This window comes from Pseudomonas sp. GW822-FHT06B12, from assembly GCF_058799675.1.
The window spans coordinates 282,004-339,674 of sequence record NZ_JBXALR010000006.1; the positions used below are offsets into that span (position 1 = coordinate 282,004).

A 57,671-nucleotide genomic window follows, 5' to 3' on the forward strand; every position below is an offset into this window, starting at 1 on the left:
GCGTCGCCGCCGGCGCGGTAATCAGCAGACTGCGTCAGGCTATCGATGACGGTGAAAAAATCAGCTGAGCCGGTTTCCGCGCCCAGGTCTGACCAGGCCGTGGGCCTGGCAACGCCTTGCCCATCGAGATATCCCCACCAGCCCCTGTCGTTGGGTCTTGGCCATTTTTCCTGGACCCTTTCGGCGAGTGCGTTGTAGGCGTGACGGCGAGGTATTCCCACCGAGGTTCGATAATCTTCATAGCGCAGTCGGTTCGGCTCCGACAGGTCCATTGCGTCGAGACGTGTGCGCGCCACGATGAAGGCATCGTCGGAGCCCGGAACGACCTCGGGGATCGTTGTAATGGGGTTAGACCTCATGTCGAGGAAAAAACCACGGGGTCGGCGTTTGGCCCAGAGCCCTTCTGGCCAGGTGTCGATGTTGGTGTTGAACAGCGTCAATTCGCGCAGCGCCGGCATGCGTCCGACGTCTGGAAGACGACCCAATGGATTGTTATCGAGCCTCAGGACTTCCAGACGGGTCAGGTCTTTGAGTTGCTGAACGTTCTCGGCCGTCAACGGGATGAAGTTGTCGCTCAGCCGTAGCGTCTTGAGAAAGTGCATCTGGCCGATGTGTTCAGGCAATGCGGTCAAATGGCATCGGCGTGCCGACAAATTGCGCAGGTGTCGAAAGTCTTTCAGCAGGCCATTGGCCTGCGTGGGAAACGGAGTGCTGTCCAGCTTTAACGCCGTGACTTTATCCAGATACTTGCCCAGATTTGGCAGTATTTTCCACCAGTGCTCCAGATTAATGTCTTGCTGAAAAGCGCTCGACAGATCCAGGGTGTAACCGCTGTCCAGCTGCGGCGCCGGAGCATCGACTGCTCTGGTTTGTCTTTCGAAGCACTTGATCAGTTGCCTGGCGATGTGTCGTCCTCCTCCGTTGACAAAACCCTGGCTATCGGGACCCCAGCTTTCCGGCTGTTGATAGCGCCATTGATTCAGGGTGACGCGCAGTTCGTCGAGCTCTTGCTCAAGTTGCGTCACGGCCGCGAGTGGTTCAGGGCGGCTGTTCAAGGACTCAACGAACGAGGTCACTTCATGAGGGTTCATGTTTGGGTAGAGGTCCTGCACCCTTTCGGTCAGGGTCTTGCTTTCGCTGCTCAGGGCTCCACCGCGAAGCAAAAGCAGGGTTTCGCGGCGCGGAGCTCCCCGCACTGGCGGCTCGGCCAGCAGCGTGCGGCGCACGCTGGGTGGTTCGGTTTTGGTCATGACCCACTGTTTGAGTTGTTCACCTTCACCCACGCGGTAACCCAAGGCTTGGCGTTGTTTAGCGGGCAGAGCACGCAGGAGTGATTCGTAGAAGTCATCGGCCTCGTGCAGCAGGTTGTGTTCTGCATCGCGGACCTCGTACCGCTGCGGTTCCTTGTTGATCAGCAACCTGACGGTCGAGGCGTCCGCTGCGCCGGCGTTGCTGCTCAGTGGGCCGTCGGCGCTGCCTACGCGGACCTCGATTCGCAGATCGCCGAATGTATCGGTGTTCTGGCGCAGGGCCCCGAGCACCAGCCGTTCGGTGTTCTCGGTAAACAGAGAATCGCGAATCAAGCCTTCACTGGCCCGGGTGGCCTGTACCTCGGATTGCAGCTCCCGGGCGATGTTTTTCAAGCGCAGGGGAATGTGCTCTTCGTCGTTGATAGTGGCGCCTTCCAGCGGATCGGCACTGGTCAACAGGCGTTCGACTACCGTGGTGGGAAGTTCAGGGAACTGCTGTTTGATCACTTCGGCAGGTTTGTTGCTGGTATGCCCGCGGCTGGCATAGTCATCATTGAACAATGCTGCCCGGTTTCGCTGTGCCAGTGCTGCCAGTTTCTGGCGTAGCTGTCGGGTACGAACCTTGAGTGAGGCCTGTGAGGTGTCCTGCGGCTGGTCGAGAATGACCGACGTCGCATTGCCATCGAGTGTATCCATCACTCCCTCCAGCAGCTTGCCCTTCAGTAGCTCTTGTTCACTGAGCTGCACGACCAGTTTGCGACCATGTGCAGCTTTTGAGCTGGCGTACTCCCAGACGGTATTGAACTGGTTGTCGATGATTCGCATCGAGACACCGTCGGGCCAGAGGCCGTAGCGTGTCATGAGGTGCAATTGAGTGATTGGGCTGGCCTGGGCGTAGACCGCGGGATCGTCGCTTTTCATCTGATCGATGAAGGTTTGCACGTCGTTGTCGATGGTCAATCGGGTGAGGGTGTCGTCGAACAACAGTGGGGGCGTGCTGTTCTCGGCATACATCCTGCGCAGTTCGTCGGGCTGTGTGCCGCTGGCCCGCAGGGCCTCTTCACGTTGGCCCTCGCTCAGCTCGTTCACCGAACGCCCCATCCGGCGTAGCAGTGTCGAGGTGTCCCATGCCCGTGGCTGCTCGAAGTCGAGCACGTAAGCGCCGGCGCCGTTATGGCGGAGTGCCGGTTGGTAGGCGTCGGTGCGCACGGGGTGCTGGAGGTGTTGCCGAGCGGTTCGGGAGTTGTCCCTGACCTCATAAAAGTGTGTATCGAGTTGCACGAGGGTTTTACCGGCATGTTGGTACACGCCCGGTTCAATCGGGGTGAGATCGTCCGGCAAGCGGCCCTTGTAGCGGTAGGGTGCGAGGTCGGGTTTCCACAGGCGGGTTTTGCCATCGGGCAATTTGATCGGCTTCAAGCCTTCGATAAAAGGTGAAACCGTGTAGTGGAACACCGGTGCGAGGACGATAGCGGTGGCGACGTTTTCGATGACATCGGTGATATGCGCCCAACCGGCCTCGCGGTCACCTTCGCTGAGTTCTATCGCACCTTCGAGGACTTCTGAAAGCAACTGGCCGGCCATGACCACCAGCATCGCCTCGCCGAGACCCGGCACGAACATCGCAAATACGCCGACGGCGGTGAAACCGATGTTCAGGTAATTGGCCCAGCGCGCTGATCGAGCCTTGGCATCTTGATCCTCGGTGGGGATCGCCATGATTCGGGCATCCTCGAACAAGCGATCCAGCTTGATGTCGTGAAGCAATGACCAGGGGTCGAAAGATTCCCACAAGCCTTTGCCTCTCATGGAGACGCCCCGGACATAAAAGTAGGGGTCGTCTATCGGGTCGCGGCGCGTGCCCCGATCCGGCGGTCCGGGAAGCGGGGTCTGGAGCAGTGCCTGCTCGGCGATTCGTACTAACTCATGACGCCGCCAGGTGATCGCAAATGACTCCGGTGGTCCGTCACTGACCTTCTCGGTAAAGCGACTGAAGTAATAGGATTTGTCTCGCTCTGCCACGAACCGGCTGAAAAAAACCTGGTAGTCGGTTGGCTCCAGAGCCGTTTGCCCACTGGTACTTCCTTGCGGGCGGGCCATGAATTGTCGGGTCAACTCCTGCTGGAACTCGGTAAACGTGGCATAGCGCTTGACCGGATGTTCAGGGTCATCGGGAATGTAGGCAAGCACATAGCCCTGGTGATAGCGATGTGGAACGGTGGGCAGGAAGACCATGCAGTCGGACAACCTCAGGCCCATGACACTCAAGCTCATGAAGAGAACCTGTTTGTCACCCTCCATGATTTTTTGTTGACCGGCGACGACCTTCAACAGCAGCTCGTAATCGCGTTGCTCAATGTCTTTTTTGACCAGTGCCATGTACGCCGCTGCTTTCAGGGCGTTCTTCTGATGGGTTGTGGCCTTGTGCTGCAGAAACGTCCGGACGAACGAATCTTCCGGGCGCAGAAAATCCTTGAGGTAAGCCTGGTACTTCCCGCCGATGTCCAGGGTTCGGCATAGACGCGTGAACGTTTCGATGCCAAGCGACGTCCGGACGCGATCAAAGTGTCCGCGCTTATCGGGTTGGGTGATGAAACCCGATCCATCGTCAAAGAACCCTGGCTGAACTTCGTCGTCTTCGAAGTTGTGCAGCGCGGCTTGCAACAATGAAAACGTCTTGACGGCAAAGCCACCGCTCTTGATGCCGAATATACCCAGGCTTTTGGGGGCGTAGAGCCTCAGCCAGGTCGTGTCGGGGTCGAGGGTGGCGTCCAGCTTTTTCAGTTCCGGCAGCAGCAGCGCCCTGGCGAAGTCATGAATGTTTTTCAGGTTTTTCTTGAAAGTCCGGTCCTGCTCATTCTGGGATTTCAAGAGTGCATCGTTGAAGACTTTAAGCTGGCTCTTCTGTGCTTGTGACGCGTTGTCGTACCACGGCGGGGTGATCGGCCGGGTCTGCTTGAGTGCTGCGCGTCGATCGGCAGCCGCCTGGAAATGCTGCTGCGAAATGGCATTTTTGATGATGTGAAAATGTGCGCCCTGTTCGTTGAGGGCGAACAACTCGCGAGGGTTTCCTGGAAATTCAGACACTGCTCATCTCCTTGAGTCAGGTGGGAAAGCCCAGCCTACCCAGATGAGCAGTGCACATGAGTTACATAGTTATCGTGATGGTCAACGATCGGCCATGGTTGCCTGGCACAGGGTGTGGGTGCCGGGTTGCAAGTACGGCGTGAGAATCGGCGCCATGCCCTTGAGTACTTGCACTGGCAACGCCGAGGTGAATTTGTAGGCTTGCGCCGAGGCACCGGGGACGAAGGCGGTCAGGGTGCCAAAGTGGTTGTTACCGATATAGAACACGAAGGTCGCGGTACGGTTGATCGATTTTGAGCTCAGAACCCGCCCGCCGGAGCCGAAGGCTTCGATGCGGTTATCACCCGTGCCGGTTTTGCCGCCCATGGCCAGGGGAGTGCCGTCCGGCAGTTTGAACGTACCGGCGACCCGTTTCGCGGTCCCGGCATCCACCACTTGCGACAACGCTTCACGCATCGCCGTCGCCACTTCGGAAGGCATCACGCGTTTGCCTTTGTTCGGGTCGTTGATCAGCGTTGTTTCATAAGGCGTGCCGGCGGCGAAGTGCAGGCTATCGATGCGCAGGGTCGGCATTCGCACGCCATCATTGAGGATGGTGCCGATCAGCTCTGCCAGCGCCGCTGGCCGATCACCGGAGCTGCCGATGGCCGTGGCCAGTGACGGCACCAGGTGATCGAACGGGTAACCGACTTTCTGCCAGCGCTGGTGAATGTCGAGGAAGGCTTCGATCTCCAGCATGGTCCGGATACGACTGTCGCGGGCACTCCTGTGCCGGCTCTTGAACAGCCAGCTGTAGACTTCCTGACGCTCGAATTCACTGGCTTTGACGATCTGGCTGAACTTGGCGTCAGGGTTGTTCAGCAGGTAACCCATCAGCCACAGGTCCAGTGGGTGGACCTTGGCGATGAAGCCCTGGTCGGGCAGGTCAAAGGCACCCGGGCCGTAGGTGTTATAGAGTTTTTCGAGGCGCTCGTCAGTGAGCTTTTCGTTGGGTTTTCCGGTGAATTTTTCAATATTTTTATCGGTTTTCTTGGCCGTTTTCAGATGCGCACGCACAAAGCTGTTGAAGCTTTCCTGGCTGGCCTCGGGCAGCAGGTAGCGGTGCACCGCAGCGAGACGAATTGCCGTCGGGTGCATGCCGTCGAGGAAGGTCTCGAGGCGAGCCTGGGTGTCCTTCTTCTGGTACTTCTTCCAGAAGCGCAGTAAAAACGCGGTGCCCTCGTGGTCGGCAAATTGCGCCAGATACTCCTGGCGCCGTGGGTTGTCATCATCATTGAGCAATTGGCCGCTGCTGTTGGGCTCCGAGTAGGTGGTGTAGCGCACCAGGTCGCGCATCAAGCGAATGAACGGCAGGTTGATCGATTCGCGCAGGGCATCGCGCAGGGTCGGGCTGCGGCCGTTGTCTTCTTTGCGGAAGTTGTGAAAGGTGTGCAGGCCGCCGCCCGTGAAGAACGATTCGCCGGGGTTGGCCGAGTAGGTACGGTTGAGGGCCGCATCGAGCATTTTTGGCAGGCTGCGGTCGCTGTTCTGGATCAGGTAATCGACGGCCCAGCGGGATATCCGGTCCTGTTCGGGGACGTCGGTTTTCTTCAACTCGGCCGGTGTCTTGGCGCCATAGCGGTCGTGCAGTTCGGAGATGATTTGCAGGTAAGTGGTGAGTACCCGCAGTTTGGCGGTAGAGCCCAGTTCCAGCTTGCTGCCCTCGTTGATGTCGAAGGGCTGATCGGTGCTGTCGGTTTGCACGCGCACGCGCGAGCCATCAGGCGTGCGCTCGAACAGGGTGAAGCTGTAGCGCACCTGCGTTGTGCTGGTAGGCGTCAGCAAGTGTTCGCCAAGCAGGCCCAGTTGCGCCGCGTAGGTCGGGTCGGCCAGATGCTTGAGGTACTCGGTGGCCTTGGTTTGCAGGTCGTATTGCAAGGTGCTGGTGGCTGACAGGTCGAGGCGATCGAGGTCATACAAAGGGCGATTGAGCAGGGCACCCAGGCGACTGCGAGCGACGCTGATACCCTTGTTGGATTCGATCGGCTGGAGGGTCGGTTGTTGCTGCCAGTCGCGGTAGGTCACTTTGCTGGCCAGTGCGGCGGCGGCCAGAGGCGCGTCAATCACCGAGTTCTGGGCGAGCAGGCGGATGTGGCTGTCGGTGAGGTCTGCGAGTTCGTCACGGCCCTTGGCCAAATAGTGGGAAGGCCGGCGCTGGGCGATCATCAGTGACAGCACCTGACGCAGGGCCAGGCCGCGTTTGGACAGGCTCAGCGGATCACTGGCAACGCTGGTCAGGGTTTCGTTGACCTGAGCGAAGTCGGCGCCATACCAGACACGCAGACCTTCGGCCATGCCATGCACTTCGCCGTGGCCGGGCACCGCCGACAGCGGCACGCTGTTGAGGTAGTCACGGACGATGTTTTTCCGGGCTGTCAGGGTCTGCGGGCCATCCTGATAGGCGCGCACGCTGGCGGAAACCATCTGACGGATTTTCTCGCTGCCCGATACCGTGAGGCCATCGGGTGAGTGGCGGTATTTTTCCAGCTGAGTGGCGAGGGTGCTGCCACCGGCCGTTTGACCCGGCAGGTGCACCAGTTTGGCGACTTGCGACCAGGCGGCCTTGCCAAAACGTGGCCAGTCCACGGCGGGGTTGGCAAAGGGTTGTTGGGGATCGAGCAGGTCGCGGTTCTCGATAAACAGCAGGCTGTGCACCACCAGCGGCGGGATGGCAGCAAAGCTCGAATACAGTTGCTGCGGATAGTTGTACTGATACAACGGTGCTGCGCGGCAATCGGTGATGGACAAACCGGCCTGGATCTTTTCTGTGTAGGGCACGAAGAAGCCCTTTTCGCTGTAGTCGAACAGTTTCGACGAGAAGCGGGTTTGCGCGGTGATCATGTAGTCACGCTTGAGCAAGCGCGGCAAAAATTCACCCAGGGAACTGTAGCCCAGGCGCTTGTCGAAAGGCCCGTCTCCCGGATAGAAAATCGAATCGCTGGGGCCAGGTTGCATCGAATACTTCAGCGATGCGGCAAATTGGCTGAATTCGCGTGCCTGCAATTTCGAGGTGCGCATTTCCTTGGAGGCGGCAAACCCGAGCGCGACCAGAATGATCACTAGCAACAACCAGAACATCCGCCAGGCATAACGGGGGCGGCGAGGTTTTTTCGGTAAAGGCGCTTCTTCCACGCGATCAGTTGGTTCCACAGTTTCACTCGAATCGGATTGCCATAAAGCGCCCATAGTCGATTGATCCATTCACGCAGATTTATCGGACTTGTCTGAAGCTTAGACGCTGGTTGGAACTGGTGAAAAATTTGTGAATGCAGAATTTCCAACAATTGTCTGATCACGATCCTGTGGCGAGGGAGCTTGCTCCCGCTGGGGCGCGAAGCGGCCCTAAAAATGGGACTGCTACGCAGTCCAGCGGGAGCAAGCTCCCTCGCCACAGGTTTTGTGACTGGTTTCGGATTTGTAGGTTCACAGCCAGCTTGCATCCCAGAGCGGATAATCTCCGATGCTTTCCACCAACCCGGCCCGCAATGGATTGGCGACGATGTAACGAGCGAAAGGCCGCAGGTCTTCATCGTCGCGTATTGCTCTGTCGTGGTAGCCGCTTTGCCAGAAGGCTCCTGAGCCATTGATGGTTCTATTTATAGCGAGCGTGCTACGAGATTTGGTTGATTGCATGATCTGGGGCAGAGTGCCTTGCTTCAGTTCAAGCAACCAGTGGAGGTGATCAGGCATGACGACCCAGGCCAGAGAGTTGACTTGATTTAACTCATGAGCCCGTTTCATTTCTGCAACCAACAACCGACCTAATCGCCAATCAGCAAAGAGCGGGTGGCGATTGTGAATGACGACCGTGACGAAATAGGCCCGTCCTGGCTCGGAGTGTCTGCCACAGCGCAGAAGGTGGGAGTTTGGGCGAGGATGCATTCTATTGTGTCCTTGGGTTTTGGGGTATCAATTGACCTTAGTTGCCCAGCTATTGAGTCGACGCCTCCACTGCTGAACGAAAAATCCGAAAACACTGAAGTCCTCAACGTGGCGAGGGAGCTTGCTCCCGCTGGACGGCGAAGCCGTCCCAAATCTGCAAGTGCGGTCTGTCAGGTAAACCGCGCTGATCTGTTCTGCGGCGGCTTCGCCACCGAGCGGGAGCAAGCTCCCTCGCCACGGAGGTTGGTGGTTGTCTGAGAGTATTGAGGTAGAGCCATTCAGCCGGTAAATACTGCCTAGGTAGGGGCATGACGCTGCACCAATGCTGTGCAATACTCGGCGCCGCTTCGCTGGCGAGTTGAGGCCCGAATCCCAGGTAATGCACCTCCGCAAATGCGGATTTTGCCGAGAGTTCTCGCTGAATATTGTCGTTTATAGAGTGAAAAGCCCTGCCGTGAGCTTTTTATACTGCACGCCCCGCTGATCTTGCAGGTTTTGTCCTACAAGACGGATCGACTCACAAAGTGGATCCGGTATCAGGAAGTCCAGGCTTATCGGTCTGCGCTTCGACACTCGGTGGTCATATCCAATAACAATATGGAGGTTGTACCCCTATGCCAGTCGGCAATCACCTGCCTCACGGCGAGACCGCTCAGGGCGGCCCGCTCAAACGCGAACTCGGCGAACGGCATATTCGCCTGATGGCGCTCGGTGCCTGTATCGGTGTCGGCCTGTTCCTGGGTTCGGCCAAGGCCATCGAAATGGCCGGCCCGGCAATCATGCTGTCTTACATCATCGGCGGTCTGGCGATTCTGGTGATCATGCGCGCCCTCGGTGAAATGGCCGTGCACAACCCGGTCGCCGGCTCCTTCAGTCGCTATGCACAAGATTATCTCGGTCCGTTGGCGGGCTTCCTCACTGGCTGGAACTACTGGTTCCTGTGGTTGGTGACCTGTGTCGCGGAAATTACCGCGGTGGCGGTGTACATGGGCATCTGGTTCCCCGATGTGCCGCGCTGGATCTGGGCGCTGGCGGCATTGGTGAGCATGGGCTCGATCAACCTGATCGCGGTCAAGGCCTTCGGTGAATTCGAATTCTGGTTCGCCCTGATCAAGATCGTCACCATCATCGCGATGGTGATAGGCGGTATCGGCGTGATCGCATTCGGCTTCGGCAACGACGGCGTTGCGTTGGGGATTTCCAACCTGTGGAGCCATGGCGGCTTCATGCCTAATGGCGTGCAGGGCGTGTTGATGTCCCTGCAAATGGTGATGTTCGCCTACCTCGGTGTCGAGATGATCGGCCTGACCGCCGGTGAAGCGAAGAACCCGCAGAAGACTATTCCGAATGCGATCGGCTCGGTGTTCTGGCGCATTCTGCTGTTCTACGTCGGCGCACTGTTCGTGATTCTGTCGATCTATCCGTGGAATGAAATTGGCACTCAGGGCAGTCCGTTTGTGATGACCTTCGAGCGTCTGGGTATCAAGACCGCTGCCGGCATCATCAACTTCGTGGTGATCACCGCCGCGCTGTCGTCCTGCAACGGCGGCATCTTCAGCACCGGGCGCATGCTCTACAGCCTGGCGCAGAACGGTCAGGCTCCGGCCGGTTTCGCCAAAACCTCGAACGGTGTGCCGCGTCGCGCCTTGTTGCTGTCGATCGGGGCGCTGTTGCTGGGCGTGTTGCTCAACTACCTGGTGCCGGAAAAAGTCTTCGTCTGGGTCACCGCCATCGCGACCTTCGGTGCGATCTGGACCTGGGTGATGATCCTGCTGGCGCAGCTCAAGTTCCGCAAAGGCCTGACCCCGGCTGAACGTGCCGGCCTCAAGTACCGCATGTGGCTGTACCCGGTGAGCTCGTACCTGGCGCTGGCGTTCCTGGTGTTGGTGGTTGGCCTGATGGCCTACTTCCCGGACACCCGCGTCGCGCTCTATGTGGGGCCTGCGTTTCTGGTGCTGCTGACGGTGCTGTTTTACGTGTTCAAGCTGCAACCGACCAACGTCTCGCAAGGTGCGGTGCGCTCGGCTTCTTGAGTGCGTAACGTCTGAAACGCAAAAGCCCCGGTCTTTATGAGCGGGGCTTTTTGTTTTGATCTTAAGCGGCTGCCGCTTGCATCGGTCGATTCAAGCGTTTGTTCCAATCCAGCCACGCGGCCAGTACCGCCATCAATCCCGCCCCCAGCAAGGCACTGAAAACCTGTATCGCCAACGCATCTTCTGCCAGCGAGTTGAGCATGTCCGCCAAAGGTGCCAGCAGCACACCCAAACAAAACACTTCCAGCGAGTAACGACCCATACGGCAGCTTTGTCGTGCCAGCCAGCTTTGCGTCCAGCCACTGTTGGGCAAGAGTTTGGCAATGACGTAGGCCAGCGCCAAAAAGTGCAGCAGTCGCGCCGGTGACAGATTGGTCTTGCTGATCGGGTACAGCCATTCGCCAAGCATTCGGGGCATGAGCGCGTCATGCACTGCTGGCCATTTCCACGACAGCGCGATCAACCCGGCGATCAACAGATAGAGCGCTGCCGCGACAAACAGCGGCTGACGCGGCAAGGGGCGGGTGTCCGGTACAGAGGGCCGCTGACGGTGAATCGCCGCAGCGCCACCGAGGATAAACAGCAACTGCCAAGCCATCGGGTTGAAGAACCATACACCGCCGTCGGTTGCCGCCAGGTTCCACTGAAACCACGGCGCCAGCATGTACAGCACTACCGACAACCCCACCACGTACTCGGCCTTGCGCAGCAACATCGGCAACACCAGCGGCAACCCAAGCAACAACAGAATGTACAGCGGCAACGGGTCCATCAGGTTGGGCTTGAAGCGCAGCAGCAGTTCATCGACCAAGGCTTGTTGCGGATTGCTGAGGAAGTATTGCAGGCCCATTTCCTGCACCAGGTCACGGGTTTCCACGTGACTGTTGGCGAAGAATACGATGCCCATCAGCACCGCCAGCAGAAAGATATGCACCACGTACAGCACCCAGGCGCGGCGCAGGATTTTCACGGTGGCGATCAAAAAACCATCGCGCCGGGCAATCTTGCCGTAGGCCAGCACCGCCGCATAGCCCGCCAGAAACACGAAGATTTCCGCCGCATCACTGAAACCGAAATTGCGCATCGTGATATGGGCGAGGGGGTTCTGCGGCACGTGATCCCAGAAAATGAAGATCAGCGCCAGTCCGCGAAAGAAATCGATACGAAGGTCGCGTCCTTGGGTCATGACAACGGGCTCTTGAACAGGGGGGTGAGTAAAGAGTGGTCAGCGGCGTAAAAGGTTGCGCGCCGCACATCGGCGGCGCGCAGGGTGGCGTGATTTGGCGGTAATTGCAAAGGTCGGTTATTACCGGATGTCTCTGCCGCAGGAGCAGCAGGGCGGGGCACATCGTTGATGGCTGAAGCGAGCCTTTAGAGCGGCATTTTGGCCATTGGTCTAATCGTTGACCGGAAAGTAGACAAGTGGGGCAGGGGTGCCAAGCTCTCTCCAGAGCGCGCGTTCAAATTGGAAACAAACGCAATGAACTTGAGAGCCGCATTTCACGGTTTTCCCGGATTCGTGTCGGTTGGCCTGCTTAATACGTTGATCCACTGGTCAACGTTTTTTGTTTTGCACACAGTCATGAGTTTTCGTCAGGCACCCAGTAACTTCGTGGGTTTTTGCTTGGCTGTCTCTTTTTCCTTTTATGCCAATGCGCGATACACCTTCAAACAAAAAACCAGCGTTCGACGGTATCTGCTGTTTGTCGGGTTCATGGGCGTGTTGAGTTATGGCGTGGGGTATGTGGCGGATCAGTTGCTGTTGCCGGGGTTGATGACGTTGGTGGTCTTCTCCGGTATCAGTCTGGTCTGCGGTTTTTTTTACTCGAAATATTTAATCTTTCGGGGGCGTGAGCAGTGAAAATCTCGCTGATTGTCCCGGTGTTCAATGAAGAGCAGGCGATTAACCTGTTTTATCAGGCCGTTCGTCAGGAGCTGTCGATCGCTGATTGTGACGTCGAGATCGTGTTCATCAATGACGGCAGTTCCGACCAGACTGCGGAGCAGGCCAAGGCCCTCGCGTTGGCGGACGAGCATGTGCTGGTCATCAACTTCTCGCGCAACTTCGGCAAGGAGCCCGCGTTATTTGCCGGGTTGGAGTACGCCAGTGGCGATGCGGTGATACCGATGGATGTCGACTTGCAGGACCCGATCAGCGTAATCCCGCTACTGATCCATGAATGGCAGAACGGGGCTGATGTGGTACTTGCCAAGCGCCACGATCGCACCGCCGACGGTTATATGAAACGGCAGAGCGCCGCACTGTTCTATCACCTGTTGAACCGGATCGCTTATACCCGGATAGAAGAGAACGTCGGTGATTTTCGGTTGATGGACCGCAAGGTCGTGAACGTGATCCGCACGCTCCCGGAACACCGGCTATTCATGAAGGGCATCCTGTCGTGGGCGGGTTTCAATACGGTGGTCGTCGAATATGAACGGGCCCAACGCGTGGCGGGCACGTCCAAGTTCAATATCTGGAAACTCTGGAACCTGGCGCTGGAAGGGATTACTTCTTTTAGTACGGTGCCCTTGCAGTTGTGGACGTATGTCGGTAGTGCGATTTCCCTGTTTGCAATTTTTTATGCGATTTATATGGTGCTGGACAAGATTTTCTTCGGTAATAACGTGCCGGGATATCCTTCGTTGATGACCGCTATTCTATTTCTCGGTGGTGTGCAACTGATCGGTATTGGAATATTGGGTGAGTATGTCGGTCGAATCTATATTGAATCGAAACATCGGCCGAGGTATGTGGTGAAAGATATTATTGGCGGCAAAGGAAAGCGCGAACGGTAAGCGATGTCTGTGAAGTCAGGGCTGGGAAAGGAGCGCCGAAATGAAGGTGGCGAATTTTTTGACTAAGGAATTGCTCGATCGTGAAGTGTTCGTGTTTTTTTTACTGGCCACGTTTGTTTACGTATTTCCGCTGATACTGGTTGATTATTACTATATAGACGATGGCTGGCGCTCCTTGGCTGCCGGTACTGCCTGGGCGGAGCAGGGGCGTTTATTTACCGAGTTGTTTTACAAGGCCCTGACCTTTACTTCGGGCGCACCCAATATTTTCCCGTTACCCCTGTTGATCGCCACGCTTGCCATGGCTTGTGCCTTGACGAAACTGACGATGCATTACTACAAAGTACCCAATCTCTCATGCTGCCTGGTACTCCTGCCACTGTGGTACAACCCGTTTTTTCTGCAGAATTTATCTTATCAATATGACGGGCCGGCAACGGCGTTGAGCCTGGTGGCGGTTATTTATGCAATTGTATTTCAAAGCAAAACTACTGCCGTTCAGGTGGGGGTGCCCGGCGTATGTATTGCCGTTGGACTCGGCTTGTATCAACTGAGTATCAATGTGTTTTTGGGGCTGTGCTGCATTGAGCTCGTTAGAGGTCTTACTAATAAGGAGCCCCTTGCTTGTCTAGCGTCAATGGCAGGATTGAAAGCGTTGCAGTTGGTAGCAGGATTGATCATTTATTTTTTGCTGGCCTATCCGTTCATGACCTCTGAGCGCGTGGAGATGATTCCGTTCAATGTGAACGGACTGTGGCTGATCCTGAGTAATGGAGGAGTACTAGTCGAAAAAATCGGATTGCTTTTTGAGAGTGGAAATCGTTGGTTGTCGTGGGCTGTGTTGTTGTTTGCTGTCGTTGGAGGCGGTTGGGTTGGGCGAAAAATCACTCAAGGAAAAGAGTCGTTATTAAAAAAGATGCTTCGGGTTGTTTTATATTTATTTCTAATATTATTTCTGGTTTTTCTGGTGTCAGGTTCGGCCCTGTTATTCAGGTTTTTCAATGAGGGCGCCAGAACGTTATTGGGCTTTGGTGTGCTTCTGGTATTTTTGTTTTATCTGGCTCATCAGCTGTTAGTGGTGGTTAACGCCAGGTTCGGTGTTGTATTGATTGTGCCGTTGCTCAGTATGCTTTCGATTTCCTATGCGTATGGGCGGGTGCTGAATCTGCAGAAAGAGTTTGGACTGAATGCTGAATTCAATATGGCCTATGATATTGCTTCGCATGAGCGCTTGCGCGAAGCGAAGCGGATATACATGGCAATCAACTATTCAAATAGTTGGTTGCTAAGCGCCAGGGGAAGCTTTGAACGGATTCCGGTGCTGAAATACATACTCAATATTGATTTTTATATGCTGTCTGAAAATCTGCTCAGGGCGGGCATTACCAATGTCGCTCCGGAAAAGGAGCGGCGGAATGCGACACTGGTGGGCTATCGAAAGTACACACCTCTGGTGGACAACAAGTTTTACTCCATGTATCTGATTGGCGATTATGGCTTTATCGTCATGAAGGAAGTGCCCTCTTCCGGAGAGGATAAGTGGTAAGAAGAGTCGACAGGTCAAGTGAACGCGTTCTTCTGAGTACGTGCTGGGCACTGTCGATTATTCTATTGGCGGCATGGGTGCGCTTTCACGACTTGAGCAAACCGGCTATCTGGGCTGATGAAGGCTTTACCTTGCTGCTGAGTTCTTATTCTCCGTCTCAAATCCTCTTTCATACCGCTCGAGATGTGCACCCACCGCTGTATTATCTGATAGTGCATGAATGGATGAAGGTGTTCGGAAATGGCGTTTTTGCTGCTCGAAGTCTGAGTGCGCTGGCGGATGTCGCGACCGTCGCGCTGGGTATCTGGCTGGTTCGTTTGGTCAGTACACGACGAGCGGCGATGCTCGCCGGCATCATGTTGGCGTTGCTGCCAATAGCGGTTCGCTACAGTCAGGAAGTTCGCATGTATGCGTTACTCGCGCTGTTAATGGTCGGTGCGACGATTGCTTTCGTTTTCTGGGTAAAAGGCTCGGGCGGTCATTGGCCGCTTGCGGTCTATGCGTTGCTGATGGTGGCAGGACTTTATACCCACTATTTTGCGGCGGTGTGTATGGCGTCGCATTGGGCCTATCTGTGGGTGTTGAGGTTTTCGCACGACGTAAAACACCAACCGTTATTAGCGCCCGCGTGGTGGGTGGCCAATGGGGTCGTCATTTTGCTTTTCGTGCCCTGGATTCCCAGTCTGATAAATCAGTTCAGGTTTTCCGGGTTCAACTGGATAGTGCCGCCGGACGTTTCCACTGTGGTTTCAGCGCTCTGGCAATTTGTGAGCTATAGCGAAGGGCCAAAAGAATCGATTGGGATGTTCTATAGCGTGCCGTTGTTGTTTTTGGCAGTTTCGATAGGGATTGTCATGCGGGACAAGAGCGAGAAGCGATTTAGCGCGTTACTCATCATCTATACCTGGTTTCCGTTGGCGTTGATTGCGATTGTCTCACTCATTCGTCCACTGTTTGTTGAACGTTATTTTGTGTTCGCTGCGTTGGGCTTGCCAATGATCATGGCGGTTGCACTGGATGCACTGTGGGGGCGCGCAAAAACGTTGTTTTTTATCCTGCTGGTATTGATGGTGTCTACGGAAAGTGTCGGGTTATATAACGTGTATCACAAGGGGCATATTGTGTATGCCGAGGACAACAAGGTGGATGCCCTGGCAGAACACATCAACGCAATGGCTAGCCCTGGCGACGGTATCGTGGTGGCGAATGTGTTTCTTTACTATCCCTTTGCTTACTACAACAAGACCGGCGTGACGCCGATGCTTTATACACCGCCGCATCAGGACGGTACTTCCGGCCGTCCTGAGGGGTATCAAATATGGACACTGGTTCAACAAAACGCCGATAAGGTCTACCTCGACAACCTTGAATGGCTAGCGCCGAGCTCAGGTCGGGCGTGGGTTCTGGACGGTCGTGGTGACGGGGCGCAAAAGGTAGTTATCCCCGAACACTGGCAGTTGCTCGACACCTTTACCGCGGGTGATGGAGACGTCCGGCTGTTTTCAGTGCGTCCCGGGACTCCGTGAAGCCGCTAAAAAAAACCGACCTGAGTAGCCCTGTTAGCTAGCCTATATCAATGACAGCAGGCCGTTTTATCGAGTGCGTCTAGCATAAACACGGATCCACGACGAAGGTCAGCAGTCCGTGGTCAGGCACCTGTTTCTATCAGGTTTACGTTGTCGGGGGGACATATGGGTCTTCAGCATCGTGACGGTACAGGGTTTCTATCCCAGCGCTCATCAGTAGACAGCGGTGGGTGGGTGCTTGTCATGATGCTTGCGCTCATTGTGCGGTTTTACGACATCAGCCTTCCCTATTTCTGGACTGATGAAGCGTTCTCGGCGCTGGTAGGGGTCCAGTCGCCGGAGCGTATCTGGTTTCACCTGGGGCATGACGTTCATCCGCCGCTGTATTTTTTAATTCTCCATGCCTGGATGTCTGTTTTTGGTGAGGGTGTGGTTGCGATTCGGGCTCTGAGCGCGCTCGCGGGTGTTGCGACAGTTGCGCTCGGTGTGTGGTTGATGCGATTGATTGCCACGCCAAGGGTGGCCTTGTTGGCCGGGCTGTTTCTGGCCTTGCTGCCAATATCTGTTCGCTACAGCCAGGAAGCCCGGATGTATACGCTGGAGGGGGTGTGGCTGCTGGGGGCAACTATCGCCCTGGTCTATTGGATCAAAAGCGCTCGTAACCGATACCTGGCAGGCTACGTCGTGCTCATGACGGCCGCTGTATATACACATTACCTGGCTGTTTTATGTTTGCTGTCTCATTGGTTATACCTCGTTGTCTTGCGCCTTCAGCGAGATGAAACGCTTCATTACCTCTCACGGCCGATATGGTGGGTCGCTAATGTGGTCATTGTTGTTCTGTATATCCCTTGGTTGATCAGCCTGGGTAATGAGGTGTTTTTAAATACAGAGAAGTTAAAAACCGGAGGGGATATTTTCTGGATACCTGAACTGACGATTTACACGTTGCCTTCAGCGGTCTGGAAATTTTTAACGGTGAGGAATGGGTTGGAGTTTGCAAGCCCGCTTTATCTATTGCTTCCGGCGCTGGTGCTGGCATCGGTGGCGTGGGTCGGGCTCAAGGCAAGTGGCAGGTTGAAACTTGAGTTGTTACTGGTTATCTATGTGCTGTTGCCAGTGCTGATTGTTTTTATGGTGTCGTTCGGTTTTCCAATATTTGTCGAGCGGTACATGGCATTTGCGGCGCTTGGCTTGCCGATGATTGCAGCATTGGCAATAAGCCGGATTGCCCGTCGCACGCGTGCCTTGGCGTGGGCGTCTGTCCTGTTGATGGTCGGGGTTCAACTCATGGGGCTGAATACTATCTATAAACAACAAGATGATCTGGATGATCCGCGTAATGAGTCCATGTACCCGCTTGACAATATTGTGTCGCGTATCAATGAGAGCTCTGTCGCAGGCGATAACATCATTGTGGATGGCGCGTACTGGTATTACAGCGTTGCTTACTACAATCGCTCCGACATTCAACCACGGTTGTATCAGGCGCCCTGGGACAACAGTGCGGATAACCGACCCAACGGCTATGGTGCGTCCACGTTGATTTACCAGGATCGGGATAAAGTCTTTCTCGACAACCTTGTCAGCGTATCGCCAGACACCAAGCGAGTGTGGTGGGTGACATCGACTCGCCTGGCGGATGATGAAAACCATTTTCCAGGCAATTGGCAGTGCGTGTTCGCGCAAGGCGTGGGGGACATGGAGCTTCGACTCTATATGACCAGCACCTCTGCCGGCCAAACCACCGGCGGCTGTTCTACCCAGCCACCGGATGGTCACGAGTACGCGTTACACAGCATTGGCCTCAAAGCTGTCAGCCCGCGCCATCTGCCACATCCGTGAATAGAACTCGCCATTTACCTCTCCAGTGAGCAACTTCTAGGTGTGCGATGGGATCGCTCGTCCGAAACGATGGGCTACCTGTTATTTCTGGCAGTAAACGGAAGCCTCGTCTGGTGGCTACAGACGCCTGCTGGAAAGGGACGCGGCGGTTGAGTGTGTTTAATTGTCCCGTTTTTCGTATCTCGCATGGAGGTCAGAACTCATCCATCAGCACAACAATGCAATCTTTGGCCTGATAGCGGTTGATCTGCGGCACCAACCGTCTGAAGTGTTCCGACTGGCAATGAGCATCCAGCGCGGCCTGATTCGGCCATTGCTCGACGAAGATGAAATGCCCCGGGTCTTTCTGGTCGACGAATAGGTCATAAGCGATGCAATCCGGCTCCTGTCGGGTTTTCTCCACCAGTTCGGTGTACCACGGGCGGACGGTTTCGATATGTTCGGGTTTGATGAAATCCTGGGCAATCACTTTCAGCATGGTTTCTTCCTTGGAAAGAGCGCCAACCTCGCGACGAGGTTGGCGTAAAAACTATCTTCAAGCGGCCACTTCATTCGCCTCAAAACTATCAGCCCGCGCCATCTGCCACATCCGTGAGTAGAACTCGCCATTCACGTCACCCGTCAGCAATTCGCCGGGTTTGAGGAACACATGCAGTTGGGAAAACAGTTTGATCTCGGTGGCCGACATGCGTCGTACCAGGTGCTTGGCTGACAACTGCGATGGGTGTTCGAGGCCGGCAGCGGCGAGCATTTCGGCCAGGGCCTTGAGGGTGCTGCGGTGGAAGTTGAAGACGCGCTGGGCCTTGTCCGGCACCACTAGCGCACGTTGGCGCAGGGTGTCCTGAGTGGCGACGCCGGTCGGGCACTTGTTGGTGTGGCAGCTTTGCGACTGGATGCAGCCGATGGCGAACATGAAGCCCCGGGCCGAGTTGGCCCAGTCGGCGCCAATCGCCAGGACGCTGGCGATGTCGAAGGCACTGACGATTTTGCCGCTGGCGCCGAGTTTGATCTTGTCCCGCAGGTTCAGGCCCACGAGGGTGTTGTGCACGAACAGCAAGCCTTCGCGCATTGGCACGCCGATGTGGTCGGTGAACTCAACTGGCGCAGCGCCAGTGCCGCCTTCCTTGCCGTCGACCACGATGAAGTCCGGCAGGATGCCGGTTTCCAGCATGGCTTTGGCAATGCCCATGAACTCCCACGGGTGACCGAGGCAGAACTTGAAGCCCACCGGTTTGCCACCGGACAGCTCACGTAACTGCTTGATGAAGTGCATCATTTCGATCGGTGTGGAAAACGCGCTGTGGCGTGATGGCGACACACAGTCCTGGCCCATCGGAACGCCACGCGTGTCGGCAATTTCCTGGGTCACTTTGTGCTTGGGCAGGATGCCGCCATGGCCGGGTTTGGCGCCCTGGCTCATTTTGATTTCGATCATCCGTACCTGTGGGTCCTGGGCCTGGGCGGCAAAGCGTTCCGGGTCGAAGCGTCCGTCGGCGGTGCGGCAGCCGAAGTAGCCGCTGCCCAGTTCCCAGGTCAGGTCGCCAGCGTGTTCGCGGTGGTAGGGGCTGATGCTGCCTTCGCCCGTGTCATGGGCGAAGTTGCCGAGTTTGGCGCCCTGGTTGAGGGCACGGATTGCGTTGGCGCTCAGCGAACCAAAACTCATCGCCGAGATGTTGAACACTGAGGCCGAGTACGGTTTTGTACATTGCGGGCCGCCGACCATCACTCGAAAACCGCTCGGGTCGCTCACAGGTGCCGGGCGCATCGAATGGCCGATGAACTCGAAGCCCGATTGGTACACATCGATCAGTGTGCCAAAGGGTTTGTCGGCGCTTTCGTTTTTGGCTCGCGAATAGACCAACGAACGCTGGGCTCGGGAGAAGGGCAGGGCGTCGCTGTCGGATTCGAGCAGGTATTGGCGGATTTCCGGGCGAATGCCTTCCACCAGATAACGGATATTGCCCAGGATCGGGTAGTTGCGACGTACCGCGTGGGGGCTTTGCAGCAGGTCGAAAATACCCAGCAGGCTCAGCAGGCCGGTGACGATGGAGATTGGCCAGAGCCAGTCGTATTCAAGAAAGGGCAGGCTGGCGAGGGTAAAGATCACACAGACGGCAAAGAAGGCGTAGCGGCTCAGGAGTGACAGGCTCATACGGTTTCCTTGGATTCGGACTCGGTTTTTTCTAAAGATCGCAGCCTTCGGCAGCTCCTACAGGTTGGTGCACGGCTTGGCTTTTGTAGGAGCTGCCGTAGGCAGCGATCTTTTCAGGTATTCAGGCGTTTTGTGCCTGGAGAAATATCGAAAACAGCTCGGACAGGGATTTGATCCCCAGCTTGCTGTACATGTGTTTCTTATGGACTTTCACGGTTTTGGCAGAGATTTCCAGCTTACGGGCGATTTCCTTGCTGGAGCAACCACTGAGATAGAGTGTTCCATCCGTCGATCCCTATCGGGTTACCTCGGCCGTGCGCCTGCGTGGCAGATTGCTGCTGTGCATACTGGCGCACAGAAACTGGCCAGGCAATCACAACGCCCGTTCGACATGCGAACCTGGAATTTCCAAATATAAAAAGATCGCAGCCTGCGGCAGCTCCTACATGGGATTGGTGTAGGAGCTGCCGCAGGCTGCGATCTTTCAGGTGACGAGGTTTGACTGGCGGATCGGCAGCTCCACCCGAAAGGTGGTGCCCACCCCGACTTCGCTGCGTACTGTAATGTCCCCACGGTGTTTTTTCACAATGCCGTAAGACAATGACAGGCCTAATCCCGTCCCTTGGCCCACCGGTTTGGTGGTGAAGAAGGGGTCAAAAATTTTCTGCAGGCTTTCGGGGGCGATGCCTGAACCAGTGTCCGCGACTTCGACCCAGACTCTTTCCCCGGCAACCCCGTTACTAAGGGTGATAGTCCCGCGTTCGGGCCCCATGGCCTGCGCGGCGTTGACGATCAGGTTCATGATCACCTGATTGATCTGGGAGGGCAGGCACTCGATCTCGGGAAGCGGCTGATATTCCTTGATCACGTCGGCCTTGTACTTTAATTCGTTGGCGACAATGTTCAGCGTCGAATCAATGCCCATTTGCAGGTTGACCCACTGCCACTCCTGGCTGGTATCCGCGCGAGAGAAGTCCTTCAGGTCCCTGACGATTTGCCCGACCCGGTTGATGCCATCCTTGGACTCCTTGATCAGCAGCGGAATGTCTTCACGCAGAAAGTCCAGTTCCACCTGTTCACGCAGCGCCTTGAGGCGCCCGAGCAGTTCAACGGAGCCAATGGCTTCTTCGGCACTCTGATAGGCGTCGAGCATGTCCTGCAACTGCTTGAAGTAGCCATCCAGGGCGCCGAGGTTCGAAGAGATGAAGCCGATGGGGTTGTTGATCTCATGGGCAACGCCGGCCGCCAGTTGCCCTAGGGAAGCGAGTTTTTCCGACTGGACCAACTGGCTTTCGAGTTGCTTGCGCTCGTCGATTTCCTGTTGCAGTTCGACGCTCGCTTGCTGGAACTGCCGGGTCCGCCGTTCTACCAGGTGCCCCAACTGATCCAGTTTCACGCTGGCGCGCTCGGTCATGTCCCACTTGCTGGTCAAGGTGTTGGCCATTTGCTGGACTTCGATGTTGTCGAAGGGCTTTTTCAGGATCAGCAGCCGGTCGTGGGCCTGCAAGCGATTGAGCAGTTCATCCCAGGAATAGTCGGAATACGCGGTGCAGACCACCACCTGCAAACGCGGATCGGCTTGCCATAAATGCTCGATGGTTTCGGCGCCATCCCAGCCCTGGGGCATGCGCATGTCGACGAACGCCAGTGCATAGGGGCGATTGTCCTGTTGGGCCTGGACCAGTTTGTTCAAGCCTTCCTGGCCTGCATAGGCCGAATCCAGTTCGAAGCGGGCACTCGTTGCTTTGATTTGCGTGCCGAACAGCGCTGACTCCATCTCATCCAGTTCACCGTGTTGCGGCGGCTCAGGTGTAAGGATCTTGCGAAAGTCGTCATGGATCGACGGTGTGTCGTCGATCAGCAGGATGCGTCGGTTCGATGACTCGCTCATGTTTCACCTTCGGCGATTTTCAACGGGATTTTCAAGGTGAACAGCGCACCTTTACCCGGACCGTCGCTGTGGGCCGTCAGGTGGCCATTCATCTCGATGGCGGCGAGGGCGCAGCTGTGCAGACCAAAACCGTGACCTTCCTTGCGCGTGGTGAAACCGTGGGCAAAGATTCGGGTCATGTTTTCGGCAGAGATACCTTCGCCCTCATCCTTGACGCTGACCTGAAGGATGGAGTCGTCGACCACCTTGACCCCCAGGGTCATTTCCCGGGGGCGATCGCTGAGGTCGGACATGGCATATTTGGCGTTGCTGATCAGGTTGATCAGAATCAGTAACATCCGGTGTTTATCGCCCATCACTGTGGGCACCTCGGCGTAGTCTTTGACCACCGTTACATGGTGGCGGGTCAGGGCGCCCGAGTTCATCCGCAGGGCGTCCTCGAGCAGCTCACTGACCTGCAGCGGTTCCATCAGGCTGTTGGCACCTGCGTAGGACTGTTGAGTGGCAACGATGTCCTTGATGTGGTCGACGCTTTTGCTCAATTGCGCCAGTTCGTCGGTGATGCCCTGCTGCTCAAGGGCAATGGCTTCCACCAGTTGATTCAGGTATCCGGGCAGCAATTTGCCTTTTTCGTCTTCGGTGATGAAGTGGCCAAGGTCGCCCCGATGCTCGTTGATCAGTTGCATCGCCTTGCCCAGCCCCAGCGCCTTGCTGGTGCGCAGTTTGCGGGTGACCAGGTCGGCGGAGATATTCACGCTGTTGAGCACATTGCCGACGTTGTGCAGCACGTTGGTGGCGATCTCGGCCATCCCGGCCTGGCGTGCGGTGTCCAGCAGTTCGCTTTGGGTGTCCTTGAGTTCGCGGGTGCGCGCTTCGACCCGTTGTTCCAGGCCTTCATTGGCCGCTTGCAGATCCCTGTTGACGCGGTTGATTTCCGCGAAGCTGCGTAGCAACCCATTGGCCAGAAACAGTAGCAACAGCACCAGCAGCGCCGAAAAAACCGCCATGTAGAAGTGGTAGCGTTGATCGATTGTATCGACCTGTTGTTGATCGATGTCCAGCAGGCTGGTGATGTCGTCCAGGCGCTCGGACACGTGTATCGCCTCGATCCGTTTCAGCAGGCTGTTGACCAATGGTTGTTCACGCAGGATCAGCGCGATGTGGTTGCTGAGAATGTCCACCGGTGTGTGGAATTCGGCAGGCAGTCGCCCCTTGTTCACCGCCAGTTTGTTCAGGCCGAGCAGGATGTCGGCGGCCTTGTCGTCGGACGTGACCTGGGCGAACTCCAGGCCGCTGAGTAGCAGGTCGTAGGTGTCGGTGGCGATGTTCTGCAGTTGTAGTTTGTTGTCGTCCCCAAGGCGTTCGAACTGGTTCTGAATGTCGTCTTCGGCGGCGGGCAGGAACGCCAGTGAATTGCGCAGCACCGCGTTGTGTGACTTGAACTGTTCGACCAGCCGGGTCTTTTCCTTGATCGCGTTCAGGTAAGCGTCATGGCTGGTCTGCCACTGCGTCGAGTCGTTGCGACCGTGCCTGGACTCCATCGAGTCGAATCGTTCCCACAGACGGCTCATTTCAGTCAGTGGTGTAACCAGTGGATCGTAGTTGTGGATGAGGGCGATCCGGGCCTTGAGGATCTCGGTTTCCCATTGCGCATCCAGTTGCTTTATCTGGCGGATCAGATCCCGCGATTCGGTATAGGTCGAGGTTTGATCCGAACTGGACTTGAAATACAGGAACAGCAGGATCGAGGCCAGCAACACGGTCATGCCACTGAGCAGCAGCAAACTGAGTCGACGGGACACTTTCATAGTGCTTTGCCTCCCCACTCGCCGGTCAGGGTTCCGAGGAATTTGATGATCAGCGCCTTGTCTTCATCGGAGGGAACGCGTCCCAGCTGGAACTTGAACATCACATCCACGGCTTCTTCGAGGGTTTTCGCCGCGCCGTCATGAAAGTACGGTGCGTTCACTGCGACGTTGCGCAGACTGGGGACCTTGAACACGTTGCGGTCTTCTTCGTCCTTGGTCACCAGGTAGCGCCCAAGGTCCGACTCGGTCGGATTGCCACGTGCCTGGAAGTAGTCGCCCATGACCCCGAGCTTCTGGTACATGTTGCCGCCAATGTTGACCCCTTGGTGGCAGGCAATGCAGCCGTAGTCCTTGAAGCGTTGGTAACCGTACTTTTCATCGAGGCTGAGAATGTCGGTGTTGCCCAGCAGGTACTGGTCGAAGCGCGAATTGGTACTGAGCAACGTGCGCTCGTAGGTGGCCAGGGCGTTTTGCACATTGGCGGCCGTGACCCCATCGGGATAAGCGTTGCCGAACGCCGAGTGGTAGGCCGGGTCAGTGGACAGCGTTTGCACCACATGTTCCCAGTTGTTGCCCATTTCAGTGGGGCTTTGCACCACTGCGTGAGCCTGGTCTTCCAGGGTAGCGGCGCGACCGTTCCAGAACTGCCTGAAGTTCAAGCTGGCATTCAACACGCTGGGGGTATTGATGGTCAGCGGCTGGCCGTTGAAACCGATGGAAAATGCCTTGTTGTCGCCCCCGCCTTTTTCCAGGTGATGGCAGCTGGCACAGGACAGGCTGTTGTTGACCGACAACCGTGTTTCGTTGAACAGCTGACGACCCAGCTCGACACGCTGAGAGTCTTGCACCGGCACCGACGGTAGCGGTTTAAGGGGTTCGTCCAGAGGCTCGGCGCTCGCCATCGGGCAGAGTCCGAGCATCAGTGTGATGAACAGCGTGAATCCATAGGGCGACATCTGATGATTCCTTGGCTTGAGTGCCTGCGCCGTCGGGTCGTTGGTCTAGGTGCGCGGTGACGTCTGCTGGCTGTCGGTGAGCAACTGCACGAACTCCTGGGGGAGCACGGCTTTGCTGAAGAAATAGCCCTGGCCTTCCTCGCATTGATGGGCCTTGAGAAAGTCCAGTTGTTCAAGAGTTTCCACCCCTTCGGCGATGATATTGAGGTTGAGGCTCTTGCCCAGGCTGATGATGGCGCTGACCAGTGCGTCGTCGTTGTTGTCACTGTTCAGCCCGCGAATGAACGACTGGTCGATTTTCAGCACATCGACAGGGAACCGTCTCAGGTAGCTCAGGCTGGAATAACCGGTGCCGAAGTCATCGATTGCCAGGCGCACGCCCAATGCCTTGATGGCGCGCAAGGTCAGTACGGTGGCCTCGACGTTCTGCATCAGCACGCTTTCAGTGATTTCGAGTTCCAGCAGTGTTGGGTCGAAGCCGGTCTGTTCGAGGATCTTCACGATACCGTCGACAAAGTCGCGTTGACGGAAGTCGATGGCGGAAATGTTGACGGACATGCTGATCGTGGGTAATCCGGCCAACTGCCAGGTGCGGGCTTGTCGACAGGCCTGGGTCAACACCCATTTGCTCAGGGGAACGATCAGCCCACTGTCCTCGGCCACTCCAATGAAGTCCGTTGGATACACCCAGCCGTGACCGGGTTTTAACCAGCGAACCAAGGCTTCTGCGCCGACCACTTTGCCGGAGCGCAAATCAAGTTTGGGTTGGTAATGCAGGACGAACTCGTCGCGCTCCAGCGCCAGGCGGATGCCGGATTCGGTGCTTTGCTGTTCACGGGCGCGCTGATTCATGTCGTCGATGAAAAAGTTGAAGTCGTTGAGGCCGCTTTCCTTGACGTTGTGCATCGCGGTTTCGGCTTTTTTGATCAGTGGCACGGCATCGAAGCCGTCGTCAGGGTAGATGCTGATACCCAGGCTGGCGGTCACGCTCAGGTCATGGCCGGCAATGTGCTGTTGGGCGCTGACGGCCTTCAGCAGCTTTTCGGCAACCCCTTTGGTTTGCTGGGGATGGTGGATGTCCGCGAGGATCACCACGAACTCGTCGGAACCGTAGCGAAATACCGAATCGGACTCACGCACCGTGGCCACGAGGTTTTGGCCGACCCGTTTGAGCATTTCGTCGCCAACCGGATGTCCCAGTGCGTTATTGATGCGCTTGAAGCGGTCCAGCCCCAGAAATATCACCGCCAGTTGTTTGTCGTGTCGCCGAGAAAGGGCCAGGGACTGAGTCAACCGATCACCCAGCAAGGTGCTGTTGGGCAGACCGGTGAGTACGTCGTATTGCAGCAGATGGGAGACTTTGAGCAGCTCCTGAACGCGGTCCTCGATGGTTTGCTCCAGGCTGAGCATTTTTATCGCGGCGTCCTGGGCCATCTGCCATTTCCAGGTCAGGGCACTGGCCATCTGACGGATTTCCAGGCTGTCGAAAGGCTTTTTCAGCACCAGCAACTGGTCGCCGAACGCCAGACGCTCGGCCATCGCTTCCCAGGTGTAGTCGGAGAAGGCGGTACACAAGGCGATTTGCAGGTGCGGGTCGGCCTGCCAGAGTCGTTCGATTGTTTCCAGACCGTCCCAACCCGGCGGCATTCGCATATCGGTAAATACCAGAGCGTAGGGGCGGCCTTCGGCCTGGGCTCGTTTGACCAGTTCCAGCGCCTCTTCCCCCTGATAGGCCGAGTCGAGGAGAAACGTCGGGCGAGAGGGTTGTTCCGTGCCGAACAACGCCTCTTCAGTACCCGCCAGCGTCTGTTCGTTTTGCGCGTCGGGGCTGAGGATCTTGCGAAAGTCCTGATGGATCGAAGGCATGTCATCGATGATCAGGATGCGCCGGTTAGTGGGGGCGAGCGATAGTTTCATCCCCGGTCCTCCGGTGGGTGGGGCGCATCTTCGAACATCGGGTTTGTTGCGCCGGGGAAGGTCGGTGGCACGATGCTGCCGGCCATCAGCAACGCCGCTGCCTGCTGGCTACTCACGGCTTTGCTGAAGTAGTAGCCCTGAGCGTTCATTGGCGAGCCGGTGGAGATCAGCGAGCTGCGCTGTTCCTGGGTCTCGACGCCTTCGGCAATGATGCCGATCCCCACTTCGCGGGCAAAATTGATGATCGCGCGCAGGGTCGTGGCGCTGGCGGGATCGCGGGTTGCGGTGTCGATGAAGGCCTGGGCGAGTTTGAGGTGATTGACCCGGTAGGTCTTGAGGTAGTCGAACGAGGAGTACTCGGTGCCGAAGTCGTCGATGGCTATTTTCACGCCCAGCTCACGCAAGCGTGGCAACACGTCGTTGTGGGTCCATTTGGTTTGTGCCAGCGTCGCTTCGGTGACGTCGAAGCGCAGGTCCCAGGGGCAGAGGTTCCAGAGGGCTGTGGTGCGCAGCACGTCGTAGATCAGGTCCGGACCGCTCTTGAGCTGGGCCAGCGAGAGTTTGATCGCAATCACCGGTGGCGCCATGCCGTTGTCGCGCCACTGACGCATTTGCTTGCAGGCCCGATCCAGTAACCAGTGCCCAAGCGCGATGATCACACCGGTTTTTTCCGCCGCTGGAAGAAACATATCGGGCTCCAGCAATCCTCGCTCTGGATGACTCCAGCGAACCTGGGCTTCCATGCCGAGGATTTTTCCGGTACTCAGGTCGACTTCGGGCAAGTAATGCAGTTCGAGCTCGTTTCGGTCGATGGCTTGTTTCAAATCGTTGGCAATCGAAATCCGGTCGAGCACTTCCTGATTGATCTCCTCGGAGTGGAAGTGGTATTGGTTGCGGCCCTTTTCCTTGGAGCGGTACAGCGCCATGTCGGCTTGAGCCAATAGACTCTCGGCACTCAAGCTGGCACTGGAGTAAGTGCTGATGCCGATGCTGACCGAAACCCGCACGTTGTTGCCATCGAGTGTGTAGGGCAGCACCAGCTCATCGCGGACCTTGCCCGCCAGGGTCGCCGATTGTGTCGGGTCGCCGGCGTCGAGCTGCACGATGGCAAACTCGTCGCCCCCCAAGCGCGCCACCACGTCGTTTTCGCGGATGCAGGCCTTGATGCGCCGGGCGACCTCCTGCAACAGCAAATCCCCGATGGGATGGCCCAGGGTGTCGTTGATGCGTTTGAAATGATCCAGGTCCAGGTAGAACACGGCGAATGTCGCTGCCCCCCGACGTGCGGCAGCGAATGCCTGGTGCAGACGCTCGAGGAGCGTCGCGCGGTTGGCCAGCCCGGTCAGCCCGTCGGTGCGTGCCAGCAGGGCGATCTTCTCTTCGGCCAGCTTGCGTTCAGTGATGTCGATGATGATGCCTTCGACTTCCAGCAAGCGTCCGTCGTGGTCACGCACCGGCACGTAGCGGTTTTCGACCCAGCGCCAGTCGCCTGTGCCGGTGCGCAGACGGAATTCAATGGACGCACCGGCAGCGTCACGGTCCAGGATCCGGGCCATGGCGTCGTCGACTTTCCCTTGGTCCTCGGGATGAATCAGCTCCTTGGCCCAGTTGGCCGACGCCACCAGTTGCGCAGCCACGTGACCGAACTTGGTGATGTTGTGGGAGATGTACATCAGCGGGAACGAGGGTTCTCCGCGCAGCCGGTACAAAATGGTCGGGCTGTTCTGCACGATGATATTGGCGTCGGACAGCTCTCGGGTTCGCTCTTCGACCGCCTGCTCCAGCAGGTTCATTTTCAGTGCAGCGTCTTCGGTCATTTGCCATTTGACGGTCAGGGCGCTGGCCATCTGACGGATTTCGATGGCATCGAAGGGTTTCTTCAGGATCAGCAGGCGATCGCCCAGCTCCAGTCGTTCGGCGATATCGTCCCAGGAATAGTCGGAATACGCGGTACACAGCGCGACTTGCAGCTTTGGATCGACCTGCCAGAGCCGTTCGATGGTTTCCAGACCGTCCCAACCGGGCGGCATGCGCATGTCGATAAAAGCCATCGCATAAGGAAGATCCTTGGCCAGGGCAGCTTCGACCTTGCCCAAGGCTTCCAGGCCCTGAAATGCGCTGTCGAGCACGAAACCCACGTCTGCAACCACCGCTTGCGTGCCGAACAGGGCTTCTTCGGCGCTGCTCAACGCATCGTTATCGAGCGCGTGGGGGCAGAGGATCTTGGCAAAGTCCTGATGGATGGAAGCGGTGTCGTCGACGATCAGGATCCGTCGGTTGTTCCGCGCATACGGTGCCTTCATTGCAATGCACCGTTGCAAATGAGCCTGCGCTGGGTTGTGTTCATGCGGCATCCCTTCCTGATCACGGAGTGTTACAGGTGCAGTTCTTGGATCCAGGTAACCACAGCATAGTCTGCAGCTGTTGAGTTCGCCGCCCGCTGCGTGGCAAATCTATTGCGAGCTGTGCTGAAAAACCGTCTAGCCTGTAGTTCAGGCCCATGGAGTAGGGGAAAATTCCTTGGGCGCTCACAAAACGATTGGGCTGTTTCAGATGAGGTAATGCCATGGATGAGCTGCTTAAACCCCGAGTGCTGCTGGTTGATGACGAGGAATCGATCCTCAATAGCCTGCGCCGGTTGTTGCGCGGCCAACCCTATGAAGTGCTGCTGGCCGCAAGCGGCGCCCAGGCGCTGGAGATCATGGAGAAGCAATCGGTTGATCTGGTGATGACCGATGCACGCATGCCTGGCATGGACGGTGCGACCCTGCTGGCGCATATCCACGAGCGGTATCCCGACACCGTACGCATCCTGCTGACCGGGTATGCCGACCTGTCGATGATCATCAAGGCAATCAATGAGGGGAAGATCCACCGTTACATCAGCAAACCCTGGAGCGACGAGGAAATGCTACTGACGTTGCGTCAGTCCCTGGAGTATCAACACTCCGAGCGCGAGCGGTTGCGACTGGTGCAGTTGGTGTGGGATCGGAACGAGGAGTTGAAGCTACTCAACGCGACCCTGGAAAAACATGTCGTGGCACGCACCGCCGAACTGCAACAGACCGCCGACATGCTCGATCTGGCCTACGAAGAACTCAAGCACAGCTATGTCACCGGTACCGAGGTGTTTTCGCTGTTGGCCAACCTGCGTCTGCCCGCCGCCAAGCAAACCAACCGGCAAATCATCGATCTGGTGCGTATCTACTGCCAGACCCATGGGCTGGACGAGGCCAGCAGCCGAGACCTGACCATGGCCGCGGCGCTTTACAACATCGGCAAGTTGAGCTGGACCGACAGCATGATGACGACCCCTGCGGACCTGTTGCATCACACCGAACGGGAGTTGTATCGCGGTTATCCGAAACAGAGCGAATCGCTGTTGATGACCCTTGATCCGATGAAAGATGCCGCACGCCTGATTCTGCACCACCAGGAACGCTGGGACGGCAGCGGGTTTCCCGACCGCCTCAAGGGGGAGGCGATCCCCTTGGGTTCGCGCCTGTTGAAGCTGGCCGTGGATTTCATCGAATTGCAGCGCGGGCTGATCCTTGAGCGCCAAATGAACAGTGATGAAGCGCTGCTGTTTATCCGCAAATACAGTGGGCGTTTCTACGACCCGGAACTGGTGGAGGATTTCGTTCAGGTCTGCGCCACGTACCTGCGTGATGTCACGCTCGGCGATCCGACGGTCAAGGTAATGACCACTCGCGACCTGGCGGCCGGCATGGTGCTGGCGCGCAACCTCAATGCCGACAACGGGATGCTATTGCTCAATGCAGGCAAGGTGCTCAACGGCCCGCTGGTGGAAAAACTCATCGCCTTCGAAGCGATGGAGGGCGCCAGGTACAGTGTATTTGTCAGTATGCCCAAGGAGCCGGAAACCGCGGTGGTCTTTTCGACGTGACTGGGCACCTGCGCTCATGTGATCCTTGGCTTTTTTGTCCAAGGCTATCGCTGATCCATGACGCTTTCATCTTCTGCTTCACCGCGCATTATCCGCATTGCCGCCGCCCTGTTGATCGGCCCGGACGGCCGAACCCTGCTGGTGCGCAAGCGCGGGACCCAGGCCTTCATGCAGCCGGGTGGCAAGATCGAAGCCTGCGAGAAACCGGTCGATGCGCTGGCCCGCGAACTGGAAGAAGAACTGGGTTTGCTCATCGATACCACTCAAGCGAGCTATCTGGGCAAGTTTTCAGCCCCGGCAGCCAATGAGCCGGGGTTCGTGGTCGAGGCCGAGGTTTTTCAGCTGGATATCCAGCAACATGTCTCTGCGGCGGCGGAAATCGAAGAGCTGCTGTGGATTGATCCGCACAACGTGGTTGATGTGATGCTGGCGCCATTGACACGGGACCTGATCCTGCCGTTTTATCGAACCTCCCTGAAGGCTCCGGCCTGACCCTTTCAACGACAAGGATTGCGTCATGATTCCAACCCACGATCTGTTGATTTTTGCGGCTGCTTCGCTGCTGCTGGTGCTGACACCGGGACCGAACATGATCTACCTGATCTCCCGTTCGATCTGCCAGGGACGCAAGGCAGGCGTGACCTCGTTGCTCGGGGTGGTCGCGGGTTTTTTCGTGCATCTGTTTGCTGCGGCGGCAGGTCTGACCGCAGTGTTCATGGCGGTGCCGATGGCTTACGAGGCGCTCAAGTGGGCCGGTGCCCTGTACTTGCTGTGGATGGCCTGGCAGGCAGTCAAACCGGGCGCGCGCTCGCCCTTTGAAGCTCAGCAACTACCACCGGACTCGTCTCGCAAACTGATGCTCATGGGTTTTTTCACCAGCGCGCTGAACCCGAAAATCGCAGTGTTCTATCTCTCGGTGTTCCCGCAGTTCATCAGCCCGGAACACGGTTCGGTGTTCACCCAAAGTATTGCCCTGGGCCTGACTCAGATCAGTGTGAGTTTTACCGTCAATCTGTTGATCGCACTGTTTGCTGCCGGAATTGCTTCGTGGTTCGTCAACAACCCGACCTGGCTGGCGGCTCAGCGTTATTTCATGGGCTTCGTGCTGGTTGGCCTGGCGGTGCGACTGATGGCTGAACCACGGCGTATGGCCTGAATAACATGGCGATCCAACGACTCGATGCCAGCCATGCGCTCGCTTACCGGGCGCTGATGCTTGAGGCCTATGACCGCCATCCGCAGGCGTTCACCTCCAGTGTCCGCGAGCGCGCGGTGATGCCGTTGAGCTGGTGGGAGTCTCGATTGACCAGCCCGCTGGACCTGCTGCTCGGTGCGTTTGAGAAGGGCGAACTGGTGGGCATTGTCGGCCTGGCCTTCGAGGCACGGGAAAAAGCCCGGCACAAGGCAACGTTGTTTGGCATGTACGTGTCAGGCACGGTCAGACAGCGCGGGCTGGGTTATGAGCTGGTTCAGGCGCTGTTCGAGGAGGCGCGAGGACGGCCGGGGTTGAAGCTGATTCAACTGACCGTCACTGCTGGCAACGCCGCTGCGTTCAAGCTGTATCAGCGCTGTGGTTTCGTGCAATTCGGGCTCGAACCATTGGCGGTGCGGGTTGGCGAAGATTATTTCGACAAGATCCACATGTGGCGCGAGATTTGAAACCAATGCGATTACCTGTGGGAGCGAGCTTGCTCGCGATAGCGGTGTGTCAGTCGCATCAATGCTGGATGTGCCGCCACCATCGCGAGCAAGCTCGCTCCCACGTTTGATCGGTGTTGCTCGATCCATGTGTTTCAGCGCACCGCGCTGACCCCATCCAGGGTCGAGAACGAGGTGTCCTTGGCCGTCAGCAGGAAGTCGCGCATGTACGGCGCGTCGAGCATGTCGGCGCGGATCCCGGCGTACAGCGTGGCAAACAATCCTTTCTCTCCCAGCCGCTTGGCCTTCACGTAACCCCGTGAGCTGTACTCGTGCAGCGCCCAATGCGGCATGCCGCACACACCACGGCCGCTGGCCACCAATTGCATCATCATCACCGTCAGTTCCGAAGTACGAACCTGCGCCGGTTCGATGTCGGCCGGCTCCAGGAAACGGGTGAAGATGTCCAGTCGATCGCGTTCCACCGGGTAGGTGATCAGGGTTTCGCTGAGCAGATCTTCCGGGACGATGTAGGGCTTGCTCGCCAACCGATGCTGATTGGCCACCGCGAGCATCGCTTCGTAGGTGAATAAGGGCACATAGGTGATCCCGGCCAGCTCCAATGGGTCGGACGTTACCACCAGGTCCAGGTCGCCGCGGGCCAGGGCCGGCAGCGGGGCGAAGGAGAAGCCCGACGCCAGGTCCAGTTCGACTTCCGGCCAGGCATCGCGGAACTGGTCGATGGTCGGCATCAGCCACTGAAAGCAGCTGTGGCATTCGATCGCCATGTGCAGCCGTCCGGCGGTGCCACCGGCCAATCGTGCGATGTCACGTTCGGCTCCGCGCAGCAGCGGCAGGGTGGCGTCGGCCAGTTGCAGCAGGCGCAGACCGGCGCTGGTGAAGCGCACCGGTTTGGTTTTGCGCACGAACAGCGGCATGCCCATGCGCTCTTCCAGCTCTTTGAATTGGTGGGACAGGGCGGATTGGGTCAGGTGCAGACGTTCGGCGGCTTCGACCAGACTGTCGGCTTCGCGCAAGGCGTGCAGGGTCTTCAGGTGACGGATTTCGAGCACCGGGGTCTCCATGAGTAAATTTTGTGATCAACACGAAAAGGTTGAGTTTGTCTCATGTTGGGTTGGCTGTCGACAATAGGGCCATCTTTTACTTCGGAGAACATATGCCATGGCCTTGGCCCACACACTCGGTTTTCCACGCATCGGCGCTGACCGCGAACTGAAAAAAGCCCTGGAATCCTATTGGAAGGGCGATCTCGATCAGGCCGGGTTGCAAACCGTCGGCCGCGAGTTGCGGGCCAGGCACTGGCAATTGCAGAAAGACGCCGGCATTGACCTGCTGCCTGTGGGTGACTTCGCCTGGTATGACCAGGTGCTGACGCACTCGCTGACTTTCGGCGTGATCCCCGAGCGCTTCGACAGTGCCAGGGATGCCCGAGGCCTGCCGACCCTCGACACCTTGTTCGCCATGGCGCGTGGCGCCAGCGCGGCGTGCTGCGGTGGTGAGCCGGCGAAGGCGCAATATGCGCAGGAACTGACCAAGTGGTTCGACACCAACTACCACTACCTGGTCCCGGAATTGCGCGCTGACCAGTCGTTCAAATTGAGCTGGGAGCAACTGTTCGACGAAGTCGATGAAGCCCACGCCCTCGGGTACACCGTCAAACCAGTGATCATCGGCCCGCTGACTTACCTGTGGCTGGGTAAAGCAAAAGGCAACGACTTCGACAAACTCGACCTGCTCGAGCGCCTGCTGCCGCTCTACGGCGAGATCCTCAATCGCCTCAAGGCGCAAGGTGTGGAATGGGTGCAGATCGATGAACCGATCCTGACCCTCGACCTGCCGCAAGCCTGGAAAAACGCTTTCGAGCGCGCCTACCACATCCTTCAATATTCACCGTTGAAGAAACTCGTGGCCACCTACTTCAGTGGTCTGGAAGACAACCTCGGGCTGGCCGTGAGCCTGCCGGTGGACGGCTTGCACATCGACGCGGTACGAGCGCCGGAGCAACTGGGCCAGGTACTCGATCGTCTGCCAACCTATAAAGTGTTGTCGGTGGGCCTGGTCAACGGTCGCAACGTCTGGCGTTGCGAGCTGGAACAGGCGCTGGCACAGCTGAAACCGGCGCAAGAGCGCTACGGCGACAACCTGTGGGTCAGCAGTTCGTGCTCGCTGCTGCACAGCCCGGTGGACCTGGATCGCGAAGATCAACTCGACGCCGAGCTGAAGAGCTGGCTGGCGTTCGCCGTGCAGAAGTGCGGTGAAATCGCCGTGCTGCGTGACGCGCTGAACGATCCTCAGTCGCTGAAGGTTAAAGCCGCATTGGCACACAGCCGCGCCGTGCAGGCCAGCCGTGTGCAATCGCCACGCATCCATAAAGCCGAGGTGCAGGCGCGCATCCTGGCCATTCGCGACACCGACAGCCAGCGTCACTCAGCGTTTGCCCGGCGTATCGAGTTGCAACGTGCGCGCCTGAAACTGCCGGCCTTCCCGACCACTACCATCGGCTCATTCCCGCAGACCGCATCGATCCGTCTGGCGCGCCAGTCGTTCAAGCAGGGCAAGCTTTCGGTCAGCGATTACACCGACGCGATGCACAGCGAAATCCGCCACGCGGTGCAAATTCAGGAGCGCCTGGGTCTCGATGTGCTGGTGCACGGTGAAGCCGAGCGCAACGACATGGTCGAATACTTTGCCGAGCAACTCGACGGCTATCTGTTCACCCATTTCGGCTGGGTTCAGAGCTACGGTTCACGCTGTGTGAAACCGGCGATCATCTACGGCGACCTGAGCCGTCCGAAGGCCATGACCGTCGACTGGATCACTTACGCCCAGGGCCTGACCGACAAGGTCATGAAGGGCATGTTGACCGGTCCGGTGACGATGTTGATGTGGTCGTTCCCGCGTGAAGATGTCTCGCGCAAAGTTCAGGCGCAACAGTTGGCGCTGGCCCTGCGTGACGAGGTGGTCGACCTGGAGCGGGCCGGAATCAAAATCGTCCAGATCGACGAAGCGGCGTTCCGCGAAGGCTTGCCGTTGCGCCGGGCGCAATGGCAGGAGTATCTGGACTGGGCGGTGGAGGCGTTCCGCTTGAGCGCGTCTGGTGTGCGCGATGAAACCCAGATCCACACCCACATGTGCTACAGCGAGTTCAATGACGTGATCCAGTCCATCGCTGCCATGGACGCGGACGTGATCACTATCGAAACCTCGCGTTCGGACATGGAATTGCTGGAAGCCTTCAAGGCCTTCGATTACCCGAACGACATCGGCCCGGGCGTCTACGACATCCACTCGCCACGGGTGCCGGACACGGCCGAGATGGTCAAGTTGATGAGTAAAGCCGTACAGCGGATCCCGGCCGAACGGCTGTGGGTCAACCCGGACTGCGGCCTGAAAACCCGCGCCTGGCCGGAGACGGAGGCGGCGCTGGTTAACATGGTGGCGGCGGCTCCGCAGTTGCGTAGTCAATTGGCGTAGGACGCCATCGCGAGCAAGCTCGCTCCCACAGTTGATCGATGTCGTACACAAAGTCTGTATCCGACATAAATCCTGTGGGAGCGAGCTTGCTCGCGATGAACGATAACTCGGTCTTGAATACGACCGTTCGGCACCCTTCATCAAACTGTCACGTAACTGTGGCAGCGCGCTTTAACAAAGTTCATCAGACTCGCGCTCTACTGGGGTTCTGCGTTTCGGTGTTTTTCATGCGGGTACGATTTTTTTCAACGGCGGTTCTTCTGGCCGCACTGCTGTTCGGCCTACCGTCTTTTGCGGCGTCGCGCTGCGATGTCAATGTTCCGACCGAACGTGTCGATCTGGCGCAGGTGAGCCTGGCGTACCAGAGCATCGGTCGTGCGTCCGATCCTGCGCTGCTGCTGGTGATGGGCCTGGGTGGCCAGTTGATTCACTGGCCGGATGAGGTGGTGGTTGCGCTGTGCGAGCAAGGCTTTCGGGTGATTCGCTACGACAATCGCGATGTCGGGCTGTCGACCTGGCGTCAGGCTCCGGCCAATGCCAACCTGACCTTTGAGGTGCTGCGCTACAAACTCGGTTTACCCGTAGCGGCGCCGTACACCCTGACCGACATGGCGGACGACGCGCTGGGCCTGATGGATGCGCTGCACGTGGAGCAATTCCATGTACTGGGCGCGAGCATGGGCGGGATGATCGCCCAGCACATGGCGGCGATGGCGCCGCAGCGGGTCGAGAGCCTGACGCTGATCATGACCAGTTCCGGTGCTGAAGGGCTGCCGGCACCGAATGCGGCGCTGGTGCAATTGCTCTCGCGGCGCAGCGCGCCTAACCGTGAGGTGGCGCTGGAGCAACAGGCTGATCTGCTGGCAGCGCTGGGCAGTCCGCAGGTGAGCGATGATCGTCAGGTTCTGTTGCATCTGGCGGCGGTGGCGTACGACCGGGCGTTCAATCCCGACGGCGTGAAACGTCAGATCATGGCGATCCTCGCCGAACCGAGCCGGGTGGCGCTGCTCAACCAGCTGCGGGTGCCGACTCTGGTGGTGCATGGCACCGCCGATCCGTTGTTGCCGGTGATGCATGGCATTCACCTGGCGGCGCATATCCAGGGCAGTCAGTTGAAGCTGATTCCAGGGCTGGCCCATCGTTTTCAGGAAGCGTTCAAGGCGCCGTTACTGGCGGCGGTGTTGCCGTACCTGCAATCCCATCGTGAAGACACCTCGCACTGGGCGCAGATCGATCCGGTGCGGGCACCGAACCTGCTTTGAGCAGAAGATGTATCGTTCGAACTTTCCGGCGCGTTCGGTCCTCGGAAAGTGTTTTCGCCAAATAAGTATCAATGTGCCACTATTGTTTTCGCCGTTGCCGCCGACATAGGCAGCGTCGTTCTAAAACATAGGGATTTGATCCATGGCATTTCACGTTCTACGTACCTGGGCAGCGCTGACGTTGCTCGCCTGTCTGACCCTCACCGGTTGTGCCCACGTACAACCTCCAGTACCACTGGACAGCCAATTCTGGGATGCCAAAGAGCCGACTATCGGCGTGGCGATCACCGTGGTGCCGGAGCCGGTGCTGGCGTTGACCGGCAATCAGGGGCTTCTCGATTACGCCATCAACAAGGGCGTTAACAGCAAGCTCAGTGACAACGTCGAAAAATGGCAAGTGCGCGACCTCAACACCTTGCCGGATGTGATCGTCGCCAAGTTGCAGGCCAAGGGCTACAAAGCCAAGCGGATCAACGAGCCGGTTGACCTGAAGATTTACAAGGAAACCAAATTCCGCGAAGGCTACATGACCCGGGACATGACGCCGGTCAAGGCCACCTACGGCGTCGATCGACTGCTGCTGGTGAATGTCTACGCCACCGGCGCCACCCGCAGCTACTACAGCGTCGTGCCAACCAGCGTACCGATGGCGCAGGTGGGCGGGCAGGGCATGGTGATCGATCTGGCGGACAACAAGCTGCTGTGGTTCAAACCCTTTGTCGCTGTGCAAGCGGCCCAGGGCGAGTGGGATGAGCCGACCTACGCCAACCTGTCCAACGCCTTCTATCAGGCCATGGACAACAGCCGCCAACAAATGATTACCCCGTTCGCGCAATGAAATATCCGATCGTGGCGGCCGGTGCGCTGGCCCTGCTGATGCTGGTTGGTTGTGCGCAGAAACCGGCCCCCGAGGCCGGTTTCAAGGATCAGGGTGCGTTTCCCTACGTCCAGGTCCACGGGCTCAAGGTCGATGTGCAACTGCCGCCTGAGTTTGTCGGTGCCAGCACCGTGATTGACTCCAAGGCCGCCCTGAAGGCCGCGTCCTCAAGCCAGAATTTGCTGCGCAACTCTGGCAACAGCGCGGGGCTTGCCGGTTTGTTGGTCGCCAGCCTGATCAACACCCAGATGGGCAGCGGCAGCTTGCAGCGCGACGCGGAAAAAACCGCACTCAACGATTCGCGACCGATGGCTGACTTGCTCGCCGGCGTCCCGTTGCAAGAGCGTCTGCAACAGCGCTATCAGCAGGCGTCCCAAGTGGCCGGGCTCAAGCAGGGAGAGGGGCAGGTCACCGCTCGTTTGTTGATCGAACCCAAACTGATGCTCGGCCCTGATCGCAGCAGTTTTGTGCTGATCAATCAGGTGCAGGTCCAGGACATCGCGGGTTCGGCGTTGTATCGCATGCGAATCGAAGTGGTCAGCCAACCGATCCGGCGCTACGGCAGCCAGTGCATTGATGACGGTAATCTTGAGCTGGCAAAGGTCACGGCAGTGCTCGACGAATGCATCGACGAGTCGATGCGTGTTCTGGCCACCGACCTGATGCAGCCGACACCGCCCGCGGCGGCCCAGGAAACCTTGCGTTATGTGCTCGATGGCCAGCGAGTGGTCGAGCGCGGTTATCAGTTGGCTAACAACGGTGGCTATTGGCGTTATCGCAATCTCTACGGTGCGGTGAAGTCGGTGCCGGTGCCGTTTGAAGATGCGTTGACACACGTACAGTTGCAGAAGGTTTACGGGCAGTAACCCGATAGATCTCCCACGCTACGCGTGGGAATGCTCCTCAGCGAACGATTTTGTCCACATGAATCCCCAGTTTCTTCAGCCGATACCAGAAGCTGCGCTCCGAGATACCGATCAGTTGCGCGGCAGCGGCTTGCACGCCGTTGCTTTGTTGCAGGGCCGCCAGGATGTAGTTTTTTTCGACTTCGGCCAATGCGGCGTCTAGGTCGGACGGCACACCGGTACTTTCGTTGAGGACCGCGCTGGCGCCGTCGCCGGAGCGCCTTGAGGCGAACAGATAGGCCGGAAGATCGTCTTCCTCGATCACCGCACCGGAGGCAACGATGGTGGCGCGTTCAACGCAGTTTTGCAGTTCGCGGATGTTTCCCGGCCACGAATAACTGGCCATGGCCTGCAAGGCTTCCGGGCTGAAACCGTTGATGCGTTTGCCGGCGGTGGCGCCCATGGTGTGTGCGAAGTGCCGGGCCAATGGGGCGATGTCTTCGACCCGTTCACGCAAGGCAGGCAGGGGGATCGGGAACACGTTGAGGCGATAGTAAAGGTCTTCGCGAAACTCTTTGTTGGCCACCGCTTCCAGCAGGTCTTTGTTGGTGGCAGCGATCACTCGCACGTCGACCTTGCGTTCACGCGGATCACCAACCGGTTCGATCACGCGCTCTTGCAAGGCACGCAGAATCTTCGCCTGCAACGCCAGCGGCATGTCGCCAACCTCATCGAGAAACAGCGTGCCCTTGTCGGCCTGCATGAAGCGCCCGACCCGATCGGCCACGGCGCCGGTGAAGGCGCCTTTGCGATGGCCGAACATTTCACTTTCCAGCAAGCCTTCGGGAATCGCTGCACAGTTCACTGCGATGAAGGGTTTGTCGGCGCGGTTGCCATGTTTGTGGATGGCCCGCGCGACCATTTCCTTGCCGGTACCGCTTTCGCCCGTGAGCAGGATGGTCGCGTTGCTTTCGCGCACCGAATCCACCGCTTGCAGCACTCGACGGAAGGTCGGACTGTCGCCCACCAGGCTGTCGATTTGCGCGTGCTCCTCAAGCTCGGCGCGCATGCGCTGATTGTCTTTGAGAATCTCGCGAAACTGCAGGGCCTTGCTGACGGTAATGTCCAGCTCATCGATGTCGAACGGCTTGGCAATGTAGTCGAAGGCGCCGTTGCGCATCGACTGCACGGCGTTTTTCACCGTGCTGTAGGCCGTCATGACGATCACCGGCAATTGCGGAAAGCGCACCTTGATTTCGGCCAGTAGCTGCGGCCCGTCCATGCCGGGCATGCGCCAGTCGCTGATCACCAGGTCAATGTCTTCCTGTTCCAGCACCTTGAGCGCGTGCAAGCCATTGCTGGCGGTGAACACCTGGATATCGTTCTGGCTCAGGGCGGACGCCAACAAGTCGCAGAGCTTGGGCTCGTCATCGACTACCAGAATGTTATGCGTCATCACTGTCCTCGTCGTCGCTGTCGTCTTCACCGTTGGCCGGAATGTACAGGCTGAATGTGGCGCCGGCATCTTTTTCGCTGACGCATTCAATTCGCCCGTTATGGTTTTCCATGATCGAGAAGACTTTTGCCAGCCCAAGACCCGTACCTGAAGCCTTGGTGGTGACGAACGGCGTGAAGATACGCTCGATCATGTCCGGCTCGATGCCCTGACCGGTGTCGGAAACACTGATGACGGTGTACTCCTTGTCGCTGGAAATGCCCAGGGTCAGGCGACCGCCATCGGGCATTGCGTCAATGGCGTTGATCACCAGGTTCAGGCAGGCCTGTTTGAGTTGCCGGGCATCGGCGTGCATGGTCGCGGCTGGCGCATTGTCTTCGATCCGGGCGTCGATGTTGTGAGTCGCCAGTTCCGGGGCACAGAATCCGATCAGCTCATCGACCAGCGGTCGCACCAGTTGGGTAGAACGCATGGGCGCGCTGGGCTTGGCAAAGTCGAGGAATTCGGTGATCAGGTCGTTGATCCGGCTGACCTCGCTGACCACGTATTCCAGATGCCGCTTGTCGGTTTCGGGCAGGTCGGCGCGACGGTGCAACAACTGGGTCGCGGTTTTGATGATGCCCAGCGGGTTGCGGATTTCATGGGCCAGGCCCATGGCCACTTCACCCAGCGCGTGGAGGCGATCCCGGCGGCGCAGTTGCGATTCCAGGTGCTGCAATTCGCCCAGGCGCTCGGTCATGTGGTTGAAGGTGCTGCTCAGTTCGGCCAGTTCATCGCTGCCGGTGACCGGTATCCGCTGACGATAATCACCGTCGATGACCCCTCGCACGCCTTTGGAGAGATTGCGCAAGGGTTGGGTCAGGCGTTGCGAAACGAGCCAGCCAACACACAGAGACAGGGCCGAACCCAGCAGGAAAATGGCCAGGAACAGGTTGGTCTGGTTGACCAGCCCCACCAGGCTGCTGTGGCGCAGCAAGCCGCTGAAGATAACCCCTTGCAGCTCACCGTTGTTGTTGAGAATCGGCCGATAGAGCCCGCTGAAGCGGTTGGTAAATTGCTCGATGGGCTGTTTGGTCTGCTTCAGTGCTTCTTCGATGTTGTCAGGCAGGTGAGCCGGACGATCCTCGAAGCGTTGGCTGGAGAAAATCTCGGAGAAGGTATCGCCCTGAGCCAGGTACAGGCGCAGGTCCAGGGAGTGGACGTCAGCGACGCTGGTCAGGAAGCTGCTGTCCAGATAGGTCGCTATCAGCATCTGGTAGTCGACGCCATCGAGCGTGGTGCGGAAGGTCGAGACCACCGTGCCAGTCGGAGTGCCTGCCACCCGAATGGTCTGTAGCACCGCGTTGGGGGCGGTGCTGATTTGTTCGACGACGTTTTCGTCAGCCGTGCTGAACACAACTTTGTTATCGCTGAGGCGAATCAGTGCCACCAGGTCGATGCCCATGGCATCCGCAATTTCGGTGGTCATCTTGTCGCGCCGGGCGGCCGAGCGGTCAGACGGTGGCCGGGTAAAGCGCAGGAACAAGCGTGCGATCCGTGTGTTGTCGCGTACGATCTCGCCGATTTCGTCCTCGACGATCTTGGTTGACTCCTGCAACCAGATCCGCACGTTACTATCGAAAATCTCCGACAGCGTGGTGGCCGCGAGTTCGGCGGCAATCATGGTCGGGATCACGCTGACCAGCCAGAACGCCAATACCAGCTTGCGTTGGACACTCCAGCGGGAGATGGCGAAGGGCAGGGCTTTACGGCGTCGGTCTTGTTTCATCAGGTTTCGCTTATCGCAGCAGCCATGGCAGGGTCGGACTTATCCGGTCGGACAAACAGTTTCACGAGTTTGAGCAAAGCGTTAAGCAGCGCGTTACGGTGGTGAAAAAACAACGTATTGCCTTCGAACTTGCAGCCGAGCCGCAGCTTACTGGCATAACCAGCCTGGCCACACTCATACAGCGGGATTTTGTGTTGAATACAGTAGTCGACATTGGCCAGCCAGCTTCTGAAGTACAGGTTGTACTCGCGGGTCTGTTCCAGGTCGTGGGCAAAAAACTTGTCCACCAGTCGATGTTCATCCAGTAACACCAGGTTGAACGCTACCAGTTGTTCGCCCACCCAATACAGCACGCACGCGGCGCGTTGGTCGAGGTGTTCGAGGATGTTGGTGAAGTACTCTGCCGACAGTCGTTCGAACTCCAGTTCGCTGCGTGCCTGGGTGGCTTCATACAAGCGCATCATTTCTGGCAACACATCGTCGACCGAACGTCGCCATTCGATCCGCGGACCCTGGGCCCGAAGTTTGCGGCGTAAATCCTTGCGGGTGGATTTGCCCAGCGTGCCGAGGTAGGCATCAAGAGACCCGAAAGCGATCGGCAATATCGCACTCGGTAAACCGGGCATGGTTTGCAGCCCGGCCTTGCGGCAGACGTCAATCCATTGTTGATCGTGGCTGGGTGCATCCTTGACCGCCAACAGGCCGATACCCGCCTGGTTGGCATCGTTACGGGCCAACGTCAGTAACTGACGCAACAGCGCCGGACGCTGGTCTTCGGTGATGTGGCTGGCGGTGCCTGCGTGGCATTGCTCGGTCACTGGCGATCCCAAGGCGTACAAGCGAATATCCAGCACACCCGGCAGCCATTGGCGCAAGCGCTGCGTGATGCGTTTGCCGATGCCCTGCACCGTGGTGTCGAGCGAGTATTGGGTGGTAAACGCCGCCGCCGCGGCAATCAGCGTACTGCCTTCATAGAGTGCAAGGTAACGCCACTGGAAGTCGGTGACCCCAGCCTGTTCAACGGCCCGATAGTAATCCCAGTTCTCCAGTTCCCCGGGGAAACAGTCATTCCAGGCGCAACGTTCGATCGCCTCGATGGTTGAAAAGGCTTGGGCGGTAATCACGTCTTGTCCTTGAGCTACGCCAGTTGTCGATACTCTTCACGCTCGCTTGGCTTCATGGAGAGTTGTTGGACGAAGTCCGCGCTCAACTCCACGACGCGTCGGTATTCCAGGTCGACGGTGATCATGTGATAGCAGTTGTCCAGCATGACCTTGGTGACCGGGCCGCCAAGATGGCGTTCGACGTAATCGGCGTTCCAGCGGCTGGTGATGTCGTCCTCGATGGAGTGCAGTACCAGGGCGGGTGTCTTGATCGACGGCATGCGCTTCTTGACCACCGCATTCATCCGGTGCAATTCGCGCACGGTCACGCCTTCCATGGTCAACAGACCGGCATTGCTGCTTTCGCCTTCCTTCATCTGACGTTCGACGATCGCCCGCAGACGCTCGTTCTTGATGCCATAGGGCGGCGATTCTTCGAAGCTGCAGATGTTCACGCCGAATGGGATCTTCATCAACAAGGGGGTCAGGAACGCCAGTTTGTGGATGTTCCAGCCGTCGTAGCGCAGGGTGGTTGAATACATCAGCAGGCCGGCGACCTGTCCTGGATGCTCGGACGCGACATACATGGACATGACCGCACCCATGGACAGACCGCCGACGAACACCTGTTCGTGCCGCTGGCGGATGCCCACGAATGTCTTGCGTACACCTTCGTACCAGTCCTGCCAGCCGGTGGCTTGCAGGTCGGCGTTGTCACCGCAGTGCCCGGCCAGGGTTGGCACGTACACCGTGCAACCCGATTTGGCCAGGCCGATGGCAACCCGACGCAACTCCGTCGGGGTGCCGGTCAGGCCGTGGATCAACAACACCGCGACCTCGCCACTGCCGAGAACGAAACCGGTACTACCTTCGCCGAGATCGATCTCTGTTTCGTTCATCGTTTCATGGCCCGATCAAGCAGGCGGTCGAGCAGGGCGATGCCCAGGTCGATTTCCGCGTAGCTGATTTCCAGCGACGGGGCCAGGGTGATGACGTTCTTGTAGTAGCCGCCCACATCGAGAATCAGGCCCAGACGCTTGCCGTCGATTTCGATGTCGCCCTTCATGCCTTCATCAACCATGAAGTCCAGGGTGGCCTTGTCCGGAGTGAAGCCGTCCGGACCGCAGATTTCGCAGCGCAGAGCCAGGCCCAGGCCGTCGACGTCGCCGATGATCGGGTAGCGTTTCTGCAGGTCCTGCAAACCGTCCAGGAAGTATTTGCCCTTGGCCATGACCATCGAGCCGTAGTCGACTTCGTGGGTCATCTTGAACATTTCCAGACCGACCGCAGTACCCAGCGGGTTGGAAGCGAAGGTGGAGTGAGTCGAACCTGGCGGGAACACCTTAGGGTTGATCAGCTCTTCGCGGGCCCAGATACCGCCCAGTGGGTTGAGGCCGTTGGTCAGCGCCTTACCGAAGACGATCACGTCCGGTTTGACGTCGAAGTGTTCGATCGACCACAGCTTGCCGGTACGCCAGAAACCCATCTGGATTTCGTCGACGACCATCAGGATGCCGTGCTGATCCAGCACTTGCTTGAGTTCGCTGTAGAAGTTCATCGGCGGGATCACGTAGCCGCCGGTGCCCTGGATTGGCTCGACGTAGAAGGCTGCGTATTCGCTCTGGCCGACTTTAGGGTCCCAGACGCCGTTGTATTCGGTTTCGAACAGACGGGCGAACTGCTGCACGCAATGGCTGCCGTATTCTTCCTTGGTCATGCCTTTCGGGCCACGGAAGTGGTACGGGAACGGGATGAAGTTGGCACGCTCACCGAAGTGACCGTAGCGGCGACGGTAGCGGTAGCTCGAGGTGATCGACGAGGCGCCGAGGGTACGGCCGTGGTAGCCGCCTTCGAAGGCGAACATCAGGCTCTTGCCGTTGGTGGCGTTACGGACCACTTTCAACGAGTCTTCGATGGACTGCGAACCGCCGACGTTGAAGTGCACGCGACCGTCGAGGCCGAACTTGTTCTTGGCGTCGACCGCGATCATTTCCGACAGCTCGATCTTGCCTTTGTGCAGGTACTGGCTGGCGATTTGCGGCAGGGTGTCGATCTGTTGTTTCAGAGCGTTGTTCAGACGCGGGTTGGCGTAACCGAAGTTGACCGCCGAGTACCACATTTGCAGGTCGAGGTAAGCCTGATCTTCGGTGTCCCAGACGTAGGAGCCTTCGCAACGGCTGAAAATACGCGGCGGATCGATGTAGTGAACGGTGTCGCCGTAGGAGCAGTACTTGGCTTCTTTGTCCAGAAGGATCTGGTCTTCTGCGGTAGCAATTCGGATATCAGACATGGTGGAAGAGTTCCTGATTTTGTAGCGAGAGTTCAGAAGAGGTTTCAAGCGCGAAGGCATTGGCGTTGGCGGCGTTGCCGGCAGGCAGTTTGGCCAGCAAGGCCGGAAGTTCGGCGAAGCTGTCGAAACGGGCGTAGGCAATGCCATTGCGTTCGCAATGTTCGGCCAGGCGGTCCTTGGCGAATACGAAGTCGGCGGTGGACGCCACGCACATGTCGGACTGGCCGTCGCCGATTACCAGCACGCGTTTACTGCTGGGCGTGGACTTGCATTTGCAGTTGCCGGAGGCCGCACGGCAGGCGTCGCTCGAATACGGAAAGTCGATGCGCCAGCTGTTGTGGTCGACCTGACGCAGGCGGTTGGCGAGGATCGGCAGGAGGCTGACGTAGTTGCGTGCCAGAATCCGCGCAATACCTTGCTCGATGCCGTCACTGACCACTTCGATGGAGGCGCCCAGACCGACCACGTGGTCGACAAAGTCCGGGAAGTCGGCATCGATTTCGACACTGTCGAAGAACCCGAGCAGTTCGTTGGGTGTTGCCTTGACCAGCGATAGCTGGCGACTGAGGCATTCACGCGAACCGATAGCACCGCTCAACCACTCGTCCTCGATCGCTTCCCAGCTCGGGTCGGCGAAACGTTGGAGGATGCTGTCGATCACGTCGGTGCGGGTGATGGTCCCGTCGAAATCACACACGATATGCCAGTCAATCATCTGCATTACCTATAGGGCAGGGGCGCGCTGTTGCGCTTGCAACGGGGTAGAGCAGGGATTGTGCCAAGTTGTTTCAGATCCTATAGGCTGGGGCTCTGAGGTATGCTGTGCGGGATATGTGTCCGCGAAGCTACAATTTTTGTAGGTCGCTACAAACAACATGAGTGCTTGCGCAGGAAAATCGGCCCGGGAGTTGATGCGCGCCTGCACTGCTAAGGAATTGCTCTATGTTCAGGATTACCTCTGCTGTATTCGCTGCCTTGCTGGGCCTTGGCGGGTTTTGCGCCACCGCGCAGGCGGCCGGAATTACCGGTGAGGCGGGTCTCGGCATGAGCAATCAGCCCTATGACCCCACGGGTAGTCGTTATGAAACCGTGCCGGTGCCTTACTTCGATCTGGATTGGGGCGATGTCAGCCTCAGCACCGACGACGGTTTGACCTGGAGCGCCTTGAAAGCCAATGGTTTCAGTGCCGGGCCGTTTATCAACTACATTCCGGGACGCAACTCCAATGGCACGCTGCGGGGCCTGCACAATGTGTCGGCCATGGGCGAGGCCGGTGGCTTCGTTCAGTACAGCCCGGCTGATTTCTGGCGAATTTTCGCTTTCGTCGGCCATACCGTGGGCGCTAATCGCGGCCAGGGTGGTGTGCTCGGTCGTGTGGGCGGGGAAGTGGGTTATCTGCTGGGGCTGGGGATCATTGGCAGTAGCGAACTGGCCGCGAATTTTGCCGATGGCCGGCAGACTCAGACGTTCTTTGGCGTTTCCAACAAAGACGCCCGGGATTCGGAGTTCCGTCCGTACAAGGCCAGTGGCGGCTTGCAGAATGTGGCGTTGACCCAGAGCTTCGAGTTCCCGCTGGCAGCAAAGTGGTCGCTGGTGACCAGTGCCAGCTGGAAGCACCTGACCAACTCGGCGGCGGACAGCACCATCGTCAAGCAAGAAGGCCGCGTGAACCAGGGCGAAGTACAGGCGGCGATCAGCTACAAATTCAATTGACCTGAGCGCAGATCCCCGTAGCAGCTGGCGTAGCCTGCGTTCGGCAGCTGCTACAGGTAAGTTTGGTCTGCTGTTTGCAATAGCCGTGGAGAACTCAATTTTTCAGGAGTGCTTCATGGCTCGTCCCGCGTATCGTTTCCTCGCCTATTCGCTGTGGGATTTGGTCCCGATTGCGCTCGGGGTGGCTCATCTGGCGTTTGTTTTGTGGTTGGTGCTGGCCTTCCATGACCTGTCGTGGTGGGCCATCGTGCCGCTGGCACTGGTCTACGCCGTCAGCCTGTCGTGGAGCATCAACAGCATTTCCCACAACCAGATCCACAACCCGTACTTCACCATTGCCTGGATGAACCGGGCGTTCGACTTGTTGCTGTCGGTGACTATCGGGTTCTCGCAAACGCTGTACCGCGACATCCACAACCGCCATCACCGTGGCAACTCCGATCTGCCGGATGCCAATGGCAAGACCGTCGATCCGCTGTCGATCTACCTGCGCGGCAAGGACGGACAACCCGAAAACCCTTGGTCATACACTTTTCTCAGCTTTTTCCGCGATGATCCCAAGCCGTTCTACGAAGAAATGCAGCGCAAGCGGCCCAGCGATGCGCGCTGGGTCAAGGTCGAGATTTATGTGACGGTGGCGGCATATGTGGCGCTGGCGTTCTACGACTGGCATGCGGTGCTGCTGTTGTTGCCGTTCTGGTATTTCGGTCAGGCGTTGTCTTCGCTCAACGGATATTACGAGCATTTTGGCGGCAATCCGGACTTGCCGATTGCCTGGGGCGTGAGCAGCTACAGCGTGCTCTACAACCTGATCTGGATGAACAACGGCTATCACGCCGAGCATCATTACCGGCCGAAAATGCACTGGACCCAGGTCAAGGCATTCCACCGCGAAATTGCCGAACAGCAACGAGCGGCGGGGGTGAAGGTGATTGCGCTGTCACACGGACTGGGCTTTCTGACGGCCCACCATAATCGCTGACCCTGTGGGAGCGTGGCTTGCCCGCGAAGAACGATAACGCGTAATGCCTGAAAAACCGCGGTGTTCGCTTCGCGGGCAAGCCACGCTCCCACATGGAATAGCGTTGTATTCAGGTCTCTTCGCCTTCAGCCAGCAATGCAATCCCGCCCATGATCACTGCCACGCCCAACCAGTGCAGCAGGCTGATCTGTTCGCCGAGGCCGAGCCACGAGCCGAGCAGTACGCCGACAAATACCAGCGAACTCAGCGGAAACGCCAGCGACAGGCTGCTGCGTCGCAATATCAACATCCAGACGAAGAACGCCCCGATGTAGCAGGCGATGGCCGTCAGCACCCCAGGATTACCGGCGACAGCTGCCAGCCATTGGAGGTTGAAGTCCATCTGCCCCAGTTGATCACCACCAACTTTGGTGGCGATCTGACCGCTACTTTCAAAACCGATCAGCAGCATCCACAGCACAACGGTGCCCAGACGCCCGTGCAACCAACCCATAGTGCTGTTCCTTTCCATCATCGATTGAGCTTCAGGCATGGGCGACACACACGAGCATCACGCCCGCCGTAATCACCACGGTGCCGAGCCAGCGCCGGCGGCTGACGGTTTCACCCAGCACCACTTTGCCCGCCAGTACGACTCCGCAGTAAGCCAGTGCCGCCGCCGGAAACAACAGGCTCAGCGGCGCGCGGGACAAGGCTTCGAGCCAGACAAAGAACTCGATTGCGTAGGCGCCGATCCCACACCAGAGCAACGGAGCATTGAACACCTGGCCCCAGAACGCATTCAGCCGGAAGCCGCCTTCGAGCTCGGGTAAACGGTCCAGGCCCAGCTTGAAACAGAGCTGCCCGATGACGTCGAGGAGAATCGAAAACGCCACCAGTAACACCACGGTCAAATTCACGGGAATAACTCCTCGAACAGGCTGATCAGTGCCTGGTTGGTTGCCGCATTTCGCAGCAGATCGTCTTCGCTCCAGCGCTCGGGAGGCGGCTGGTCGGACTTGGCTTCCCAGCGCTTGAACGCATTGCTGAAGGCCGGTTGGGCGAACTCGCCGCAGACATCGATCCCCAGGATTCGCTTGCTCGCGGCCAATGCACGCAGGGCTTGCAGCAAGTGCGTCAAGCGCATGCCGCCCTGATCCCAGTTGGTCGCGGCATCTTCACTGGCGAGCACGTCCTTGTCGATGGTGATCCACACGGCTTCGGTCGGCAGGCTTTCGATCAATTGCTGGAGAAACACTGGCCAGTCGAGGTCCGCCAGGTTGCGCCAGTGCAGCATGTTTTCCCGCTGTTGATGCCCGGCACCATCGCCGATCAGGCCCCAGACCTGGGACGGCGGGTGCTGCCAGGGGAAGAGTTGCAAGTCACCACGCTTCAGCGCGCCGAGGTTGCCGCCGCGCAGTTGCGGGTTATGCAGGTCGTCGCTGCACGGTCCGAGGGTGACGATGCGTTTGATGTTCGGCATCTTTAGCGCCCGATTGACCCACGAACCGCAATGCCGACGCGGCGCGAAGCGCACCCAGTCGGGATGGTTATCGAAATGGATCAGGCTGACCGGCTCGGTAATCTCGGCGAGAAAGGCCGGGGTCAGGTGGTGGTAGTCGCCAGAACCCATAAAGAATATTTCCGGCTGCGGGCCCGTATGGGGGGGGCGTTGGCGCAGGCGTTCGGAAAAGCGTCGGTAGTTTTTCTCACTGGACCACAAACGCAGTTTGGGTCCCAGATCGAGCAGGTCCAGACGATTCGCACGACCGCTTTCCAGCAGCCGGACAATCGGCGCCTGGGCTGTCAGGCTGTGGTCGAGATCCAAGATATTCAAAACGTATTCTTACCCATGGCAGCGCCCCTCCAAAGCCGGCGCGGTCGATCACGAGCGCAGGCCGGGCGGGCTTTAGGGGGTAAATGCAAGGGACGGGCCAGCCATCAGAAAGATCGCGTACACCCGTAGGAGCTGCCGCAGGCTGCGATCTTTTGGAGAACGGCACGTTATCAGGCGTGAACCCGCACCCAAACAGAAACCAACACCGTAGCCGCCATCAACCAAGCCACCGCAGCCACCGCCAGCGAGGCCTCCAACCGCAGCCGATCCACCATCACATACAACGTCGCCAGGTAAACGAAGTACGGAATGATCGACCACATGCCAAACACGATGGTGGTCTTCAGGTCGTCCAGCGAGCGGCCCTTGCCGACGATGTAATGAGCGATCAGTGCAAAGGTCGGAAACAGCGGTACCAGGCCTGCGATGTAATAGTTTCTGGTTTTGGCGAGGAAGGCGAGGATCACCACCACCGCGGCGCCCAGTGCAGCTTTCAACAGTAGATCCACGGAACGTCTCGCAGTGAGTTAGTGACTCAAACCGTATTTTTTGACTTTGTCGAACAGCGTGGTCTTGGCCATGCCCAGTTCCAGGCTGGCCTGGGTCAGGTTGCCGCCGCTGCGCTGCAAGGCGTCATTGAGCAGATTGCGCTCGAAGGCTTCCACCGCTTCGGAGAACGCCAGGCCTTGGGCGGCGCCACCGGTGCCGGATTTCTTGAAGGCCGGCAAACCGAGAGCAAAACGTTCGGCGACGTTGCGCAGTTCGCGCACATTGCCGGGCCAGTCGTGGCTCATCAGGGTCGACAGGGTCTGGTTGTCCAGTTCAGGCACTGCACGGTCAAACCGTAGCGACGACTGCTGCAAGAAGTGTTCGAATAATTGCAGAATGTCTTCGCGGCGTTCACGTAGCGGCGGCAGTTCCAGGGTCACCACGTTCAAGCGGTAATACAGGTCGCTGCGAAACTGGCCGACTTTGCTCAAGTCGTCGAGGTCGGACTTGGTCGCCGCGATCACCCGGCAGTCGACCGCAACGCTCTGGTTCGAGCCGAGCCGCTCCAGCGTGCGCTCCTGCAATACCCGCAGCAATTTGATTTGCAGCGCCAGCGGCATGCTTTCCACTTCATCGAGGAACAACGTGCCGCCGTTGGCGTGTTCGATCTTGCCGATCCGTCGTTTTCCGGCACCGGTAAAGGCATTCGCTTCGTGACCGAAGATTTCGCTTTCGAACAGGTTCTCCGGCAAGCCACCGCAGTTCAGCGCGACGAATTGCTGCGAGTGACGGCGACTGAAGTCATGCAGGCAACGCGCGACCAACTCCTTGCCGGTGCCGGTCTCACCTTCGATCAGCACGTTGGCCGAGGTGTCGGCGACGTTGGCGATCAGCTCGCGCAGGTGCTGCATGGCGGGCGAGCGGCCGATGATCCGCCCCTCAAGGGAGTCGCGTTCGGCCAGCTGCCGGCGCAAGGAGGTCACTTCGCGAGCCAGGCTGCGTTGCTCCAGGGCGCGGCGCGCGACGTCTACCAGGCGTTCGGGGGAGAACGGTTTCTCCATGAAGTCGTAGGCGCCGTTTTGCATCGCGCCGACCGCCATCGAGATGTCGCCATGGCCGGTGATCAGCACCACCGGCAGGCTGCGATCGCGCGCCTTGAGGCGGCTCAGCAGTTCCAGGCCATCGATGCCCGGCAGGCGAATGTCGCTGATGACGATCCCGGCGAAGTTGTCGCCGACTCGCGCCAGGGCTTCTTCAGCGCTAACGACACCTTCACAGGGAATATCTTCCAGGGCCAGGGCCTGTTGGCAACCGAGCAGGACATGGGGATCGTCTTCGACGATCAGCACACTAAGGTCGTTGTTCATATTGGCTCGGCGGGAAGGGGGCTTACCAACGGTAAACTGAGGACGAAAGCAGTACCACCGCTGGCCGGGTGCTCGACGCCGAGGTGACCGCCAGTGGCGGCGGCCAGGCTTGCCGACAGGGTCAGACCGAGGCCCAGGCCCTGTTCGCCGGGTTTGGTGGTAAAGAAAGGTTCGAACAAGTGCTTGCGGGTTTCGGCGTCGATGCCGTGGCCGTTGTCGCGTACGCGCAGGCGATATTTGCCGTCGACGACGTCACCCTCCAGCCACAGCTCGGGCTGCGGCTGCGCTTGCATGGCGTCCAGCGCGTTGCCGATAAGATTGACCAGAATCTGTTCCAGACGGGTCTGGTCGATCTGCACTTGCACATCGCTGAACTCGCGGTGCAACAGCAAGTGAGCGCTTTCAAGGCGAGCGCCGAGCAGTTGCAAGGCGGCGTCTACCGCTTTGCCGAGGCTGGCCTGGCCCTGATCGTCACCGCGCCGGGCAAAGGAGCGCAGACTGGCGGTGATCCGGCCCATGCGGTCGATCAGTTCATTGATGGTTTTCAGGTTGGCACTGGCGATGTCCAGCTGACCGCGCTCAAGAAAGCGCACGGTGTTGCCGGACAAGGTGCGCAAGGCGGCCAGCGGCTGGTTCAATTCGTGGGCAATGCTGGTGGACATCTGGCCGATAGCCGCGAGTTTGCCGGCCTGGACCAGTTCATCCTGGGCTCGGCGCAAGGTTTCTTCAGCCTGGCGGCGTTCGCGGATCTGGCTTTTCAGGCGTTCGTTGCTGGCACGCAGGTCGGTGGTGCGCTCGGTGATCTTGCGCTCCAGTTGGCTGTTGGCTTCTTGCAGTGCTTCACGGGCAGCGAGGCGGGTGGCGATGACTTTGCGCCGTTCGTTCCAGGCGATCAGCAGGAACGCCACCAGCGCGAAGGCCACCGCGACCAGAATGCCCTGATTGATCGCTTCACGGCGCAAATCCTGGAGCGGTGTGAGCAGGGTGAAATTCCACGGTGTATCGCTCAAGGGGCGGGTCTGCGACAGGTAGCTGATTTCCTGTTCATCGGAGACCAGCTCGGCGTTGGCCGGGAAGGTGATTTTTTCCACGCCTTCGGACAGTCGCTCACGGGCCAACGGTTCCAGCTCGTTGAGCGGGAACCAGTAATATTGCAGGCTGCGGGCCAGGCGTTCTTTGGTGTCATTGCTGAGCGGGCGAACCGATTTGAGCCGGCGCGCCGGGTCGCTGGAAAGAATAATGATGCCATTCTCGTCACTGACGAAGGCTTCCAGACGTGCACGCTGCCAGCGCTCTTCCATGGCTTCGAGGCGGACTTTGACCACCGCGACGCCGATGATCTTGCCTTGTTCTTCGAGGCCGTGGGCCAGGTAGTAACCGGGTTCGCCGTTGGTGCTGCCGATGCCGTAGAAACGCCCCGGCTGGCCGCGCACGGCATTCTGGAAATAGGCACGAAAGGACAGGTCTTCACCGAGGTAGCTGTCGACATCGCGCCAATTGCTGGTCGCCAGCACCCGACCGGTGGTGTCCATCACGTAGATCGCCCGACTGCGGCTGCGCCGGTTCAGGCCCTCGAGGTAATCATTGACCGCTTGCCGGTGTTCAGGTGACGGGTCGGTCAGCAGTTCGGAAACACTCGATTCGAGTTCCAGCAGGCTGGGCAGGTAGGTGTATTTGCTGATCTCGCTTTCGACCGCGCGGGCGTGCAGTTCCAGCTGCCGTTGACCGTTCTCGCTGAGGCTGCGAATCCCGTAGTGTTCGCTGACCCAGAAGCCGACGTAACCCAGCCCGACCATCAGCAAGATGACCAGCGGAGGTAGAAACAGATGGCGAATCAGACGGGGTTTCACGGCAAGTGATGGCTTTGCAGCGCGATAGAGAGTGGGGTCGCATTTCATCACAGATGCCTTGGGTCAACCACAACACAAATCTCCAGGCCACCATCGGCCCTTGTGGGAGCGAGCTTGCTCGCGATAGCGGACTAACAGTCGACATCATCATTGACTGGTAGGCAGTCATCGCGAGCAAGCTCGCTCCCACAGGTGGGGAGCGGTGCTGTTGTTAGTGCTGCAGGATTTTCTCGAGGAAATGCTGCGCACGGTCGGAGCGGGCGTTGATGTCACCGAAGAACTCTTCTTTCTTGCAGTCTTCGATGATTCTGCCCTGATCCATGAAGATCACCCGGTCCGCCACTTTACGGGCGAAGCCCATTTCGTGGGTTACGCACATCATGGTCATGCCTTCGTGCGCCAGCTGCACCATCACGTCGAGCACTTCGTTGACCATTTCCGGATCGAGTGCCGAGGTCGGTTCGTCGAACAGCATGACGATCGGGTCCATCGCCAGCGCGCGGGCAATCGCCACACGCTGTTGCTGACCACCGGAGAGCTGGCCCGGGTGCTTGTGGGCGTGAGCCGAAAGGCCGACGCGCTCAAGCAGTTGCAGGCCTTTTTTGGTGGCTTCTTCCTTGCTGCGGCCCAACACCTTGATCTGCGCGATGGTCAGGTTTTCGGTGATGGTCAGGTGCGGGAACAGCTCGAAATGCTGGAACACCATGCCAACGCGCGAGCGCAGTTTCGGCAGATCGGTCTTCGGGTCGGCGATGGACGTGCCATCGACCACCACGTCGCCTTTCTGGAACGGTTCCAGGGCGTTGACGCATTTGATCAGAGTGGATTTGCCGGAGCCTGACGGTCCGCACACCACAATCACTTCGCCTTTTTTGACCTCGGTGCTGCAGTCAGTCAGTACCTGGAAGTCGCCATACCACTTGTTGACATTCTTGATAGAGATCATACGGCAAACCTTTTTTGCAGACGCTTGACCAGCAGCGAGGCGGCAAAGCTGATTGTGAAGTACACGAGACCTGCGATGATCAGGAACTCATTGGAGCGGCCAATGATGTCGCCACTGGCACGCGAAGCGTTGAGGAAATCCACCAGACCGACCGCGTAGACCAGCGAGGTGTCCTGAAACAGAATGATGCTCTGTTGCAGCAACAGCGGGGTCATCTTGCGGAACGCTTGCGGCAGGATGATCAAACGCATCATCTGGCCATACGTCATACCCAAGGCCTGGGCAGCACCCATCTGGCCCTTGGGGATCGACTGCACGCCGGCGCGGACGATTTCGCAGAAGTAGGCCGCTTCGAACATCATGAAGGCCACGATGCACGAAGTGAACGCGCCGATCGGCGTGTCTTCGCCAGTGATCCAGCGCAGCACGAACGGCACCGCCAGGTAGAACCAGGTGATGACCAGCAACAGCGGGATCGAGCGGAAGTAGTTAACGTAGGCGCCGGCAATGTTCGACAGCAGTTTGTTGTGGGACAGGCGCATCAGTGCCAGGATCGTGCCGAGGATGATCCCGCCGACCACGCCCATGATCATCAGCTTGAGGGTCATGACCATGCCGTTCCACATGCCCGGCAGGGACGGGATGATGCCCGAGAAGTCGAATTCCATCATTTACCCCCTACGGAAATCAGGCCCGGTACGGCAACTTTCTTCTCGACCATGCGCATCAGCAGCATCAGGCTCATGTTCAGGGTGAAGTAGATCAGGGTCGCCAGGGTGAAGGCTTCGAACAGGTTGGCGGAGAACTCCGCGGTCTGTTTGGTCTGCGCGAGCAGCTCCATCAGACCGATCAGGGAGGCGACGGACGAGTTCTTGAATACGTTCAGGAATTCCGAGGTAAGCGGCGGAATGATGATCCGGTAAGCCTGGGGCAGCAGCACGTTCCAGTAGATCTGCGGCAGCTTGAAGCCCATGGCGCGAGCGGCGGATTCCTGGCCACGCGGCAACGCCTGGATGCCGGTGCGCACCTGTTCGCAAACACGCGCGGTGGTGAACAGCCCCAGGCACACGACGACGCTGAGGAAGGCCGAGGTGGTCGGGTTCAGGTCCTGCTTGTACCAGTCCTGCAGGTTTTGCGGCAACAGGTCGGGTACCAGGAAGTACCAGATGAACAGCTGTACCAGCAGCGGCACGTTACGGAAGAGTTCGACGTAGCAGGTCGCGATGCCCGATACGATGCGGTTCGGCACGGTGCGCATGACGCCCAGAATCGAGCCCAGCAACAGGGCGATAATCCATGCCGCGACAGCGATGGCGATGGTCCAGCCCAAACCGGAAATGTACCAGTCGAGATAGGTCTCGCTGCCCACGCCGGTGGACTTGAAGAACACGCCCCAGTCCCAGTTGTAATTCATTAGGGTCTCCCCTCAGATCGATCGATGTACAAGTGCCCGCCTGGGAGACTCCGTTCCCTTCTGACCACGACGGTCAGGCACACGCGATCGGCTCGACAACCACCGGTTCGAGTGCTTCCAAAAAGTGCCAGCAGGTAGTGACAGACTCCTGAAAGAGCGCGAGCCCCGTCAGGAGTTAAGGTTAGTCAGAAATCAGGATTTCTTTTCGTCAGCCGCTTTGTCGGTCGGGTTGGCGATCAGGGCCTTGAGCTCGTCGCTCATCGGGAACATCAGGTTCAGGCCTTTTGGCGGGATTGGCTGCATGAACCATTTTTCGTAGATCTTGTTGATCTCGCCGGACTTGTAGGTCGCGATGATGGCGTCGTCGACAGCCTTCTTGAACGGTGCATCGCCCTTGCGGACCATGCAGCCGTAGATTTCGTAGGACTGTGGAGTACCGGTTACGGCCCAGTCAGTCGGCTTCTTGGCCTTGGCCATTTCACCGGCCAGCAGCGCGTCGTCCATCATGAAAGCCACGGCGCGGCCGGTTTCCAGCATCTGGAAGGACTCGCCATGGTCTTTGGCGGAGATCACGTTCATGCCCATCTGCTTGTCGGCGTTCATCGACTTCAGAATGCGCTCGGACGTGGTGCCGGCGGTGGTCACGACGTTCTTGCCCTTGAGGTCAGCGAAGTCTTTGTAAGTCGAGTCTTTTTTCGACAGCAGCTTGGTGCCGATTTCGAAGATGCCAACGGAGAAGTCAACTTGTTGCTGACGTTCGGTGTTGTTGGTGGTGGAGCCGCACTCGACGTCCACAGTGCCGTTCTGCACCAGTGGGATACGGGTTTGCGAGGTGACCAGGTTGTACTTGACCTGCAGGTTCGGCATGTCCAGGTCTTTTTTGATGGCTTCGACGATTTTCAGCTGAATATCGTGGGAGTAGCCGACCGGTTTGCCGGAAGCGTCTGCAATGTAGGAAAACGGAATAGAAGCGTCGCGATGCCCCAGGGTAATGGTGCCGGACTCTTTGATCTTCTTCAGGGTGCCGGTGAGTTCGGCGGCGAAAACTGGCGTGCTGATCAGAGCGGCCGCAATGGCTGCGCCCAGGATATGGGGAACGATGCGCATCAAATTTTCCTCAACATTGTTTTTATATGGAGCCAGTTCATCGGCCCTTATGTACTGCGGAATGCCTTGACGGCTCCTGAAGTGTTGGCACATCAGACATTCGTCCCAGAGTGTAGAGCATGACTCGTGCCAGGCCAGGTTGCTTCAATCAAGGTGTTGATTTTAAAAGAGATTAAATATTTATGGCGTTGATTCAAGGGCTAATAAGTCCGGTTAACCGAATCGACTGACGGGTCGCGTTCGGAAAACCGAATGCAATCCCCCGGTCACCGAATACCCTGTGGGAGCGAGCTTGCTCGCGATGAGGCCGGCACATCCAGCATTGAGGTTGCCTGACACACCGCTATCGCGAGCAAGCTCGCTCCCACAGTGGATTTGTGATGTGCATCAGAATGCAAAAAGCCCCTGAATCGTGAGATTCAGGGGCTTTCGTTGAACCGGATTACCGATCAGGCCGCTTCGATCTTGCTGCGGTTCTGTTCGACCTTGTTCAGGTACAGCTGCACGTTTTCTTGTTCCGCCTTGGTGGTGAACAAGCCCAGTTTGCTGCGACGCCAGAGAATGTCGTGAGCGGTGGTTGCCCATTCTTCGCTGCACAGATAATCGACTTCGCGG

Annotated in this window: 44 protein-coding genes and 2 pseudogenes (2 of these 46 only partly in view); 16 read left to right on the forward strand and 30 right to left on the reverse strand. The window is 58.2% G+C overall.

Annotated features, from left to right (window positions below; genetic code table 11):
• The 3 genes from AC1RKH_RS15915 to AC1RKH_RS15925 all read right to left on the reverse strand — a co-directional run.
• On the reverse strand, window positions 1–4,337 hold the 5' portion of the coding sequence (locus AC1RKH_RS15915; protein WP_493062990.1) for an NEL-type E3 ubiquitin ligase domain-containing protein. Its footprint begins 811 nt before the window's first position; 4,337 of the gene's 5,148 nt are visible here — the first part of the coding sequence; its start codon is at window positions 4,335–4,337; its stop codon lies off the left edge, out of view.
• An 81-nt stretch (window positions 4,338–4,418) separates the two neighbouring features.
• The gene (locus AC1RKH_RS15920) at window positions 4,419–7,562 is read right to left on the reverse strand and encodes a transglycosylase domain-containing protein (RefSeq protein ID WP_493062991.1); all 3,144 of its coding nucleotides are present in this window, start codon (window positions 7,560–7,562) and stop codon (window positions 4,419–4,421) included.
• 237 nt (window positions 7,563–7,799) lie between these two features.
• A complete protein-coding gene (locus AC1RKH_RS15925; RefSeq protein WP_493062992.1) occupies window positions 7,800–8,258 on the reverse strand; it encodes an REP-associated tyrosine transposase in 459 nt (152 codons plus the stop codon).
• A gap of 614 nt (window positions 8,259–8,872) precedes the next feature.
• Between AC1RKH_RS15925 and AC1RKH_RS15930 the strand changes: the two genes are divergently transcribed.
• Complete coding sequence (locus AC1RKH_RS15930; RefSeq protein ID WP_493062993.1) at window positions 8,873–10,291, forward strand: amino acid permease; 1,419 nt, start codon at window positions 8,873–8,875, stop codon at window positions 10,289–10,291.
• A gap of 61 nt (window positions 10,292–10,352) precedes the next feature.
• Here the strand turns inward: AC1RKH_RS15930 and AC1RKH_RS15935 are convergent, their stop codons facing one another.
• Window positions 10,353–11,477 (reverse strand): OpgC family protein, encoded by a 1,125-nt coding sequence (locus AC1RKH_RS15935; protein WP_493062994.1) that lies wholly within the window; start codon window positions 11,475–11,477, stop codon window positions 10,353–10,355.
• A gap of 198 nt (window positions 11,478–11,675) precedes the next feature.
• Between AC1RKH_RS15935 and AC1RKH_RS15940 the strand changes: the two genes are divergently transcribed.
• The 5 genes and pseudogenes from AC1RKH_RS15940 to AC1RKH_RS15960 all read left to right on the forward strand — a co-directional run.
• On the forward strand, window positions 11,676–12,152 hold the full coding sequence (locus tag AC1RKH_RS15940; protein ID WP_493062995.1) for a GtrA family protein: 477 nt from the start codon (window positions 11,676–11,678) through the stop codon (window positions 12,150–12,152).
• A complete protein-coding gene (locus AC1RKH_RS15945; RefSeq protein WP_493062996.1) occupies window positions 12,149–13,090 on the forward strand; it encodes a glycosyltransferase family 2 protein in 942 nt (313 codons plus the stop codon). Before AC1RKH_RS15940 ends, AC1RKH_RS15945 begins: the two co-directional genes overlap by 4 nt.
• A 40-nt stretch (window positions 13,091–13,130) precedes the next feature.
• Entirely contained in the window at window positions 13,131–14,636 is a 1,506-nt protein-coding gene (locus tag AC1RKH_RS15950) for a glucosyltransferase domain-containing protein (protein WP_493062997.1), read from the forward strand.
• A 77-nt stretch (window positions 14,637–14,713) separates the two neighbouring features.
• Window positions 14,714–16,162 carry a glycosyltransferase family 39 protein gene (locus tag AC1RKH_RS15955; protein ID WP_493062998.1) on the forward strand — a complete coding sequence of 483 codons (1,449 nt, stop codon included), beginning with the start codon at window positions 14,714–14,716 and terminating at the stop codon, window positions 16,160–16,162.
• A gap of 246 nt (window positions 16,163–16,408) precedes the next feature.
• Window positions 16,409–17,011: pseudogene (locus AC1RKH_RS15960) on the forward strand (glycosyltransferase family 39 protein); the annotation flags it as partial.
• A 1,189-nt stretch (window positions 17,012–18,200) separates the two neighbouring features.
• Here the strand turns inward: AC1RKH_RS15960 and AC1RKH_RS15965 are convergent.
• The 8 genes and pseudogenes from AC1RKH_RS15965 to AC1RKH_RS16000 form a co-directional block, all read right to left on the reverse strand.
• Window positions 18,201–18,485, reverse strand: coding sequence for a putative quinol monooxygenase (locus AC1RKH_RS15965; protein WP_493062999.1), 285 nt, complete (start codon window positions 18,483–18,485; stop codon window positions 18,201–18,203).
• Between the two features lie 57 nt (window positions 18,486–18,542).
• On the reverse strand, window positions 18,543–20,159 hold the full coding sequence (locus AC1RKH_RS15970) for an FMN-binding glutamate synthase family protein (RefSeq protein WP_493063000.1): 1,617 nt from the start codon (window positions 20,157–20,159) through the stop codon (window positions 18,543–18,545).
• A gap of 121 nt (window positions 20,160–20,280) precedes the next feature.
• Window positions 20,281–20,442: pseudogene (locus tag AC1RKH_RS15975) on the reverse strand (response regulator transcription factor); the annotation flags it as partial.
• 201 nt (window positions 20,443–20,643) lie between these two features.
• A complete protein-coding gene (locus AC1RKH_RS15980; RefSeq protein ID WP_493063001.1) occupies window positions 20,644–22,050 on the reverse strand; it encodes an ATP-binding protein in 1,407 nt (468 codons plus the stop codon).
• Window positions 22,047–23,858: a DAHL domain-containing protein gene (locus AC1RKH_RS15985; protein WP_493063002.1), complete on the reverse strand. Its 1,812-nt coding sequence runs from the start codon at window positions 23,856–23,858 to the stop codon at window positions 22,047–22,049. The genes AC1RKH_RS15980 and AC1RKH_RS15985 overlap by 4 nt, the downstream gene beginning before the upstream one ends.
• Window positions 23,855–24,778 carry a cytochrome-c peroxidase gene (locus AC1RKH_RS15990; RefSeq protein ID WP_493063024.1) on the reverse strand — a complete coding sequence of 308 codons (924 nt, stop codon included), beginning with the start codon at window positions 24,776–24,778 and terminating at the stop codon, window positions 23,855–23,857. Before AC1RKH_RS15990 ends, AC1RKH_RS15985 begins: the two co-directional genes overlap by 4 nt.
• Before the next feature lie 81 nt (window positions 24,779–24,859).
• A complete protein-coding gene (locus AC1RKH_RS15995) occupies window positions 24,860–26,731 on the reverse strand; it encodes a putative bifunctional diguanylate cyclase/phosphodiesterase (RefSeq protein ID WP_493063003.1) in 1,872 nt (623 codons plus the stop codon).
• Window positions 26,728–29,034 carry a GGDEF/EAL domain-containing response regulator gene (locus tag AC1RKH_RS16000; protein WP_493063004.1) on the reverse strand — a complete coding sequence of 769 codons (2,307 nt, stop codon included), beginning with the start codon at window positions 29,032–29,034 and terminating at the stop codon, window positions 26,728–26,730. Before AC1RKH_RS16000 ends, AC1RKH_RS15995 begins: the two co-directional genes overlap by 4 nt.
• Before the next feature lie 263 nt (window positions 29,035–29,297).
• Between AC1RKH_RS16000 and nosR the strand changes: the two genes are divergently transcribed.
• From nosR to AC1RKH_RS16020, 4 genes are read left to right on the forward strand one after another with little or no spacing between them, the layout of a single operon-like run.
• The gene (gene nosR, locus AC1RKH_RS16005) at window positions 29,298–30,638 is read left to right on the forward strand and encodes a response regulator c-di-GMP phosphodiesterase, NosR family (RefSeq protein WP_493063005.1); all 1,341 of its coding nucleotides are present in this window, start codon (window positions 29,298–29,300) and stop codon (window positions 30,636–30,638) included.
• A gap of 57 nt (window positions 30,639–30,695) precedes the next feature.
• Window positions 30,696–31,130, forward strand: a complete 435-nt coding sequence (locus AC1RKH_RS16010; RefSeq protein WP_493063006.1) for an NUDIX hydrolase — start codon at window positions 30,696–30,698, stop codon at window positions 31,128–31,130.
• A gap of 25 nt (window positions 31,131–31,155) precedes the next feature.
• A complete protein-coding gene (locus tag AC1RKH_RS16015) occupies window positions 31,156–31,794 on the forward strand; it encodes a LysE family translocator (RefSeq protein ID WP_493063007.1) in 639 nt (212 codons plus the stop codon).
• Between the two features lie 5 nt (window positions 31,795–31,799).
• Window positions 31,800–32,297 carry a GNAT family N-acetyltransferase gene (locus tag AC1RKH_RS16020; RefSeq protein ID WP_493063008.1) on the forward strand — a complete coding sequence of 166 codons (498 nt, stop codon included), beginning with the start codon at window positions 31,800–31,802 and terminating at the stop codon, window positions 32,295–32,297.
• Window positions 32,298–32,431: 134 nt separating this feature from the next.
• Here the strand turns inward: AC1RKH_RS16020 and metR are convergent, their stop codons facing one another.
• Window positions 32,432–33,349 carry a transcriptional regulator MetR gene (gene metR / locus AC1RKH_RS16025; protein WP_103400858.1) on the reverse strand — a complete coding sequence of 306 codons (918 nt, stop codon included), beginning with the start codon at window positions 33,347–33,349 and terminating at the stop codon, window positions 32,432–32,434.
• 109 nt (window positions 33,350–33,458) lie between these two features.
• Here metR and metE point away from each other — a divergent pair, with 109 nt between their 5' ends.
• The 4 genes from metE to AC1RKH_RS16045 all read left to right on the forward strand — a co-directional run bounded on the left by metE (window position 33,459) and on the right by AC1RKH_RS16045 (window position 38,776).
• The gene (gene metE / locus AC1RKH_RS16030) at window positions 33,459–35,771 is read left to right on the forward strand and encodes a 5-methyltetrahydropteroyltriglutamate--homocysteine S-methyltransferase (RefSeq protein ID WP_493063009.1); all 2,313 of its coding nucleotides are present in this window, start codon (window positions 33,459–33,461) and stop codon (window positions 35,769–35,771) included.
• A gap of 227 nt (window positions 35,772–35,998) precedes the next feature.
• The gene (locus tag AC1RKH_RS16035; protein ID WP_123425160.1) at window positions 35,999–37,033 is read left to right on the forward strand and encodes an alpha/beta fold hydrolase; all 1,035 of its coding nucleotides are present in this window, start codon (window positions 35,999–36,001) and stop codon (window positions 37,031–37,033) included.
• A gap of 142 nt (window positions 37,034–37,175) precedes the next feature.
• Window positions 37,176–37,871 carry a hypothetical protein gene (locus AC1RKH_RS16040; protein ID WP_493063010.1) on the forward strand — a complete coding sequence of 232 codons (696 nt, stop codon included), beginning with the start codon at window positions 37,176–37,178 and terminating at the stop codon, window positions 37,869–37,871.
• Window positions 37,868–38,776 carry a hypothetical protein gene (locus tag AC1RKH_RS16045; protein WP_493063011.1) on the forward strand — a complete coding sequence of 303 codons (909 nt, stop codon included), beginning with the start codon at window positions 37,868–37,870 and terminating at the stop codon, window positions 38,774–38,776. The genes AC1RKH_RS16040 and AC1RKH_RS16045 overlap by 4 nt, the downstream gene beginning before the upstream one ends.
• Before the next feature lie 37 nt (window positions 38,777–38,813).
• Here AC1RKH_RS16045 and AC1RKH_RS16050 read toward each other — a convergent pair whose 3' ends face one another.
• Genes AC1RKH_RS16050 through AC1RKH_RS16075 form a run of 6 tightly spaced genes read right to left on the reverse strand, consistent with a single transcriptional unit; the run spans window position 38,814 to window position 46,087 of the window.
• Window positions 38,814–40,211, reverse strand: coding sequence for a sigma-54-dependent transcriptional regulator (locus tag AC1RKH_RS16050; protein WP_493063012.1), 1,398 nt, complete (start codon window positions 40,209–40,211; stop codon window positions 38,814–38,816).
• A complete protein-coding gene (locus tag AC1RKH_RS16055; RefSeq protein WP_493063013.1) occupies window positions 40,201–41,979 on the reverse strand; it encodes a sensor histidine kinase in 1,779 nt (592 codons plus the stop codon). Before AC1RKH_RS16055 ends, AC1RKH_RS16050 begins: the two co-directional genes overlap by 11 nt.
• Entirely contained in the window at window positions 41,979–43,103 is a 1,125-nt protein-coding gene (locus AC1RKH_RS16060; protein WP_493063014.1) for a GNAT family N-acetyltransferase, read from the reverse strand. Before AC1RKH_RS16060 ends, AC1RKH_RS16055 begins: the two co-directional genes overlap by 1 nt.
• 14 nt (window positions 43,104–43,117) lie before the next feature.
• Entirely contained in the window at window positions 43,118–43,981 is an 864-nt protein-coding gene (locus AC1RKH_RS16065) for an alpha/beta hydrolase (RefSeq protein ID WP_493063015.1), read from the reverse strand.
• A complete protein-coding gene (locus tag AC1RKH_RS16070; protein ID WP_123425165.1) occupies window positions 43,978–45,372 on the reverse strand; it encodes an aspartate aminotransferase family protein in 1,395 nt (464 codons plus the stop codon). Before AC1RKH_RS16070 ends, AC1RKH_RS16065 begins: the two co-directional genes overlap by 4 nt.
• On the reverse strand, window positions 45,365–46,087 hold the full coding sequence (locus tag AC1RKH_RS16075; RefSeq protein ID WP_493063016.1) for an MtnX-like HAD-IB family phosphatase: 723 nt from the start codon (window positions 46,085–46,087) through the stop codon (window positions 45,365–45,367). The genes AC1RKH_RS16070 and AC1RKH_RS16075 overlap by 8 nt, the downstream gene beginning before the upstream one ends.
• Window positions 46,088–46,314: 227 nt before the next feature.
• Between AC1RKH_RS16075 and AC1RKH_RS16080 the strand changes: the two genes are divergently transcribed.
• Both AC1RKH_RS16080 and AC1RKH_RS16085 read left to right on the forward strand, forming a co-directional pair.
• Window positions 46,315–47,085 carry a MipA/OmpV family protein gene (locus AC1RKH_RS16080; RefSeq protein WP_493063017.1) on the forward strand — a complete coding sequence of 257 codons (771 nt, stop codon included), beginning with the start codon at window positions 46,315–46,317 and terminating at the stop codon, window positions 47,083–47,085.
• 115 nt (window positions 47,086–47,200) lie between these two features.
• Window positions 47,201–48,067 carry a fatty acid desaturase family protein gene (locus AC1RKH_RS16085; RefSeq protein WP_493063018.1) on the forward strand — a complete coding sequence of 289 codons (867 nt, stop codon included), beginning with the start codon at window positions 47,201–47,203 and terminating at the stop codon, window positions 48,065–48,067.
• A 109-nt stretch (window positions 48,068–48,176) separates the two neighbouring features.
• On the opposite strand, the gene AC1RKH_RS16090 is transcribed toward AC1RKH_RS16085, so the two are convergent.
• From AC1RKH_RS16090 to glpD, 11 genes are all read right to left on the reverse strand, one after another.
• Window positions 48,177–48,581, reverse strand: coding sequence for a DMT family transporter (locus AC1RKH_RS16090; RefSeq protein ID WP_404942530.1), 405 nt, complete (start codon window positions 48,579–48,581; stop codon window positions 48,177–48,179).
• Between the two features lie 10 nt (window positions 48,582–48,591).
• Window positions 48,592–48,966, reverse strand: coding sequence for a DMT family transporter (locus AC1RKH_RS16095; RefSeq protein ID WP_123425169.1), 375 nt, complete (start codon window positions 48,964–48,966; stop codon window positions 48,592–48,594).
• Window positions 48,963–49,883, reverse strand: a complete 921-nt coding sequence (locus AC1RKH_RS16100; RefSeq protein ID WP_123425170.1) for an arginase family protein — start codon at window positions 49,881–49,883, stop codon at window positions 48,963–48,965. The genes AC1RKH_RS16095 and AC1RKH_RS16100 overlap by 4 nt, the downstream gene beginning before the upstream one ends.
• A gap of 170 nt (window positions 49,884–50,053) precedes the next feature.
• A complete protein-coding gene (locus AC1RKH_RS16105) occupies window positions 50,054–50,383 on the reverse strand; it encodes a GlpM family protein (RefSeq protein ID WP_493064061.1) in 330 nt (109 codons plus the stop codon).
• Window positions 50,384–50,410: 27 nt separating this feature from the next.
• A complete protein-coding gene (aauR, locus tag AC1RKH_RS16110) occupies window positions 50,411–51,739 on the reverse strand; it encodes a two-component response regulator AauR (protein ID WP_493064058.1) in 1,329 nt (442 codons plus the stop codon).
• Window positions 51,736–53,637: a two-component sensor histidine kinase AauS gene (aauS, locus tag AC1RKH_RS16115; RefSeq protein ID WP_493064057.1), complete on the reverse strand. Its 1,902-nt coding sequence runs from the start codon at window positions 53,635–53,637 to the stop codon at window positions 51,736–51,738. The genes aauR and aauS overlap by 4 nt, the downstream gene beginning before the upstream one ends.
• Window positions 53,638–53,800: 163 nt before the next feature.
• Window positions 53,801–54,535, reverse strand: a complete 735-nt coding sequence (locus AC1RKH_RS16120) for an amino acid ABC transporter ATP-binding protein (protein ID WP_493064056.1) — start codon at window positions 54,533–54,535, stop codon at window positions 53,801–53,803.
• The gene (locus AC1RKH_RS16125) at window positions 54,532–55,203 is read right to left on the reverse strand and encodes an amino acid ABC transporter permease (protein ID WP_123425175.1); all 672 of its coding nucleotides are present in this window, start codon (window positions 55,201–55,203) and stop codon (window positions 54,532–54,534) included. Before AC1RKH_RS16125 ends, AC1RKH_RS16120 begins: the two co-directional genes overlap by 4 nt.
• Window positions 55,203–55,949, reverse strand: a complete 747-nt coding sequence (locus tag AC1RKH_RS16130; protein WP_123425176.1) for an amino acid ABC transporter permease — start codon at window positions 55,947–55,949, stop codon at window positions 55,203–55,205. The genes AC1RKH_RS16125 and AC1RKH_RS16130 overlap by 1 nt, the downstream gene beginning before the upstream one ends.
• A gap of 192 nt (window positions 55,950–56,141) precedes the next feature.
• Window positions 56,142–57,056 (reverse strand): glutamate/aspartate ABC transporter substrate-binding protein, encoded by a 915-nt coding sequence (locus tag AC1RKH_RS16135; protein WP_123425177.1) that lies wholly within the window; start codon window positions 57,054–57,056, stop codon window positions 56,142–56,144.
• 449 nt (window positions 57,057–57,505) lie between these two features.
• Window positions 57,506–57,671, reverse strand: the 3' portion of a protein-coding gene (gene glpD, locus AC1RKH_RS16140; protein ID WP_493064055.1) for a glycerol-3-phosphate dehydrogenase. Its footprint extends 1,373 nt past the window's final position; the window shows 166 of its 1,539 coding nt (coding positions 1,374–1,539); its start codon lies off the right edge, out of view — the gene reads right to left on this strand; the stop codon is at window positions 57,506–57,508.

What these genes read in the sequence shown, in the direction of transcription:
- AC1RKH_RS15920 (WP_493062991.1), bottom strand. Translation starts at nt 7,562, where the DNA reads ATGGGCGCTTTATGGCAATCCGATTCGAGTGAAACTGTGGAACCAACT.
- AC1RKH_RS15925 (WP_493062992.1), bottom strand. Translation starts at nt 8,258, where the DNA reads ATGCATCCTCGCCCAAACTCCCACCTTCTGCGCTGTGGCAGACACTCC.
- AC1RKH_RS15930 (WP_493062993.1), top strand. Translation starts at nt 8,873, where the DNA reads ATGCCAGTCGGCAATCACCTGCCTCACGGCGAGACCGCTCAGGGCGGC.
- AC1RKH_RS15935 (WP_493062994.1), bottom strand. Translation starts at nt 11,477, where the DNA reads ATGACCCAAGGACGCGACCTTCGTATCGATTTCTTTCGCGGACTGGCG.
- AC1RKH_RS15950 (WP_493062997.1), top strand. Translation starts at nt 13,131, where the DNA reads ATGAAGGTGGCGAATTTTTTGACTAAGGAATTGCTCGATCGTGAAGTG.
- AC1RKH_RS15965 (WP_493062999.1), bottom strand. Translation starts at nt 18,485, where the DNA reads ATGCTGAAAGTGATTGCCCAGGATTTCATCAAACCCGAACATATCGAA.
- AC1RKH_RS15970 (WP_493063000.1), bottom strand. Translation starts at nt 20,159, where the DNA reads ATGAGCCTGTCACTCCTGAGCCGCTACGCCTTCTTTGCCGTCTGTGTG.
- AC1RKH_RS15980 (WP_493063001.1), bottom strand. Translation starts at nt 22,050, where the DNA reads ATGAGCGAGTCATCGAACCGACGCATCCTGCTGATCGACGACACACCG.
- AC1RKH_RS15985 (WP_493063002.1), bottom strand. Translation starts at nt 23,858, where the DNA reads ATGAAAGTGTCCCGTCGACTCAGTTTGCTGCTGCTCAGTGGCATGACC.
- AC1RKH_RS15990 (WP_493063024.1), bottom strand. Translation starts at nt 24,778, where the DNA reads ATGCTCGGACTCTGCCCGATGGCGAGCGCCGAGCCTCTGGACGAACCC.
- AC1RKH_RS15995 (WP_493063003.1), bottom strand. Translation starts at nt 26,731, where the DNA reads ATGAAACTATCGCTCGCCCCCACTAACCGGCGCATCCTGATCATCGAT.
- AC1RKH_RS16000 (WP_493063004.1), bottom strand. Translation starts at nt 29,034, where the DNA reads ATGAAGGCACCGTATGCGCGGAACAACCGACGGATCCTGATCGTCGAC.
- nosR (WP_493063005.1), top strand. Translation starts at nt 29,298, where the DNA reads ATGGATGAGCTGCTTAAACCCCGAGTGCTGCTGGTTGATGACGAGGAA.
- AC1RKH_RS16010 (WP_493063006.1), top strand. Translation starts at nt 30,696, where the DNA reads ATGACGCTTTCATCTTCTGCTTCACCGCGCATTATCCGCATTGCCGCC.
- AC1RKH_RS16015 (WP_493063007.1), top strand. Translation starts at nt 31,156, where the DNA reads ATGATTCCAACCCACGATCTGTTGATTTTTGCGGCTGCTTCGCTGCTG.
- AC1RKH_RS16020 (WP_493063008.1), top strand. Translation starts at nt 31,800, where the DNA reads ATGGCGATCCAACGACTCGATGCCAGCCATGCGCTCGCTTACCGGGCG.
- metE (WP_493063009.1), top strand. Translation starts at nt 33,459, where the DNA reads ATGGCCTTGGCCCACACACTCGGTTTTCCACGCATCGGCGCTGACCGC.
- AC1RKH_RS16035 (WP_123425160.1), top strand. Translation starts at nt 35,999, where the DNA reads ATGCGGGTACGATTTTTTTCAACGGCGGTTCTTCTGGCCGCACTGCTG.
- AC1RKH_RS16040 (WP_493063010.1), top strand. Translation starts at nt 37,176, where the DNA reads ATGGCATTTCACGTTCTACGTACCTGGGCAGCGCTGACGTTGCTCGCC.
- AC1RKH_RS16045 (WP_493063011.1), top strand. Translation starts at nt 37,868, where the DNA reads ATGAAATATCCGATCGTGGCGGCCGGTGCGCTGGCCCTGCTGATGCTG.
- AC1RKH_RS16050 (WP_493063012.1), bottom strand. Translation starts at nt 40,211, where the DNA reads ATGACGCATAACATTCTGGTAGTCGATGACGAGCCCAAGCTCTGCGAC.
- AC1RKH_RS16055 (WP_493063013.1), bottom strand. Translation starts at nt 41,979, where the DNA reads ATGAAACAAGACCGACGCCGTAAAGCCCTGCCCTTCGCCATCTCCCGC.
- AC1RKH_RS16065 (WP_493063015.1), bottom strand. Translation starts at nt 43,981, where the DNA reads ATGAACGAAACAGAGATCGATCTCGGCGAAGGTAGTACCGGTTTCGTT.
- AC1RKH_RS16070 (WP_123425165.1), bottom strand. Translation starts at nt 45,372, where the DNA reads ATGTCTGATATCCGAATTGCTACCGCAGAAGACCAGATCCTTCTGGAC.
- AC1RKH_RS16075 (WP_493063016.1), bottom strand. Translation starts at nt 46,087, where the DNA reads ATGATTGACTGGCATATCGTGTGTGATTTCGACGGGACCATCACCCGC.
- AC1RKH_RS16080 (WP_493063017.1), top strand. Translation starts at nt 46,315, where the DNA reads ATGTTCAGGATTACCTCTGCTGTATTCGCTGCCTTGCTGGGCCTTGGC.
- AC1RKH_RS16085 (WP_493063018.1), top strand. Translation starts at nt 47,201, where the DNA reads ATGGCTCGTCCCGCGTATCGTTTCCTCGCCTATTCGCTGTGGGATTTG.
- AC1RKH_RS16090 (WP_404942530.1), bottom strand. Translation starts at nt 48,581, where the DNA reads ATGATGGAAAGGAACAGCACTATGGGTTGGTTGCACGGGCGTCTGGGC.
- aauR (WP_493064058.1), bottom strand. Translation starts at nt 51,739, where the DNA reads ATGAACAACGACCTTAGTGTGCTGATCGTCGAAGACGATCCCCATGTC.
- aauS (WP_493064057.1), bottom strand. Translation starts at nt 53,637, where the DNA reads ATGAAATGCGACCCCACTCTCTATCGCGCTGCAAAGCCATCACTTGCC.
- AC1RKH_RS16120 (WP_493064056.1), bottom strand. Translation starts at nt 54,535, where the DNA reads ATGATCTCTATCAAGAATGTCAACAAGTGGTATGGCGACTTCCAGGTA.
- AC1RKH_RS16125 (WP_123425175.1), bottom strand. Translation starts at nt 55,203, where the DNA reads ATGGAATTCGACTTCTCGGGCATCATCCCGTCCCTGCCGGGCATGTGG.
- AC1RKH_RS16130 (WP_123425176.1), bottom strand. Translation starts at nt 55,949, where the DNA reads ATGAATTACAACTGGGACTGGGGCGTGTTCTTCAAGTCCACCGGCGTG.
- AC1RKH_RS16135 (WP_123425177.1), bottom strand. Translation starts at nt 57,056, where the DNA reads ATGCGCATCGTTCCCCATATCCTGGGCGCAGCCATTGCGGCCGCTCTG.